The 57,671-nt window shown below is 41.2% G+C and carries 43 protein-coding genes, 5 tRNA genes and 1 pseudogene (2 of these 49 running past the window's edge); 24 read left to right on the forward strand and 25 right to left on the reverse strand.

The genetic code is table 11. The features are described from left to right. Nucleotides 1-556: the start of a type I glutamate--ammonia ligase gene (glnA, locus tag E0409_RS00535; protein WP_171458762.1), read on the reverse strand. 860 nt of this gene lie to the left of the window's left edge; only the first 556 of its 1,416 coding nucleotides appear in the window; its start codon is at nt 554-556; the stop codon falls past the left edge of the window. A gap of 963 nt (nt 557-1,519) precedes the next feature. Here glnA and E0409_RS00540 point away from each other — a divergent pair. From E0409_RS00540 to E0409_RS00565, 6 genes are all read left to right on the forward strand, one after another. Next, nucleotides 1,520-2,104, forward strand: coding sequence for an anthranilate synthase component II (locus tag E0409_RS00540; RefSeq protein WP_131286538.1), 585 nt, complete (start codon nt 1,520-1,522; stop codon nt 2,102-2,104). Between the two features lie 17 nt (nt 2,105-2,121). Beyond that, nucleotides 2,122-3,168, forward strand: a complete 1,047-nt coding sequence (gene trpD / locus E0409_RS00545; protein ID WP_131286540.1) for an anthranilate phosphoribosyltransferase — start codon at nt 2,122-2,124, stop codon at nt 3,166-3,168. Nucleotides 3,169-3,189: 21 nt separating this feature from the next. Beyond that, entirely contained in the window at nt 3,190-3,996 is an 807-nt protein-coding gene (gene trpC, locus E0409_RS00550) for an indole-3-glycerol phosphate synthase TrpC (RefSeq protein WP_131286542.1), read from the forward strand. 15 nt (nt 3,997-4,011) lie between these two features. Next, nucleotides 4,012-4,698: a Smr/MutS family protein gene (locus tag E0409_RS00555; protein WP_131286544.1), complete on the forward strand. Its 687-nt coding sequence runs from the start codon at nt 4,012-4,014 to the stop codon at nt 4,696-4,698. A gap of 94 nt (nt 4,699-4,792) precedes the next feature. Further along, nucleotides 4,793-5,341, forward strand: a complete 549-nt coding sequence (gene folE, locus E0409_RS00560) for a GTP cyclohydrolase I FolE (protein ID WP_171458766.1) — start codon at nt 4,793-4,795, stop codon at nt 5,339-5,341. Nucleotides 5,342-5,438: 97 nt separating this feature from the next. Continuing rightward, entirely contained in the window at nt 5,439-5,798 is a 360-nt protein-coding gene (locus E0409_RS00565) for a cupin domain-containing protein (protein ID WP_131286548.1), read from the forward strand. A 302-nt stretch (nt 5,799-6,100) separates the two neighbouring features. Here the strand turns inward: E0409_RS00565 and E0409_RS00570 are convergent, their stop codons facing one another. The 5 genes from E0409_RS00570 to hemE form a co-directional block, all read right to left on the reverse strand. Continuing rightward, complete coding sequence (locus E0409_RS00570; RefSeq protein WP_131286550.1) at nt 6,101-7,510, reverse strand: diguanylate cyclase; 1,410 nt, start codon at nt 7,508-7,510, stop codon at nt 6,101-6,103. 139 nt (nt 7,511-7,649) lie between these two features. Further along, entirely contained in the window at nt 7,650-9,536 is a 1,887-nt protein-coding gene (locus tag E0409_RS00575) for an Lnb N-terminal periplasmic domain-containing protein (RefSeq protein WP_131286552.1), read from the reverse strand. A 71-nt stretch (nt 9,537-9,607) separates the two neighbouring features. After that, nucleotides 9,608-10,078 carry a DUF3015 family protein gene (locus E0409_RS00580; protein ID WP_131286554.1) on the reverse strand — a complete coding sequence of 157 codons (471 nt, stop codon included), beginning with the start codon at nt 10,076-10,078 and terminating at the stop codon, nt 9,608-9,610. A 147-nt stretch (nt 10,079-10,225) separates the two neighbouring features. Continuing rightward, on the reverse strand, nt 10,226-11,026 hold the full coding sequence (locus E0409_RS00585) for a DUF817 family protein (protein ID WP_171458767.1): 801 nt from the start codon (nt 11,024-11,026) through the stop codon (nt 10,226-10,228). Nucleotides 11,027-11,065: 39 nt separating this feature from the next. Then, entirely contained in the window at nt 11,066-12,136 is a 1,071-nt protein-coding gene (gene hemE / locus E0409_RS00590) for a uroporphyrinogen decarboxylase (protein ID WP_131286558.1), read from the reverse strand. 203 nt (nt 12,137-12,339) lie between these two features. On the opposite strand from hemE, the gene E0409_RS00595 reads away from it, so the two are divergent. The 3 genes from E0409_RS00595 (at nt 12,340) to E0409_RS00605 (ending at nt 15,822) form a co-directional block, all read left to right on the forward strand. Further along, nucleotides 12,340-13,575: a L,D-transpeptidase family protein gene (locus E0409_RS00595; protein ID WP_131286560.1), complete on the forward strand. Its 1,236-nt coding sequence runs from the start codon at nt 12,340-12,342 to the stop codon at nt 13,573-13,575. Nucleotides 13,576-13,807: 232 nt separating this feature from the next. After that, nucleotides 13,808-14,506 carry a pirin family protein gene (locus tag E0409_RS00600; protein WP_131286562.1) on the forward strand — a complete coding sequence of 233 codons (699 nt, stop codon included), beginning with the start codon at nt 13,808-13,810 and terminating at the stop codon, nt 14,504-14,506. A 344-nt stretch (nt 14,507-14,850) separates the two neighbouring features. Next, entirely contained in the window at nt 14,851-15,822 is a 972-nt protein-coding gene (locus E0409_RS00605) for a methyltransferase (protein ID WP_131286564.1), read from the forward strand. 182 nt (nt 15,823-16,004) lie between these two features. On the opposite strand, the gene E0409_RS00610 is transcribed toward E0409_RS00605, so the two are convergent. The 8 genes from E0409_RS00610 to lldP all read right to left on the reverse strand — a co-directional run bounded on the left by E0409_RS00610 (nt 16,005) and on the right by lldP (nt 30,670). Beyond that, nucleotides 16,005-17,690 (reverse strand): ShlB/FhaC/HecB family hemolysin secretion/activation protein, encoded by a 1,686-nt coding sequence (locus tag E0409_RS00610; RefSeq protein ID WP_131286566.1) that lies wholly within the window; start codon nt 17,688-17,690, stop codon nt 16,005-16,007. Between the two features lie 3 nt (nt 17,691-17,693). Continuing rightward, on the reverse strand, nt 17,694-22,241 hold the full coding sequence (locus E0409_RS00615) for a YDG domain-containing protein (RefSeq protein ID WP_131286568.1): 4,548 nt from the start codon (nt 22,239-22,241) through the stop codon (nt 17,694-17,696). 290 nt (nt 22,242-22,531) lie between these two features. Continuing rightward, nucleotides 22,532-22,621: transfer RNA gene (locus E0409_RS00620), tRNA-Ser, on the reverse strand. Nucleotides 22,622-22,718: 97 nt separating this feature from the next. Continuing rightward, entirely contained in the window at nt 22,719-24,752 is a 2,034-nt protein-coding gene (locus E0409_RS00625) for an NADPH-dependent 2,4-dienoyl-CoA reductase (RefSeq protein WP_131286570.1), read from the reverse strand. A 170-nt stretch (nt 24,753-24,922) separates the two neighbouring features. Beyond that, the gene (gene dld, locus E0409_RS00630; protein WP_131286572.1) at nt 24,923-26,620 is read right to left on the reverse strand and encodes a D-lactate dehydrogenase; all 1,698 of its coding nucleotides are present in this window, start codon (nt 26,618-26,620) and stop codon (nt 24,923-24,925) included. A 449-nt stretch (nt 26,621-27,069) separates the two neighbouring features. Further along, on the reverse strand, nt 27,070-28,224 hold the full coding sequence (gene lldD / locus E0409_RS00635) for an FMN-dependent L-lactate dehydrogenase LldD (RefSeq protein WP_131286574.1): 1,155 nt from the start codon (nt 28,222-28,224) through the stop codon (nt 27,070-27,072). 3 nt (nt 28,225-28,227) lie between these two features. After that, nucleotides 28,228-28,971 carry a transcriptional regulator LldR gene (lldR, locus tag E0409_RS00640; protein ID WP_131286576.1) on the reverse strand — a complete coding sequence of 248 codons (744 nt, stop codon included), beginning with the start codon at nt 28,969-28,971 and terminating at the stop codon, nt 28,228-28,230. 19 nt (nt 28,972-28,990) lie between these two features. After that, the gene (gene lldP, locus E0409_RS00645) at nt 28,991-30,670 is read right to left on the reverse strand and encodes an L-lactate permease (protein ID WP_171458763.1); all 1,680 of its coding nucleotides are present in this window, start codon (nt 30,668-30,670) and stop codon (nt 28,991-28,993) included. Nucleotides 30,671-31,182: 512 nt separating this feature from the next. Here lldP and argG point away from each other — a divergent pair. Next, a complete protein-coding gene (argG, locus tag E0409_RS00650) occupies nt 31,183-32,526 on the forward strand; it encodes an argininosuccinate synthase (protein WP_131286580.1) in 1,344 nt (447 codons plus the stop codon). Nucleotides 32,527-32,587: 61 nt separating this feature from the next. On the opposite strand, the gene E0409_RS00655 is transcribed toward argG, so the two are convergent. Then, a complete protein-coding gene (locus E0409_RS00655; protein ID WP_131286582.1) occupies nt 32,588-33,847 on the reverse strand; it encodes a diguanylate cyclase in 1,260 nt (419 codons plus the stop codon). Nucleotides 33,848-34,001: 154 nt separating this feature from the next. Here E0409_RS00655 and pyrC point away from each other — a divergent pair, with 154 nt between their 5' ends. The 10 genes and pseudogenes from pyrC to E0409_RS00695 all read left to right on the forward strand — a co-directional run bounded on the left by pyrC (nt 34,002) and on the right by E0409_RS00695 (nt 39,615). Beyond that, nucleotides 34,002-35,036 carry a dihydroorotase gene (pyrC, locus tag E0409_RS00660; protein WP_131286584.1) on the forward strand — a complete coding sequence of 345 codons (1,035 nt, stop codon included), beginning with the start codon at nt 34,002-34,004 and terminating at the stop codon, nt 35,034-35,036. Continuing rightward, nucleotides 35,021-35,680, forward strand: coding sequence for a ribonuclease T (gene rnt / locus E0409_RS00665; RefSeq protein WP_131286586.1), 660 nt, complete (start codon nt 35,021-35,023; stop codon nt 35,678-35,680). Before pyrC ends, rnt begins: the two co-directional genes overlap by 16 nt. Nucleotides 35,681-35,700: 20 nt before the next feature. Further along, a tRNA-Glu gene (locus E0409_RS00670) sits at nt 35,701-35,776 on the forward strand. Nucleotides 35,777-36,173: 397 nt separating this feature from the next. Continuing rightward, complete coding sequence (locus E0409_RS16425) at nt 36,174-36,338, forward strand: hypothetical protein (RefSeq protein ID WP_165541277.1); 165 nt, start codon at nt 36,174-36,176, stop codon at nt 36,336-36,338. Nucleotides 36,339-36,471: 133 nt separating this feature from the next. After that, nucleotides 36,472-36,603: pseudogene (locus E0409_RS17035) on the forward strand (hypothetical protein); the annotation flags it as partial. A 140-nt stretch (nt 36,604-36,743) separates the two neighbouring features. Then, nucleotides 36,744-36,819 (forward strand) — tRNA-Glu (locus tag E0409_RS00675). Between the two features lie 112 nt (nt 36,820-36,931). Then, nucleotides 36,932-38,350 (forward strand): amino acid permease, encoded by a 1,419-nt coding sequence (locus tag E0409_RS00680; protein ID WP_131286588.1) that lies wholly within the window; start codon nt 36,932-36,934, stop codon nt 38,348-38,350. Nucleotides 38,351-38,430: 80 nt separating this feature from the next. After that, nucleotides 38,431-39,324, forward strand: coding sequence for a hypothetical protein (locus E0409_RS00685; protein ID WP_131286590.1), 894 nt, complete (start codon nt 38,431-38,433; stop codon nt 39,322-39,324). A gap of 127 nt (nt 39,325-39,451) precedes the next feature. Further along, a tRNA-Glu gene (locus E0409_RS00690) sits at nt 39,452-39,527 on the forward strand. Nucleotides 39,528-39,539: 12 nt separating this feature from the next. Further along, a tRNA-Glu gene (locus E0409_RS00695) sits at nt 39,540-39,615 on the forward strand. 230 nt (nt 39,616-39,845) lie between these two features. On the opposite strand, the gene E0409_RS00700 is transcribed toward E0409_RS00695, so the two are convergent. The 6 genes from E0409_RS00700 to E0409_RS00725 form a co-directional block, all read right to left on the reverse strand. Further along, nucleotides 39,846-41,090: an NADH:flavin oxidoreductase/NADH oxidase family protein gene (locus E0409_RS00700; protein WP_131286592.1), complete on the reverse strand. Its 1,245-nt coding sequence runs from the start codon at nt 41,088-41,090 to the stop codon at nt 39,846-39,848. A 100-nt stretch (nt 41,091-41,190) separates the two neighbouring features. Further along, a complete protein-coding gene (locus E0409_RS00705; protein ID WP_131286595.1) occupies nt 41,191-42,780 on the reverse strand; it encodes an ABC transporter ATP-binding protein in 1,590 nt (529 codons plus the stop codon). Continuing rightward, nucleotides 42,755-43,768 carry an ABC transporter permease gene (locus tag E0409_RS00710; RefSeq protein WP_131286597.1) on the reverse strand — a complete coding sequence of 338 codons (1,014 nt, stop codon included), beginning with the start codon at nt 43,766-43,768 and terminating at the stop codon, nt 42,755-42,757. The genes E0409_RS00705 and E0409_RS00710 overlap by 26 nt, the downstream gene beginning before the upstream one ends. Further along, nucleotides 43,768-44,832 (reverse strand): microcin C ABC transporter permease YejB, encoded by a 1,065-nt coding sequence (locus tag E0409_RS00715; RefSeq protein WP_131286599.1) that lies wholly within the window; start codon nt 44,830-44,832, stop codon nt 43,768-43,770. The genes E0409_RS00710 and E0409_RS00715 overlap by 1 nt, the downstream gene beginning before the upstream one ends. A 31-nt stretch (nt 44,833-44,863) precedes the next feature. Further along, nucleotides 44,864-46,702 (reverse strand): extracellular solute-binding protein, encoded by a 1,839-nt coding sequence (locus E0409_RS00720; RefSeq protein ID WP_131286601.1) that lies wholly within the window; start codon nt 46,700-46,702, stop codon nt 44,864-44,866. 29 nt (nt 46,703-46,731) lie between these two features. Beyond that, entirely contained in the window at nt 46,732-50,025 is a 3,294-nt protein-coding gene (locus E0409_RS00725; RefSeq protein WP_131286603.1) for a LysM peptidoglycan-binding domain-containing protein, read from the reverse strand. Nucleotides 50,026-50,243: 218 nt separating this feature from the next. Here E0409_RS00725 and dnaQ point away from each other — a divergent pair, with 218 nt between their 5' ends. The 3 genes from dnaQ (at nt 50,244) to nudC (ending at nt 54,199) form a co-directional block, all read left to right on the forward strand. Continuing rightward, on the forward strand, nt 50,244-51,656 hold the full coding sequence (gene dnaQ / locus E0409_RS00730; RefSeq protein WP_131286605.1) for a DNA polymerase III subunit epsilon: 1,413 nt from the start codon (nt 50,244-50,246) through the stop codon (nt 51,654-51,656). A 126-nt stretch (nt 51,657-51,782) separates the two neighbouring features. Continuing rightward, complete coding sequence (locus E0409_RS00735) at nt 51,783-53,426, forward strand: chemotaxis protein (RefSeq protein ID WP_131286608.1); 1,644 nt, start codon at nt 51,783-51,785, stop codon at nt 53,424-53,426. Further along, nucleotides 53,426-54,199, forward strand: coding sequence for an NAD(+) diphosphatase (gene nudC / locus E0409_RS00740; RefSeq protein ID WP_131286610.1), 774 nt, complete (start codon nt 53,426-53,428; stop codon nt 54,197-54,199). The genes E0409_RS00735 and nudC overlap by 1 nt, the downstream gene beginning before the upstream one ends. 1 nt (nt 54,200) lies before the next feature. Here the strand turns inward: nudC and E0409_RS00745 are convergent, their stop codons facing one another. The 4 genes from E0409_RS00745 to E0409_RS00760 all read right to left on the reverse strand — a co-directional run bounded on the left by E0409_RS00745 (nt 54,201) and on the right by E0409_RS00760 (nt 57,193). Next, complete coding sequence (locus tag E0409_RS00745) at nt 54,201-55,088, reverse strand: alpha/beta hydrolase (protein ID WP_131286612.1); 888 nt, start codon at nt 55,086-55,088, stop codon at nt 54,201-54,203. Further along, the gene (locus tag E0409_RS00750; RefSeq protein ID WP_131286614.1) at nt 55,078-55,761 is read right to left on the reverse strand and encodes a BON domain-containing protein; all 684 of its coding nucleotides are present in this window, start codon (nt 55,759-55,761) and stop codon (nt 55,078-55,080) included. The genes E0409_RS00745 and E0409_RS00750 overlap by 11 nt, the downstream gene beginning before the upstream one ends. Nucleotides 55,762-55,826: 65 nt before the next feature. Continuing rightward, nucleotides 55,827-56,258: a YraN family protein gene (locus E0409_RS00755; RefSeq protein WP_252151754.1), complete on the reverse strand. Its 432-nt coding sequence runs from the start codon at nt 56,256-56,258 to the stop codon at nt 55,827-55,829. Continuing rightward, on the reverse strand, nt 56,258-57,193 hold the full coding sequence (locus tag E0409_RS00760; protein WP_131286616.1) for a penicillin-binding protein activator: 936 nt from the start codon (nt 57,191-57,193) through the stop codon (nt 56,258-56,260). The genes E0409_RS00755 and E0409_RS00760 overlap by 1 nt, the downstream gene beginning before the upstream one ends. A gap of 12 nt (nt 57,194-57,205) precedes the next feature. Between E0409_RS00760 and rsmI the strand changes: the two genes are divergently transcribed. Then, nucleotides 57,206-57,671, forward strand: partial view of a 16S rRNA (cytidine(1402)-2'-O)-methyltransferase gene (gene rsmI / locus E0409_RS00765; protein WP_131286618.1) — the 5' portion only. 374 nt of this gene lie beyond the right edge of the window; only the first 466 of its 840 coding nucleotides appear in the window; it begins with the start codon at nt 57,206-57,208; the stop codon falls past the right edge of the window.

Raw genomic sequence — 57,671 nt, forward strand, 5'->3', positions numbered from 1 at the left:
GAGGAACTGGGAAGTAACCGCCTTTAACACGTGGACGGTGACCAGAGTTACCACCTTCGTAGTCTTTGTTTGTTGACCATGCAGCTTCTTCAGCGATCAATGTATGGCGCGCGCCAGACATATCGATTTCCCATTTCACTTCGTCAAATACGAAGAATTCTGGTTCCGGACCAAAGAATGCAGTATCACCGATACCTGTAGATTTCAAATATTCTTCTGCACGGCGAGCAATTGAACGTGGGTCACGGTCGTAACCTTGACCAGTTGAAGGCTCGATCACGTCACAAGTTACAACAACTGTTGCTTCAGCAAAGAACGGGTCAAGGAAGCATGTTGCAGCATCTGGACGTAAAATCATGTCAGATGCTTCGATGCCTTTCCAACCGCCAATTGAAGAACCATCAAACATTTTACCGTCTTCAAATGTATCTTCGTCAATCGTATCTGCTGGGTAAGTTACGTGTTGCTCTTTACCCTTAGTATCAGTAAAGCGAAAATCGACCCATTTTGCGCCACTTTCTTGGATGAGTTGAAGGACCTTGTTCGCCATGCTCATTGTGCTCCGATGATTTTTTGTTGCACCTGTTAAGTGCGTGTTAGTAGTTGGCAGTTATAAAGCAAATCCCGTACCAACTTTAAAAAACAAAGATAAAATATTGAATTCTTTATCAGAATAGAAGATTTAGATACTTTAGTTTGACGCTATTATACTGTGTGCAAATGTAAATGCACCATATTCAAACACTCTTAATTACTTTTGCTTAAAAAGCCACTTTCAGTGTATCAAAATGGTGCGAGTTTATTTTTAAAAGTTGTAAATGAGCCTTGTTTTCATCTATTGGGTTCACTTTCCTTTTCATCAGATTAAAATATATACTTAAAAATCAACTTATATCCATGTCGATGATTTAATTACTTAATATTTCAACTATTTAATTTTACCCCATTGTATAAATTTAAATTTAGAATGAGATTATCTTATTATTTTTTCAAGATTTTATATTCAAGACAGTTTGACTCGTAGATTTTTTCAGCATTTTAATAAAGAAAGACTGTGCGCCATTTTGGGGATTAAGGTTGGATCACATTTCCTTCTATGCATGCTCCTTTATTAAGTTCAGCTTCAACTAATCAAATTTTCACACCCATAAAACTTACTTATAGTTAGCCTATTACTTAAATTCAATTTCATCACCTCATTCATTGCTTTTAAATCGAAATAAAGCCTCCATATTCTTTAAAGATGGTTTCAATGGTTGAAATAAACAGCGATGAATTTCATTCAAGACAAAATGTAAATAAATCAGCTTATTCTTATCCTGTGATTCCTCTAAAATCATTATCATAGAAATAGTTCAGCCGAAAATGCTTATTTTTTGCTATGATTATTCGCACTCCATTTTTTATCCGTTTCAATAAACTTTATTGATATAAGGTTGTGCATTGAAACTGGAAACAATGTGAGTATTCCTGGACTATTCGAGCACATATAAGTGCGTAAATTTCAATAGGTTAGCTCATGCTTTTAATGATCGACAACTATGACTCCTTTACCTATAACATCGTTCAATATTTTGGCGAGTTAAATCAAGACGTAAAAGTAGTCCGTAATGATGCCGTGACATTGGAAGATATCGAGCGATGGCAACCCAAGTATCTGGTGATTGGTCCTGGCCCGTGTTCGCCAAGTGAAGCCGGAATTTCAATTCCAGCGATTCAGCACTTTGCCGGCAAAATTCCATTGCTTGGCGTGTGTTTAGGACATCAAGCCATTGGACAAGCTTTTGGTGGCGATATTATTCGCGCAAAAAATGTCATGCACGGTCGTTTGTCCGACATGTACCACAGCAACAAAGGCATTTTCAGCAACCTGCCTTCTCCGTTTTCGGCAACGCGCTATCATTCACTGGTGATTGATCAGGCGACTGTGCCGGATTGTTTGGAAGTGACCTGTTGGACCAATGAAGCCGATGGCAGTATGGAAGAAATCATGGGTGTCAAACATAAGACATTAGCCGTCGAAGGCGTGCAGTTCCACCCTGAATCTATTTTGAGCCAGCATGGTCATCAAATCTTCCAAAACTTTCTCGAAATTTATGCATAAAGAGCGTAACGAAAATAATGAACATTCAACAAGCTTTAAATAATATTACCAAACAGATTCACCTGACCCAGCCTCAAATGGAAGCTGTGATGCGCAGCATCATGTCGGGTGAGGCAACCGATGCACAAATTGGTGCGCTGATGATGGGCTTACGCTTAAAAGGCGAAAGCATTGACGAAATTACCGCAGCTGCTCGCGTGATGCGTGAATTTTCGATTAAAATTGATGTTAGCGATATTCAATATTTAGTTGATATCGTCGGTACTGGCGGTGACGGTCAAAACCTGTTTAATGTGTCTACTGCCTCTGCCTTTGTGATTGCAGCTGCGGGTGCAACCATTGCCAAACACGGTAACCGTGGTGTTTCAACCAAATCAGGTTCATCGGACTTGCTTGAGCAAGCAGGCATTAATCTTGATTTAAACATGCAACAAACTGAACGCTGTATTCGTGAAATGGGCGTCGGTTTCTTGTTTGCTCCGAATCATCACAAAGCCATGAAATATGCAGCGGGTCCACGTAAAGAATTGGGCTTCCGCAGTATTTTCAACCTGCTTGGTCCACTCACCAACCCTGCTGGCGTAAAGCGTTTTGTGATTGGTGTATTCAGCAATGAATTGTGTCGCCCGATTGCCGAAGTCATGAAACAACTCGGTGCTGAGCATGTCATGGTAGTTCATTCCAAAGATGGTTTGGATGAAATCAGTCTGGCTTCTTCAACCTATGTCGCTGAGCTCAAAGATGGTGAAATCACCGAATGGATGATTAACCCTGAAGATGTCGACATTGAATCACAGACTTTAACCGGTTTAATTGTTGAAGATTCAGCTGAAAGTTTGGCTTTAATTAAAGATGCTTTAGGCAAGAAAAAATCGGCAAAAGGTGAAAAAGCGGCCAACATGATTGCACTCAATGCAGGTGCAGGCATTTATGTCTCCGGCTTAACCACAAGCTATAAACAAGGTGTGGCACTGGCACATGACATTATTTATGGCGGACAAGCTTTAGAAAAAATGAGTGTTTTGTCTGAATTCACCAAAACACTCAAAGAATACGAAGCTTAAGGCTAGATAGGAAATATTGTCATGCTAGATATCGCAAATACCATTTTAGGTAAAATTGTTGACCGTAAACAGGTCGAATTTGCTGTACGTTTAAAACAACATAGTTATAAAGATGTTGAAGAACTGGCGCAGGCAGCAACACCGGTGCGTGGTTTCGCGCAAAGCCTGTTAAGCAAACGTCCAGGTGTAATTGCTGAAATTAAAAAAGCCTCTCCGTCTAAAGGCGTGATTCGGGAAAACTTTAATCCTGCTGAAATTGCCCAGCAATATGAGCAAGCGGGCGCAGCCTGTTTATCAGTATTAACTGATGTGGATTTTTTCCAAGGTGCAGATGAAAATATTTCGATTGCTCGTCAGCACTGTGCCCTTCCAGCACTACGTAAGGATTTCCTGATTGATCCTTATGGTGTCATTGAAGCACGTGCCTTGCATGCAGACTGTATTCTTCTAATTGTGGCCTGTCTGTCTGACCAGCAACTGGAAGAAATGTCGAAAACCGCCTTTGAACACAATCTAGATGTTCTGGTTGAAGTGCATGATGAAGCTGAGCTTGAACGTGCACTGAGACTTTCAGAGCGTTGTCTCTTAGGCGTGAATAACCGTAATTTAAAAACCTTTGATGTCGATTTAAATACATCACTTCGTTTGAAAAAACTACTTGAGCCTTCACGTTTACTGGTGACTGAAAGTGGTATTGCTACCCCGAATGATGTCCACATGATGCAACAGCATGACATTCATGCCTTCCTTGTGGGTGAAAGTTTTATGAAACAGCCTCGTCCAGATCATGCATTCACCGCATTATTTGGTCAGCCTGAAACTGTTTGATGAATAATTAAGATTATGAGTAAACATGATTCTTCGCTTTCGAAAGATCAGTACAACTTGCTGAAATCTTTTAAAAAGCAAATGACCAATCCGCATTCAACTGCCATTGCCAAACAACCTGAGCCTAAAGCTCAGGCCCAGCAAGAACAGGAAGATGATTTCGATTTGTTCCAAAAGTCGATGCAAGGTGTCAAAAAAATGGACACCAGTAATATTGCAAAGATTGAAAAAGACAAAAAGAAAAAAATGGATGCACAAACTTTAGCGAAACGTGCTTCAGCCACTGGCCCAATGCAAATAGACAATGCAGAGCTTTCTGACACCCAAGCCATGCTGAATCCGGTAGCCAGTCAAGCTACATTAAGCTATCGCATTGCCACTTTACAGCACAAAGTTTTTGAAGATTTAAAAGCCGGTAACCTGCGCTGGTTTGAAGCAGTTGACCTGCATGGCTGTACGGTTGAAGATGCGCGAGCTGCGGTGTTACAGATTATTCAAATGGCCACAGATGAAAATCAGAATGTCATTAAAATTGTGCACGGCAAAGGTCCGGAAGCCATTTTAAAAACTTATGTCAATGGCTGGCTTCGTCAGCACCGTGATGTTTTGGCGTTTGTCAGTGCACCTGAAAAACAAGGGGGCACGGGTGCAGTTTTAGTCTTGCTAAAACGAAGCGAAAAAAACCCTAAATTTAAACAGTAATCGGAATTTTTCCCCAAAACACGGCATTGTAGCGGTTTTCTGCTACAATGCCGTCCTTGTTCGATATCAGTGTAAGTGAACACGTCTTATGTCTATGCAGCAATCCTACGCCAACATTTTAACTGCCGTTGGTGAAGATCTTAATCGTCCTGGTCTTAAAGATACGCCAATGCGTGCTGCTAAAGCTTTTTCGTATTTAACGTCTGGATATAGCAAAACTTTAGAAGAAGTGACCAATAATGCGGTCTTCCCTTCTGACAACCGTGAAATGGTTTTAGTCAAGAATATTGAATTCTATTCTTTATGCGAACACCATTTATTGCCTTTCTACGGTCGTGTGCATATTGCTTATTTACCTGAAGGCAATGTTTTAGGTTTATCTAAATTTGCCCGCATTACTGAAATGTTTGCGCGTCGTTTACAGATTCAGGAAAACCTGACTCAACAGATTGCTGAAGCTGTGGCTGAAGTGACTAAAGCACGCGGTGTTGCGGTGATGATTGATTCTGCACATATGTGTATGATGATGCGCGGTGTGGGGAAACAGGAATCCACCACCCGTACGGTTTCTTTTGTCGGTGATTTCAAAACCAATAAAGATGAACGTCGTGAATTCTTGACAGCTTTACCTGAAAGTCTTTAAGATCTTTCAGCTTTTAAAAAGCCCCGATTGTTCGGGGCTTTTTTATATAGGCTTTAACTTTTTGCATTTATGCAACTTTTAACTTTAAGGATCAATCATGTCATCTATTTGGTTAGCAGGTCACGGTTTAACTCAGAGTGAAGTAACGATTGATTATCCCCGTCCCGATCGTCTGGTTGCAGGCAATCCTAAACGTATGACCCAAAGTTTATATGAGCATCCCAATATGAACTGTGGTATCTGGACCTGTGAAGTGGGTGCATGGAATATTCAATTTGCGGCCAACAAACAGGAATTCTTTCAAGTGATTGAAGGTCTGGTACGCTTGCATGATGCCAACACGCAGAATTTTGTCGAAATTAAAGCGGGTGAAGCTGGCATTATCCCGCCCGGCTTTACTGGAAAATTTGAAGTGGTTGAAGCCGTTAGAAAATATTTTGTCGTAGTGGAAGCCTAAAACCTGTGGATACAGGTTTTTCCTTTTATGTTTTTATAAAAATTTTAAAATAGTAGCGAACTTATAGGTTCAGTATATGTCATTACTGGAACCCTTCTCTCCTCGCTCGCTATCTATCGTAGATTAATTGCGAAAAAATTGATCAGTTTTTCTTAGACTATTTACAATAGAATGATTTTGTCTGTGCTGATATGGCATGCATTTTTTTACAAATGGGATGAAGCCAAAGCCCATCCCGAATACGTAGTGCAAAAACAAAAAATCCAAGACTGGATGAAGCAGTCCAATATTTAATGTTTTTGTTAGAGTTGTACAGACTCTGGGGTGTTAGCAACAGCAACCTGCAACTCGTTTTGAGCCAGATAGACACGATTTCGACCGCTATTTTTGGCTGCATACAGTGCTGTATCTGCCGTATCCAGGAATTTTTGATAATCTGGATGACCATCGTAAAGTGCACATCCGATACTGACTGTAAAATTAAAACTACTTCCCATGGTGGTGCGAATAGTGGTTTCCTGAATGCACCTACGAATATTTTCTGCAATTTCTTGCGCTCTGCCTAAATCACTATCCACCAACAGCAATAAAAACTCTTCCCCACCCACACGGAAGGCATAATCACTGCCCTGAACTGATTCCAGCAACACTTCACCAATAAACTGTAAAGCCAAGTCACCAGCTGCATGTCCAAATTTATCATTAATTCTTTTAAAGAAGTCTGCATCAATCGCGAGCAATGACAATGGAGTATTGTTTTTACGGGAAAAATTAATTTCACGCGAAACAATGGTATTTAAATAACGGCGATTGAGCAGTTGAGTGAGGGAATCGCTGCCCGAGTCGATATAGTCAGCCACCTGAAAAAGCTGATCGACCAGATGCTGAATCTCTCTATTATTTTCACGAATATCCTGAATCAACTGAATGGCTTTATCTTTTTCGATCGCATTTAAAACCTGCTGACTCAGCAGATCAATCTGGTAAATACGATCAATAATGACCGAAACCTGCTCAGAACCAGTAAATGCATAAGCGGCTTTATGGATAAACCATAAGCCAAATTCAGATTTTGACAGCAACGGATGAGTAAATTTAAGCTCATCTGAGAACACCTTAAACATCAGCTCATTTTCCCAGTTTAATAATGAGCTGCGTTGCTTGTCTTTTTGTGAAGCTACATCTTGCATGGCAGAAAATAAACGATAGGTATGTTTTATATCATTATTCTTTTCCAGGTTGAATTCATAAGACCGACACATGATTTCAGTTGAAAAGCCCATGATTTGGACAATGTAACTGCAAACAGTGAACATATCCTGTTGTGGATTTTGAGCCACCAGTTCAAATACTTTGCGTTCAATCTCACATATGCCGCGCATGATTAACCACGATGGAATGCCCACACGTGCATGCACGTGACCCACCTTGTGCTGTTTTTGCACAGCTTCGCTATAGCGTTTATTGATGCCGACACTAAAGCTCTCAAGCAGCCAAGCATTCAGTGTGTTGAGCAAGCGTTGTTGAATCAAATCATCTGAAAAAAATTCCGCAGACTCTTTCTCGACCAGCATTTTTTTATAAAATTCTTCAACCAAAATCAGCGAGTGATCTTGTATAAATTGAAAGGCATGCAGTAAATCATCGGATGAATAATTTTGACATATATGTTCCCATTGCTCAGCCAGCATGGCCATACATTCATTATTCATACAATTGATTCCAAGCGCTTTTTAAAAGGGAGATAATTACCTTATTAATATAACAAATAATGATAAAAATTACTTTGTGAACGCATAATTTTTTTATATAAATAATGAGGAAAAACCTGCATTTATTAGAAATTTTACTCTAAAAAAATCGCACATATCCCGCACTGGTTTTCATCCAGTCTTTGCTGTCTTGTTGTTGATATTGCCAATTGAAACGAATAGCATTCTGAGGATTCAATACATATTGCAGTTGAGTATTTAACCGCAATTGCCATTGCTGAGAGTCTTGCCAATACGGCAACTCTACTTGAATTAAAGAATTAATTTTATCTGACCAAATGTTCTGACAGCCTAAGGTAGGTCCCATTCCGAAACGCCAGCCATGATCCAATGCCTTGCCGGCTTGAATATGATTTTGAATTTGCGCATAACATAAATGTTCACGCGCTTGATCGGCATAGCTATAGCCCATTTGCACTTTTAAATTGGCTACGCCATGTTGCTTATATTCACTAAATTGCCCACCCTGCTCTAATGCTTCTTGCTGCCATCCCAAATTAAAACCCCAACTCAGTGGTGTTTTAAACGGCGTAATCGGGTTATAGGAATTCACCGAAAGAAAGTCGAAATGATTCAGCTTTAACTCATCTTCACGATATTGAATTGAACCCTCCCAAAACAATAACTGGGTACCCGTTCGGAAGCCCCCTTGCGGATCAATCAGGTCGTGATAAGCCTGACGGTGTCCCAACTCGATAAATTTCTCACCCTGCACTTCGCCCATATTGACCGAAAAATAACGCGCATCATGCGCTTGCGTTGGGTCAACTTTCGGTCGTACAGGTTCTTGGCGCTGTTTTTCCAAATCAATTTGACTGCGCAAACTCAATAATTGACGTAAGCGTGGCTGTGCAAAACTCGGTTCAACTTTATGTCCAATAAACTGAAGATATAAGTCGTCATAGGCCATTTCTAAAATTTTGGCGCGATCTCGTCCCTGATACTGTTCTAAAATCGTCGGCATGTCTTTTATTTCAACAAAAGCGAGCTGATGTGCCACCTTGGCTAAAGTTTTACCATGCTGTCTTACTTGTGATAATAACTGGGTTTCCAAGGCAGGACGATAGACTGTATCTTTGACCAAGCCTTGCTGCTCAATGGCTTTAATTGTTTCAACAGGAATTGATGCCACTTTAAATTGTTGTTTTAAATTAAGCGTTGGACGAACCAGATCAATCAAACCCAATAAACGATAAGCACAGTTATCACTGACGAAATAATAGGGAAAAGTCACATGTTTCATTTCCCAAATATGTTCGACTAAAAATCGGGTTTCGTCGGGACTTAAGTTGAGTTCATATTCCCACAAATCACGGCTCTCCAAGTCACCATATTCTTTCACCTTACGGTAATACGGCATTAAGGAATATTCACCGGGGTATTGCCCTGTTAAGCCATTCCAGGCAAAAGACCAACCTTCACCACTCGTCACTGTTGCTGCATAATTAACCGCATACGAAACTAAATTGAGTTGCTTTTGATCTTTCGGATCTAAGCGCAATAAGGTATGCCCAAACATCGAACTTGGATTACCCATAAAGTCGGTCGCGTAAATCAGCGTCGCTTTATAGGGTTTAATTTGTCCAATCCAATCATCCAGTTCTGGACAAGTCACTGTAGGTAATTGCTGTTCTTGAATATGCAATTGCTGCATCAACCAATGACTACGTGCAGGAAAGCGACAACGAACCGACTGATTCGGTTCTGCAGATTGGAATAGCGCTTGGATATTGGCGTGTAACTCTTGCTTTAAATCTTTCTTCCCATCATTTGATAAGAAATAGCCTGAATAATTGACTTCACTTTGAGCTTTTTCATTGGCATACATTAACCTTTGCCAAGTGATGTCTTGGTCCAGTTTTTGCTGTTCCGCATCTTCTATATAAGGTTGAGCAGTTTGGGAACTAGTTGCTGAATAGGCAACAGGTGAGGACATTAAAACAAAAACTAACGCAATCGGTTTCATTCAAATCTTTTATTTATCATTTATTCAATCAGAAAAACCCTGTCAAAATGACAGGGTTTTGTGCTCAACCATTATACGTATGCTTTAAGCACTTCATCTTTAGCCATAACTGCTTGTAAAGATGCAAGAACTTGTAAAGAGTCTTGATTTTCTGCTGAATAAATTTCAGAGAAGTTTTGTTTAGATACCGCAAAGAAACGGGCTTTATCTTGAGATTTAATGTTTAGAAGTTCAGCAAGGACATTTAAGCTTTCACCCTGACCTACCGCCATGTCACGCGCTAAGGATTCAGCATTTTCATTGGTAAACGTCACAGCCTGTGCAGTCACTGTACCTGTACCACTACAACCTAGCGTACCAAAAGTAATACCGAATAACTGGTTCGCAAAAAGACCATTGGTGGTTGCAGCAAGAATTTTAGGCACCTTACCCGATTGACCTGCCCAGACTTGAGAACCGATACCACAACCGGCATCTCTATCCGCAAATGCTGCTGTAGAACCGAGTGCTACAACTGCAGCTAAAGCTAATTTTTTCAACATGGTTATTCTCCAGAATTTATTATCCGAGTGTTTGTAATTATTCCCAATTGTGTAAGTTTTATTACACCTCTGTAAGATAACGGCATCTTTCTGATAACGCAAAACAATTTACACTAAAGATATCGACCACCAACCAAGCAATTGAAATTATTTATTTTTTAGCTTCCAAATACCTTGTTCACTACGATTTCCCAGTATATTCAACACCAAAACCAGGCTCAAAAGCAGTAATAAATACCAAGAACCCAACTTGCCCCACCCCACCATATGCCAGGCATTAACCTGACTCGGATAGAGCCAAATTTTATAAAAAGTACTGATATTTTCCGCAATCCAAATGATGAACGCTAGAATCATGAGTACGGGTAACATGGGGAGTTGTATCTGATGTTGCTGTAGCTGAAAGCGAATTTTGGTTTTCCAGAAAATAATGACGCTCCATGCAAAGAGCAAATAGCGAATATCTGGAACAAAAAATTTGCTCATAAAATTAATATAAGAAAGTACTGCCAAAGCCATCATGTTAAGAAAATTGGGGAGCTTCTCAAACGACACCTGATACAGCCTTAATGAGCGAGCAAAAAAACTGCCTACTGCTGAATACATAAATCCAGCGAATAATGGCACGGTCAAAATTTTGAAGATTGCAGGCTGTGGATACTGCCATGAAGCGATTTGCGGATGAGTCAGAAAAATTTCCATGACTATCGCCATAATATGAAACAAGGCAATGACTTTAGCTTCTGGCCATGATTCCAGTTTTAAATACAGCAAGCAAACTTGAATAATTAAGGCATAAAACAATAAGTAGTCATAACGAAAAAAACCGTAAAACTCCTGGCTTCCCATGGATGCGGTAAATACAAAAGCAATCAGGAGTAAAATTCCAAATAAGGCAGCCGAAGCTGCCTTAAATGAGAACTCAAAACATGATTTAAAAAGACTGATCAAGGTTGAATCCTAAAAAATGAGTTTACTCACACGCACTTAAAGATATTTGGCGCTATATTCATGCACGGTATCAATAAATACTTTAGGATTCGCAGGATCGACCCATTGGGTAATACCATGACCCAAGTTGGCGATATAACCGGTTTTTTCACCACCCGCATAAGCATCGTCAAGCATGGCTTTGGTTGCTTTTTCAATAGATGCTGGTGTGCCATATAAAGTGGCTGGATCCAAATTACCTTGCAACGCGGCACGACCATTGACTGTTTGACGTGCCACATTCAATGGTGTGGTCCAATCCAGACCTAAGGCATCTGCACCCGTTGCCAGCATCGGTTCGATCCACTGACCGCCACCTTTGGTAAATAAAATCACCGGCACTTGACGACCTTCATTTTCACGTTTTAAACCTGCAACAATTTTCTGCATGTAGTTCAATGAAAATTCGATATATTCACGGTGTCCAAGTGCTCCACCCCAACTGTCAAAAATCTGTATCGCTTGTGCACCGGCATCAATTTGCGCATTTAAATAATCAATCACGGCGATAGCCAATCGATCAAGCAAGGCATGTAATACTTCGGGTTGGGCATACATCATATTTTTGGTGTAACGGAAATCCTTACTTGATCCGCCTTCAACCATATAGGTTGCAAGCGTCCAGGGACTGCCCGAAAAACCAATCAAGGGAACTTGCCCACCCAAGGCTGAACGAATGGTGGTTACAGCATTCATCACATAATCTAAATCAGATTTGGCATTGAAGTTGGGTAAATTCGCTACATCTTGTTCAGTACGAATGGTTTTATGGAACTTCGGACCTTCACCCGCTTCAAAATACAGCCCCAGCCCCAAAGCATCCGGCACGGTTAAAATATCTGAAAACAGAATGGCTGCATCCAGGTCATAACGACGCAAAGGTTGCAAAGTGACTTCACATGCAAAATCATTATTTTTGCACAAGGAAAGGAAATCACCCGCTTTGGCACGTGTTTCGCGATATTCAGGCAAATAACGCCCGGCTTGACGCATCATCCAAACTGGTGTGGTATCTACTGGCTCACGCAATAAGGCACGTAGAAAACGATCGTTTTTTAGAGTCGTCATTTACTTTCCCATCTCATTTTTAATCTTCGAACCATCATAACAAAAAGCCCGAAAATTTAGTAACTTCTCTCGCATCTAAAAAGCAATCACGGGAAATGTAAAATAATTTTTACACAAAACAAATACTGCATCTCCTCATTTTTTCTGCAATACTTGTGTAGTTTTATCAAATTGTTAATGAATAATTTTTAAGGTTGAATTACATGTTCGTTCGCACATTGCTCGCTATGAGTTTAAGTTGCATTTTGGCGGGTACAGCGTTTGCCGCATCTACTGCTGAACAGCCTTTAAATCCCCAAAAGATTGCTGATACTGCAGTTCAAGATCCGATTGATCCACTTGCAACAGAGCCAGCATCAAGCGCTCAAAGCACTGAAACCCATATTACACAACAAGAACAGCGAGACTTGAATAAGGCGTCGAAAACCTTAGAAGATCTTAAAGAAACTGAAGATGATACTGCTGCAATCGGTGTTGCACCAACAACAAAAACACCAACAACCACAACCAGTTCTAGTGCTGCTACAGCCAAAGCATCATGGACCTTGGATGGCCTGAATAATGCCGAATGGTATGAAAATATTGGGAAAGGTCAGTTTCCTGTTTATGCTCGTGCCCATGTCATGTTAAATAATGCTCATGCTTCACCAGGCGCGATTGATGGTTCAAGTGGTAAAAATACCCTGAAAGCGATTGCGTCATTCCAGCAAATCAATGGCATTAAACCGACAGGTATTTTAACCCAAGAAACTTGGGAGGCTTTAATTGCTAAACAAGGTTCTAAACCTGCATTTATTGAATACACCATTACCGATGCTGACCTGAAAGGTCCTTATGCTGCATCTATTCCACACGATTATGCCTTGCAAGCCAAAATGAAAGGCTTGTATTACACTCGTGTGACCGAAATGCTGGGTGAAAAGTTCCATATGGATGAAGACTTTTTGAAAAAGTTAAATCCTAAAGTAACTTTCAAAAAAGCCGGTGAGAAAATCATTGTTGCCAATATCCGTAACGAAGTACCGGAAGATATTCATCTGATCGTTGCGCATAAAGGTGCAAAACAGCTGTACTTATTTAACAGCCGTAACCAAATGATTGGATCATTCCCTGCAACCATTGGTAGCTCGGACACGCCTTCTCCAACCGGGACTTACAAAGTGACTGGCGTAGCACCAAATCCTTGGTATAGCTATTCACCAAGTAACTTTCTGCAAGGGAACAACACTAAACCACTTTCTTTACCACCTGGTCCAAATGCTCCGGTCGGCAACATCTGGATTGGTTTAAGTAAAAAATCATTTGGTATTCACGGTACACCCAACCCATCTGCCATTTCTAAAACTGCCTCACATGGTTGTATCCGTTTAACCAACTGGGATGCCAACGACTTGGGTAAAAAAGTGAAATCTGGCGTAACCGTCAAATTCCTAGAATAATCAAAATATTGATGATTAAAGAGCCTGCATTTATGTGGGCTTTTTTTTACAAAAAATAAAATGCCATTTATTTTAAAATTACTCATAATGTGATCTATTTTACATTTTATGAATATTGACAATAAAAAATCACCGTCGCATAAATAGAATGATATGTTGCTTTTATACTATTTTCATCACTTTTATAGCACGGTATTATCATTCTAATTCCAAATAATAAGGAGCATCAAAGATGAATGCTTTTTTACATCATGCTGAAAATCGAGGTCATGTTCAAGCCGGCTGGTTAGACACCAAACATAGCTTTTCTTTTGGTAGCTGGTATAACCCTAAATATATGGGCGTCAGTGTACTTCGCGTCATCAATGATGACACCATCGCTGCACATAATGGTTTTGGTACACATCCCCATGAAAATATGGAAATCTTAACCTGTGTACTGGATGGCACTATTTCGCATAAAGATAGCATGGGTAATGAACGGCATATTAGTGCAGGTGAATGGCAACTCATGAGCGCAGGTACAGGGGTTCAACATAGTGAAATGAACAATGGTGATATCCCTGTTCATATGTTGCAAATTTGGATTCACCCTGATGTGCAAGATGCAGAACCCACTTATCAACAAATTCAGTGTAATCCGCATGACCAACCGAATCAGTGGCATTTAATTGCTGGACCAAATGACAATGCGCCTATGCATATCCGCCAACAAGCTGAAGTAAAAACTGCGGTCTTGGAAAAAGACCACCTGCTTCCTGTTGAAGCCACCCAGCAAGTCAATTATGTACATGTCATTTCAGGGGAAATTCAGATTGAAGATCAAATTGTGAAAGCTGGCGATGCGCTACTTTTTACAGAAAATAATGAAATTAAAGCCTTGGAAGACAGTCAATTTATCTGGTTTGATTTACCGAAGGTTAAAAAGTAATACTGTGTATTGACAAATCTCGACTTGAGATGATTATTGCAAAATAGTCATCTCAACGTAGCTTCAGAAAGTGAATATCAAAAAATAAAATCAACAGTTTATTCGCTCTAATTATCATTATATTTTTTTGCATCTATATATAAAAAATACAAATTAAACCAATAAGCAGCATATCTTTACTTAAAAAAACCGCCTTTTAGAGGAATATCCTCTTATCTATTTTTAAATCACGAGATCTAAGCTTGCTTTAATTAATAAAGGCCGGTCGGTCATTGCTTTGCAAATGCTTAAATCAGGTCAAAAGACTTTAAATTTATTTTTAATAATCAGAAGAGAAAATCCATATGAATCAGATTTTAGATGCTCAAACAAGCCAACAACAGGCTTTGCTTTTTTTATTGGATTTTTTAAAACAACGAGACTATCGTTTTACGGTAATAACTCCGCTTTCTCATCAACGGATTCTGAACCGAAACAACAACACAAAAAACAAAGCTATTACTCTCCGCGATATATTCGGCTGGAATTTAGCCTTTGCAGAAAAGGATCTCGAACCTGAACTTTTTGCAATTTTAAAAGAAAATCAACTTATTCATTTCCAAGATGGTCAGTGGTTCAGTCATGTACGCGTAGCCTCCCTAGATGATGAATTGTTTATTCATTCCAGTTTCCCCACCATTCAACATGACGCGGTTTTTTTTGGACCCGATACTTATCGCTTTGTTTATCATTTAAAACAATATCTGGCAGGTAAATCTCAGTTATTCAAGCGGGGTTTAGAATTGTGCTGCGGCACTTCAGCTGCCGCGATTAGCATTGCCAAACATTATCCAAACTTTAATGAAATGATGGTGGCTGATCTTAATCCGAAAGCCTTGTTGTATAGTCAAATCAATGCAAGTTTTACAGGTTTAGACAATATCTTTCCAGTCTACAGCAATTTATTTGCAAATATTGAAGGAAAGTTTGACCTTATTTTTGCCAATCCACCTTATTTGATAGATCAAGATCAACGGCAATATCGTCACGGTGGTAATGAGCTGGATGGCAATGAATTGTCATTCACTATTGTAAAAGAAGGTATGCAACGTCTTAATCCTCAGGGATGTTTATTTTTATATACGGGTGTAGCTATTCGTCCAGACGGTAATCCTTTTTTAGAACAACTTGAAAAGTTGATAGAGTCTAAATCATACGTAAATTGGTCTTACGAAGAAATTGACCCCGATGTTTTTGGCGAAGAATTGGATCAGCCTGCTTATCAGCATATTGAACGGATTGCTTTGGTTTTGGTGAAGTTGGAAATGATGCGTTAATAATTATTGGGATGAAGACTCAGTAAACATTGAACTTAATTTTAACTTCTATACCCAATTTAGGCAGAACTGTTTATTGAAAATAAAAACATAAAGCTCATAAGGAAGCCGAAGCTTCCCATGAACTAATGATATTTTTATCTATATCATGATAGTTTAATTCTGATTAAAACCATGTTTAATCAAAAATTCTTGCGAATGCTTAACCAGTATTGATGATCATCACGATTGTCTAACTGATCTGGCGTATTGCCAATTGGGAATGCAACTTCGGCATTTGCTTGGACATTCCATACATTAAACCAGTTCAAACCTAAACCGGCACTGCTCAGTTGTACAGTATTGGAACCAGTTAATCCTGTCCATTTTTCCGCATTCAGCGTCACTTCTGCAGTATCGATAAACACTTTTACGCCAATTTGATGCTGGGCATTGGTAAACAGCTTTTGTCTTAATTCTGCTGTCGCATAATATCCCGTTGACCCGGCAAACTGGCTCGATTCATAACCACGTACATTGAATGGACCGCCACCCAGATATTGTTCAGCACTGTCCAGATTGTAAGGACTATATTGACCATAAATACCCAAATAGCCTTGAGTCCCTTTTGTACCAAGATTCTGCAAACGTGACAGGTTCAGGCTTGCAGTATAATATTCACCAGCCGTCTGGGCAGTTTGTGCATCTAAAGCAGCAGCATCAGCATTTTTAAAGTTCACCCGACCATAAGTGAACGACGTTCCATACTGGGTTAGTCCGCCTCCAAACAGTTGATCGTATTGTGAACCGTCTAGGCGTAGAGTGACATTATCCAGATCACGATGCTTTTGGTATTGATTCAGTTTAATATCATCTTCAAGCTGTTTATGGTCATACTGGAGGGTGAGTAAAACTTCAGCCGTATTGGTCAACAATGCAGGCTGGCTGATAAACACGCTGGTTTGAGCCGCATTACCTTCTGCCCCAATGGTTTTAAGTTCTTTACCCAGCTCATAATCAAGATATGAATAACCAACCCCTGCCCGAGTTCCCATCCCTGTAAAAGTAAAGGCATAGCCGACTCGACCATAATTCATACGCTCACCTGCAGTCATCAAATCCAGACTCAGTTCATCACCTAATCCGGCAAGGTTGTATGCAGAAACGCCTGCAGTACCACGGACATGACTGGTATATTTGTTGCCAAAGTTATCTGCACCTAAATAACCACTCAACATCGGCGCATTTTGCAGTTCGATATTCAGCTGGCTACTTCCTACTGCTTCACCCGGGGTAAGAACATTTCGTGTAGTTACACCATCTAAGCGATTAAGCAACTTAAGCTGTTGTTGCATTTCATTGCTGTTGATATGCTCCCCTTGTTTAAGAGGTGCAACCGTTTGTTCAACCAACCAGTTTTGAGTACGGCTTTGATTGTTGATCACGGTTTTATCGTAATAGGCTTCAAGGATATTAATGCGTACCACACCTTGATTTAAGTTCTGTTGAGGTAGATAGGCACGACTATATTCATAACCATGTTGTTGGTAGTATTGAGTGATTTTTTGTATCACCGCCCAAAGCTGATTAAGATTCAGCTCCTTACCTTCTGCATCAGCGACCAGTCGATGCAGTTGTTCAGAACTAAAACGGCTATTTCCCGAAATTTCGATTTTTTGTACAGGAATTTGTACCTGGGTTCCACTTGGTTCCGTAACAGCAGATGAACTTTCAACATCAACCGCAGGCTGAGGGGCAAGAGGCTGACCCTGTTGCTGCTGTTGTAACAGTTGCCCTGCATTCGGTGCAGGAGCGGCCTGACTGCTTGTTGACCATAACGTTAAACATGTACCCATTGATAATGCTAATAAATTCAGTTGTAGTTTCATCAATTAGTACTCCCCTGTTAATGCCTGAATGCCAGAGGTATTGACCCCACCTTGGCGTACATCTAAATCTACTGTATTTAATGCATTATTGGTTTCGGGTAAGTAGCGTGGAAGTCTCAATTGGATTGCCTGTAAATAATTAGCTGGTGTTAACATATTGATATCTGCTGTGGTCAATGCTGTTGTATCAACAAGATTATAGTTTTGCGCATCTGCACCACCTAAGCTTAGGCCTGTAATCGACACAGTTTTCGCTTGCCCTGTTGTTGCAGTGTCAAACTGTCCGGTTGCTGTTGCTACGCTTAAATCATCCCCTGCATACATGCCATTAAATTGAGCATCGTTGCTATTTAAGCTGGCAGCTGTCAAGCCGTTATAAGCACGGTTATCGGCCGTAATTCCGGTGATGTTGTTGATATTAGCTTTACTGATGTCTGCCGTGGTTTGTGCCGTGCTGTTAACCAATTCATAGTTATGTGCATCTGCACCATTTAAGCTTAAACTTGTAGCTGTTACGGTTTTACCATTGGCCACGTTTTTATCGCTAAAGTTCGCTGTACCGCTGACAGTTAAATCATCACTCCCCAAACGGTTATCGCCATAAGTAACAACGGCTGATGTGCCTGCATCATAGACCTTGTTCTGTGCTGTAATCGTGGCAGTTAAAGTCGCAGGCGTGATATTTGCTATATTGGTTGCTGTAGTCGAAGCTAATAGATAGTTCCCTGCATCCGCACCGCCCAAACTCAAGCCTGAAATATTGACGGTTTTGTCAGTGCCTGCATTTTTATCGCTAAAACTTCCTGTGGAGCTGGCAACAGTTAAGTTATCTCCAGCAATCATACCTGCAAAGTCTGCTGAACCAATATTTAAAGTTGCATCTGTTGTGCCATCATAGGTCTTGTTATTTGCAGTAATGCCAGTAATTGCATTAATTACTGCTTTATTGATTATTAAATTTATAGTATTACCAATTAAATCATAACCTTGCTGTCCAGAATAATAGCTTAAATTATAAGTACCAACATTTTTTGAATTGCTTAATGAACTATAAATCTTACTTGAATCAAGTCCAGTAAATATAGAAGTATTCAAACCTTGCACTTGACCATTATAAGTCGAAATCTGGTCTGCAGGATTAATTGTTGTCTGGGTTAAAAAACTTCTTAACAACGGCGCTGTTTGTCCATCATAAATACGCCAGATTTTGCCAGTACCCCCTATTCCGTCTATATCCCAACCTGCATTTGTAAATGTACTCAAATTTTGCATTTGTGCTGTGGTTAAACCTGTACCACCAACATTTGTATTTGAAGTGCCAACGGTCTCAATATTATAAAAACTATTAATTACTTGGCTTGAGCCCTGCCCCACTAAGCCACCACGGGATCCACCTCCAGTGACTAGACCTGTAGCATAAGAATTTATAATCTTACTCATGCTAGTACGCGCCCAGCCCACTAAACCACCATTAAATGCTCCACTATTATTTGAACCGTTAACCCTCGAATTACTATAGGAATTTTCAATAGTACCTTGCCCATCATTTACACCTACTAGACCGCCAATGTCTCCACTTTTTGCTGTAACGTTACCTGAACTAAATGTATTTCTTATAAGTCCTGTGTTACTTCCAATTACTCCACCAACACCACTTCCGCTTGTATTGGCAGTTCCAGTCACATTTCCAATGGCATAACTATTAACTATAGAACTCTTATTGTAGCCAGCTAATGCGCCTACATATAGTTGCCCTTCGATTTTAGCTTCCAACAACCCAATATTTTTCACATCACCATTATTACTCCCAATAAGTCCAACATAGTCAGTTAATGGTCTATTAATTTTTAAGTTGTTAATACTATGTTCTAATCCATCAAATACACCTGTAAAAGCAGTTAAACCATTACCTAGTGGATTAAACCCAGCCCCACTATTCCAATTGACTGTATCCGAAGCATCAATATTATTTCCAAGTAAATATTTTCCACTCAGGTTTTTATTCATGTCCTGTAATTGGTTTACATTTAAAATAACGGTATATAAAGCAGGTTTGTTCGTTGAGGTTATTACACCTGTTGGTAGATCATTTTTATTATAAACTTGCTGATTACCTGCTATATTTTTTAGATATGGTGTTGTCTGATTATCACCATTCCCCCACACTGCACCAAAATCAAAACCTGTTAAATTGGATTGATTAAACATTTGTGCAGTAGTTAGACCTGTAACACCAGCAGATGTCCCACTACCCATCCCATTATTTAAACCAGTAGTTTCCGTATTCCAAAAACTATTACTAATTGTGCCGGCATTGTAAGCCACTAAGCCACCATTTGCTCCAGTAGTTCCCAATGTCGTAACTTTACCAGTCGCATACGCATTGCTCAGATTCCCTGAACCCATATGACCAATTAATCCAGCTGTATGCAAATTTCCACTTGCCAAATTAGTAACATTTCCTGTGGCATAAACATTCCTAATTTGCGCATTAGATGTTTCTCCAATTAAACCTCCTGTATCATTATTTCGTTTATTTTCAACATTTGCTGCAGAATATGCGTTTTCAACAATTCCTGAATTGACTTGTCCAATTAAACCACCAACTGCATAATTTTCTCCGGTTACTGAACCTGTCGTAAATGTATTGTTAATATTTGAATTATTACTTGTACCAATTAGTCCACCGACAGAGGAATATCCATTTATATTTAAACTCTGTAGCCCCACATTGTTAATATTTGCACCGTTGGTATATCCAAACAAACCTACATAACTAGTTGTGGGTCTGTTGATGGTAAGATTATTAATTTGATGATTTAAACCCTCAAACACACCTGTAAAATAATTATATTTATAAGTACCTGTAGAACTATCATAATAATATGAACTATTTCCAATCGGATTAAACCCTGCTCCACTGTTCCAACTCGCTGTAGCAGATGCATCTATATCTGTACCCAAAACATAATTTCCAGCTAAATTACCATTAATTCCCTGTAAATCTGTTTTTGTCACTGAACCTGCCACACCTAAACTGGTAATGACTTTATATTCTTTAACCGCTTCTGTACCTTTCTGGGTACTGAAGTTATCTCCTGCTTTTAAATTAACTTTCGCACCATTGTTTAAATAATAATTGGCATTGGTGTTACTTGTCGTTTGGCCATATTTCAGATTTAACTTACCCGTTGCTCCAGTAGCAGTAATGTCAGCATTGATATTAATATCGTTATCTGCTTTTAAAGTCAGTGCCTGATTTGTGGACCAATTAATTGCAGAGTTTACATGAATATCACCCTTAGCTGCACCTGTATCATTTGCCCCCCAGAGATTGGTTGCACTATTAGCAGTTGTTACAGTGACATCACCACTATTCAATGCAGTCTGTATAGCTGTAGCTTTGGCAGTATCAATAGTGATATCAACGGGGTCAATCAGCCATAGACCGGACTTTGCTGTATCAGATGCAGTTGAAACCTGTGTATTTGCATCAATTTCCACATGGGCTGCCGAGGTTTCAATAAAACCGCCATCTACACCATTTTTACCTTCGGCTTTTAACGTCCCGCTAACATGAGTTTCGCCAGTCTGCATATCACCCAGTAAAATAATTTCGCCTTTGGCATTCTGGCTGACACGATTGGCTTCAAGTAATCCTGTGTGATTCACCACAGCTTTACTGAGTTGATCTTTAGCTTTGGCAGTTAAGTAAATCGCACCATTTTCGGCGATAATTGCGCCACCATTGTCGACTAAACCTTTCAGTACCCCTTCATTCACTTGATACTGTGTCAGTGAACCATTCTGTAAAGCTAAAGTTACTTGGCTTGCAGAAGTTAAATGCGTCGTTCCGTTAGGTGTGACGATGCTTCCTGTATTTTTTACATTTGGTGCGATCAGCGCGACAGTTCCACCTTTTAAAGTTTGGATTGAACCTTGATTTTCAATTGTTGCCGTGCTGTTTGGATCACCTTTTAAAGTGAATTTACCATTTTCAATATCTGCATCAGTTAAATTAAGGGTAGACGCAACTAAACCACCGACATTCACCTGTGCAGTTTTGGAAAAAACCACACCATTGGGATTAAGTAAGAACACCTGACCATTGGCATTTAAACGTCCCATTATTTGCGATGCGTTACTATCCAGCACATGATTAATCGCTGTTGAGGACTGGTTCGGTTGGTTGAAATTAACCGTGGCATTCTGACCAATATTAAAGGTATTCCAGTTGGTGCTCAGGTTTTGACTGTTTTGATTGATATTTAAGGTATTGCCTGCTTGTAAAATCTGAGCAGAACCTGAATTAATTTGTGCGCCTGTCGGGAGTTCATTATTTACAATTGCTGCATGAATGGAGAGTGGCAATAAAGAAAAACTAAACAACAAGACTGAACCAAACAGCTTCCCTAAACCACTCTTCGAGGAATCATTTTCAGCTGAAGTAACAGAAGTTTGCGAGCTACTGTTATGATTTTTTGCCAGTTCGGAAACTGCCTGCCAACACCCCAGTTGCGTGTTCCAAATCACCCTATAAATTTTATTCATGACAACCCCAAGAAAAACATACGAAAAAATGATGAAATATTAATCATTAAATCAATTTGTTTTAGAGATTCATATCACTAAAAATGGTGATTTTAAGAACTTTATCCAACTATTTAACATGAAAAATTATTAATAAGATGGGTTATCTATATAGAGGTATTACAGAAATGATCAAATTTTAGCTGAGGAAATAAATTTTATTTTTACCCTTAATTAATCTCATGCTTATTATTTTATTTATTAAAAAATCAATATAAAAAAGCCCTTGTTTTCACAGGGGCTTTTGAATTTGGCGGAAGCGGTGAGATTCGAACTCACGGAGGACTCACACCCTCGTCGGTTTTCAAGACCGGTGCATTAAACCGCTCTGCCACGCTTCCATGTGCGCCATAATACGGATCTTTTTAAATACTGACAAGTAAAAATTACAACTAAACCATTCAAATGAATATTGTTTCACCAAATCAACTTAAAAAATCATAATTTGGCTGCTAATTCAGCACCTTCACGGATAGCACGCTTGGCATCCAGCTCTGCTGCTAGTTTTGCACCCCCAATAATATGGTAGTTTGCCAAGGTAAATTCATCTTCCTTTGGCATAATGTCTTTGACTGACTCCTGTCCTGCACACACGACTACAGTATCAACCCGTAAAAGTTGATCGTGACCATTGGTTTCAATCCATAAACCCTCATTGGTAATGGATTTATATCGCACACCACGTAGCATTTTTACGGCATGCTTTTTCAATTGGGCACGATGTACCCAACCAGTGGTCTTGCCCAATCCAATCCCCAACGGCGTGGTTTTACGTTGTAACAAATAGATCTCACGCACAGGTTGATCCACCTCGGCAGCTTGCAAACCACCTTCAGAGATATAATTCGGATTTGGGTCAATACCCCACTCCCTTTGCCAGTCTGCCAAGGGTTGCGGTTGAGGCTGATGTTCAGGTCTCAACAAAAATTCAGAAACATCAAATCCAATACCACCTGCACCAATGACAGCAACTTTATGACCTACAGATGCCCCACGCAATACTTCTGCATAAGACAAAACTTGTGGTGCATCACTGCCTTCAATTTTTAAACTGCGAGGTACAACCCCTGTTGCAACAATGACTTCATCAAAACCTTCACGTTCCAGTTGTTCACGATTCACTTTGGTATTTAATCGAAGCTCTACGCCTGTTTTTTCAATCTGGACTTTAAAATAACGGATGGTTTCGTGAAATTCCTCTTTACCTGGAACGACTTTAGCTAAATTGAATTGCCCACCGACCTCAGTTGCTGCTTCAAATAAAGTGACCTTATGACCACGACTGGCAGCCACGGTTGCAGCCGACATCCCTGCCACACCACCACCCACCACAGCAATTTTTTTAGGCGCCTTAGTTTTCAAGTAAACCAGTTCAGTTTCATAAGCAGCCCGCGGATTGACCAAACAAGTCGCACGTTTGTTTTTAAAAGTATGATCTAAACAGGCTTGATTACAGGCAATACAGGTATTAATTTCATCGACACGATTAGTCGCAGTTTTACTGACCCAAAAGGCATCGGCCAAAAGTGGTCGTGCCATTTGTACCATATCTGCTTTTCCAGCCGCTAAAATAGCTTCGGCGGTTTCCGGCATATTAATACGGTTAGAGGCAATCACAGGAATTGCCACATGTTTTTTCACTTCTGCGGTGTAGTCTGCAAATGCAGCTCGCGGTACCGAAGTGACAATGGTCGGAATACGCGCTTCATGCCAGCCTATACCGGTATTGAGCAAGGTAACTCCTGCTTCTTCCAATGCTTTTGCAACGGTAATGACTTCACCCATGGTATTGCCGTCATACACCAGATCCAGCATGGACAAACGGAAACAGATAATAAAATTTTCACCCACTTTTTCACGAATGGCTTTAACAATGTCTATTGCAAAACGCATGCGGTTTTCAATGTCACCACCCCAACGGTCATTACGGTGATTGACATGACGGCTTAAAAACTGATTCAGCAAATAACCTTCAGAGCCCATGATTTCTACGCCATCATAGCCAGCTTTTTTAGCAATACTGGCAGTATGTGCATAATCCTCGATGGTCTCTAAAATCTGCTTTTCACTCATTTGACGTGGTTTAAAAGGTGAAATAGGCGATTTGATTGGACTTGCAGAAACCACAAACGGTTGGTAGCCATAACGACCAGAATGCAAAATTTGCATCAAAATTTTTGCACCATGTTTATGCACAGCATGGGTCACTAAACGATGCGGCGCGACATCAGCCAAATTGCTCATGGTACCGCCAGCCGGCAGTAACCAGCCCTGACGGTTCGGCGAAATTCCCCCAGTGATAATCAGACCCACGCCACCTTTTGCACGTTCCCCAAAATATGCCGCAAGTTTTGGATAGTTATAAAAACGATCTTCCAGACCTGTATGCATCGAACCCATCACGACACGGTTTTTAATGGTCGTAAAGCCTAAATGTAGCGGTTTTAAAATATTTGCATAGCTTGTTGTCATGATGAATCCTTAATTTATTGGCTTTGCAACTTGTTGCATCCTACTTTACCTATTTTTAGCATTTTGTTTATGACATCTTTTCAACATTGTCTGACGAAACAGTCAATTCAGCAAAAAAAAAGTGCCGTTTAAAAACTGCACCTTTTAAAAAATTATTTTGATCTTAGCCATCAATGCCAATGTTTTAATTTAGAGGTATGACCAATGCCGACATTAAAACTATTGGTCGGATCCAGCTTTTGATAATGATGTTTTAAAGCCGGTTTGGCCACATATAAATGTCCAACATTATGCTCTGCCGGATATTCCGCGCCACGCTCATCTAATAAATGCCACATTTGATGTTCCATTGCGATTGGGTCTACCCCTTTTTTCACAATATAATCCTGATGGAACACATGACATAAGAAATGACCGTAATATAGTTTATGAATAATCAAATCATCCATTTGCTTGGGCAAATTTTCTACCCATTCACGGTCATTACGGCGTAAAGCAATGTCTAGCGCGACAATATCTTCCACTTCTGAGCGATGCGTGTCGCGATAACGGATGGCTGCACCCGCTACCGCAAAACGGTGCAGAAAGGCTTTACGGCCTTCATCTTCATCACAGAGAAAATAATTTCCAGTGGTGTTAGATGAAAAATATTGCTGTAAAAATTGCTCAACTTGTTCCACATCCTGATTTTCGATACGCAACACCAGATGATGTTCATACAAATCACGAAATTCATTCATTCGTTTTGGCAAATGCGAAGGTAAAAATTTGGTCACAAGTTGCAGAATTTTATCTGACAATCCTTTCATGCCTACTTTTTCCAAGTAGCCATCCACTTTATCTTTCATGGCAAAAGCAGCCGGCACTCTGGCAGTCCCGAATTTCTCGATAAACATGAAGGTATCTTTACCGTATTCCTCGCCAATATCGTAAGCCACCCGGTGAATATATTCGCCCGCAATCGGCAAACGAGGCAAATCCGTTAACAAGAAACGACGAATTGCGGTTAAATCCTGCTGGGTATTGGTGCCGACATAAAACACCTGACTCGGAATTTTTTCAAAGGTGTCTAAACGTACCGCAAAGACACAGACTTTTCCTGCCGAACCGGATGCTTCATATAAGCGTGATGGATCGGCATTAAATCGTGCCGGGGTATTTTCATCAACCTGCGTCACATCATGTGCATAACGATGGTCCGAGGCACAGCAATGTTGATCATTTTCAATATCAGCCAATTGGTATTGCTGATTTTCCAAGTTGGATAAAATTTCTTCAGGTGTTGAACCTAAATTGATTCCCAAATGATTGACCAGTTCGAGCTGTCCTGAATCATTCACTCGTGCATAGAGTGCCAGTTCCGTATAAGCAGGACCACGACGAACCAAGGCACCACCCGAGTTATTGCAGACTCCACCTAAAACTGATGCGCCAATACAGGATGAGCCAATCACGGAATGCGGTTCACGATTAAACGGTGCCAGCTGCTTTTCTAATTTATCTAATGTTGCTCCAGGCAGACAAACCACTTGTTTGGCATCATTAATCACTTGAATGCCGACTAAACGCCGGGTGTTGATCAGAATCACGGGACGATCATAATCATCGCCAAAAGGTGTTGAACCTCCAGTGAGTCCAGTATTGGCTGCCTGCATAATCACAATACAGTCTGCATCCATCGCAGCCTGCAAGACTTGCCACTGTTCCAGCAATGATCCCGGTACCACCACGGCTAGAACGTTACCTGATCCATAACGACGACCTTGTCGGTATAATCGTGTGTCATTGTCATCTATTAATACATGTTGCTTGCCGACAATATTGATGAGCTTTTGAATGGTTTGCGGTGCAGCTGATTGCGTGAACATATTTCCAATCCTTTTCTAAAGTCCTTTTGAGCTACTCACCGCTCTTTTTAATACGCTTTAAAAATAACGTCATAACTAATATTTGATACGCGAAAACGTCATCCGTTGCTATTTGAGGCAGACTGAAATATGAGCCTGAATGTTTCTGCGAGAGATTCATTCGTTTTGTTATTTGACGAGTTCAACGGATGACAAATGCCTTTGGTTACTTTGGGCGAAACCAAAGTAACAGCTGAGCTCCAAGTATTTTCTTTTTCACGATAAGACTCCGCCTAAACTCGTCTTGTTTGGATTTCTTATGGATATGATGAACAGATACCTGGAAAAAAATTAAAAAAAGCTAAGCCATTTTTCTGGAGTTTATGAATTTATAGATTCTCAAAATCTCACCTAACCCCTCTTTAATAAAAAGGGGGAATTGCTTTTCAAAAAAGCGTTGGGGTAGATCATCACTCAGCCAACTCTCTATCCAGCTTCACCAAACAATCTGAAGTAATATCTGCAATTGTTTTTGCACCTGTTAGCGTCATGGCTACACGCATTTCTTTATCAATCAGATCAAGCAGATTTGAAACACCGGCACCACCTGCTGCACCTAGCGCATAAACAAATGCACGTCCCAACATGCAGGTATCCGCGCCCATCGCCAGCATACGCACCACATCTAAACCGTTACGGATACCGGAATCGGCCAGGATTTTAATATCACCTTTAACTGCATCCGCAATCGGAGGTAAAGCACGGGCACTGGATAAAACCCCATCCAGCTGACGACCACCGTGATTCGATACCACGATACCATCGGCACCAAAACGTACTGCATCTTTGGCATCTTCAGGATCTAAAATGCCTTTGATGACCATCGGTCCATCCCAGAACTCACGAATCCACTCCAAGTCTTTCCACGAAATAGACGGATCAAAATTATTGCCCAACCAGCCAATATAATCTTCAAGCCCCGTCGGTTTACCCAAGTATTTTGAAATATTACCCAGGTCATGTGGACGACCCTGCAAACCGACATCCCAAGCCCATTGCGGATGTAAGCACGATTGCATATAACGACGCATTGCAGCATTTGGACCACTCATGCCTGAATGGGCATCACGGTAACGCGCACCGGGTACTGGCATATCCACGGTAAAAACCAGGGTTGAACAACCTGCAGCTTTGGCACGCTCCAAGGCATTTTTCATAAAGCCACGGTCACGTAACACATACAGCTGGAACCACATTGGACGCTGGATGGCAGGTGCTACTTCTTCAATCGGACAGACTGAAACAGTCGATAAGGTAAAAGGAATGCCTTTTTGATCTGCTGCTACTGCGGCTTGGACTTCACCACGGCGTGCATACATCCCGGTCAATCCTACTGGCGATAAAGCCACAGGCATCGACAAGGTTTCATTGAATAATTTGGTTTCTAAGCTTAGTTTCGACATGTCGTTTAAAACACGCTGACGTAAAGCAATTTTTGATAAATCTTCTATATTACGTTTTAAGGTATATTCCGCATATGCTCCACCATCAATGTAGTGAAACAAGAATGGCGGTAAACGACGTTTCGCAGCTTCGCGATAGTCATTTGCAGAAGAAATAATCATAACTTAGATCCTATTTAATCGACTCGCACGCTGACGACGAGCTTCTTCTTCATCAATCAAACGTACTTGTTGAACTACAAATTCAATATGCCCACAGACTGCCTTTCGTGCAGCTTCTGGGTCTTGACCTACAATTGCATTCATCACTTGTAAGTGCTGATCATGCAACTGTTCAAAATGGCGTGGTGCGGTATAGACTTTGCGTCGACCGAGCATCACGTTGTATTGCAATAAATCGAACAGACCACGCATCATCTGAATCAACACCAAATTGTGTGAAGCTTCTGCAATTGCCAGATGAAACTTGGCATCCGCAATAGCGGCTTGAGCATCATCACCAAGCGACTGAAAATGATTGATCTGTTCATAACATTGACGAATATTTTCTAAATCTGCTGGCGTAGCACGTTGTGCCGCATACCAGGCCGTTCCACCTTCGAGCACCATGCGCGCTTCTTGCACATCAAAACGATACTCAGGGTCTTGATGCATCAAGTTTGACAGGGGTTCTACAATTTGGTGCTGTGACCACGTTGCGGGAAGCTGCTGTAGATAGGTCCCCGCACCGGCTTTACTCAACAAAATGCCGATACTGCTCAATTGTTGAATCGCTTCGCGCAAAGAACTTCGCGACACACCCAATTGCTCACAGAGTTTACGTTCTGCAGGCAAACGTTCTCCGACTTGCATATTGCTTTGTTCGATCAATAAGCGTAAGCGTTGTACAACTTGGTCGGAGACTTTCATTTATTTTCCTTGTCCGTAGTTACGGAATCATCCACGGGAATACATAAGCTTGTAATGTCACGATAATACCAATCATGACTGTAAAGCTAATACTATGTTTTACCGTAAATCGGAATAAATCTGATTCTTTGCCTACAAGCCCTACCGCCGCACATGCAATCGCGATGGATTGGGGCGAAATCATTTTACCTGTGACCCCACCACTGGTATTGGCTGCCACCAGTAAAACTTCCGGCACCCCAATTTGCTGAGCCGTCGTTGCTTGCAAAGCTGAGAACAATGCATTTGCAGAAGTGTCTGAACCTGTGAGAAATACCCCGACCCAACCCAAAAATGGCGAGAAGAAAGTAAAGGCCTGACCGGTATGTGCCAGTGCTAATGCCAAAGTCGCAGATAAACCTGAATAATTGGCAATAAATGCAAAAGCCAACACCATACCAATCGAATAAATCGGGGTTTTCAATTCATTGACTGTTTCAGCAAAAGTCACCACTGCTTCTTTCGGCTTCATTTTTAAATAAATGATAGTGATAACTGCAGCAATCATGATTGCCGTCCCTGTCGCAGAGAGCCAATCAAATTTATAGATCGCATCGTAATCTTTTGCTTCAGGCACCACAGGCGGTAATTTTTGAATCAATTGGTGCAAATAAGGCACTTTAATCGAAATCACCAAATCATTGAGCGCACCGTCTTTAGCAAATAAATCTTTAAACGGTTTGATACTCCATACCGTGACCATCGCCGTTAAGACTGCAAATGGAGACCATGCTTTGGCAATTTGACCCAAGGAATATTTCGGTTGATTGCTGAGGTCTATATTTACATTAGTGTTTAAATTGGCCTGATCTTCATTTTCAAAACGGAAAATGTGTTTTGGCTGCCAAAATTTCAGCAATACAGTCAAACTCACCAATGATGCAATCGCAGCGGTAATATCAGGTAACTCAGGACCGACAAAATTCGATGTTAAATATTGAGCCAGCGCAAAAGAACCACCACCGACTAAAATCGCAGGCCAGGTTTCTTTGACACCGCGCCAACCATCCATAATCGCCATGATCCAGATCAACACGATTGGTACCATAATGGGCAGTTGACGACCGACCATTTGGCTAATTTCCAGGGTATCTACGCCTGAAACCTGACCTGCAACAATGATTGGAATCCCCATTGCACCAAATGCTACAGGCGCAGTATTTACAATCAAACACAGCCCTGCTGCATATAAAGGTTTAAAGCCAAGCCCCACCAATAATGCCGCAGTAATTGCGACGGGTGCACCAAAGCCTGCTGCACCTTCCAAAAAAGTACCGAATGCAAAACCGACCAACAGCATTTGTAAGCGCTGGTCTTCTGTAATCGATAAAATTGAAGAACGGATGATGTCAAACTGGCCCGTTTTTACTGAAACCTTGTAGAGGAAAACTGCACCAATGATGATCCAGGCAATCGGCCATAGACCATAAAAGAAGCCGTAAACCATTGATGAAAGCGCCATCGACAATGGCATATCATATAAAAATAATGAAACCAAGAATGCGAGAGCGACGGTAATGGTTCCCGCCACACTGCCCTTCATCCGAAACACCGCCAGTGCAAGGAAGAAAAATACAATGGGAATCAGTGCAATCGCGCTTGAGATCCAGATATTGCCCATAGGATCATAAATTTGTTGCCATTGTTGAAGCATTTTCATCTCCTTGAAATGCTTAAGCGACTTAATATCGAGCTTTGATCATCCCTACAAACAATTTTGGTATGACCAATTTAATTAAATCCAGACCAATAGAGATCTTTCATAGCTAATTATGCTAATTAATGTCAAAATAAAGATCAATAGTTAATTTAATAAACAATATTGGTATGACCAATTTAATGATTTTTTGATTAATTTATTCTCATTTTTAAGGTATTTTTATTTTTTTCAATTTACAAATTTAATTTAAATTCATAGATTTAATAAAATTGATTTATTCACCTATAACTTTGGTCTTATGCTCGCGATAAATTCAGCCATATTCAGTTTTTCAAGCTGATTTATCTTTATTTATTTTTTTAAATGAATTGAATAAAATTTTAGCTATTTTTTGAATCTTGCTTTTTTTTTGCAAAAACTTGCGCTTTGAAAGGTGTTACAATATCTTCATTCAAAATTCTCCTTGGCCACCAATATACGTGGTGCCTATTTCAAAATAGTTAGGACTAACAATGACTGATAATGCAACAATCTTGCAGAATGTACCCGTAGGCAAAAAAGTAGGTATTGCCTTCTCTGGTGGTCTAGACACTTCAGCTGCCCTTTTGTGGATGAAACAAAAAGGCGCAGAACCTTATGCTTATACAGCAAATTTAGGTCAACCTGATGAAGACGACTACGATGCAATTCCTAAGAAAGCTGAAGCGTATGGCGCTGTAAAAGCGCGTTTGGTTGACTGCCGCTTACAGCTTGCACTTGAAGGTATTGCTGCAATTCAATGTGGCGCATTCCATATCAGCACTGGTGGTGTTCCTTATTTCAATACGACTCCATTGGGTCGTGCAGTAACAGGCACCATGCTTGTTACCGCAATGAAAGAAGACGACGTAAACATCTGGGGTGACGGTTCAACTTATAAGGGTAACGACATTGAACGTTTCTACCGTTATGGTTTGCTGACCAACCCGAACCTTAAAATCTATAAACCTTGGTTAGACCAAACGTTTATTGACGAGTTAGGTGGTCGTGCCGAAATGTCGCAATTCTTAATCGACAACGGCTTTGACTATAAAATGTCAAAAGAGAAAGCATACTCAACTGACTCAAACATGTTGGGTGCGACTCACGAAGCCAAAGATCTTGAGTATCTTGATGCCGGCATCAAAATCGTAGACCCAATCATGGGCGTTGCATTCTGGAAAGAAGAAGTTGAGGTTAAACCTGAACTTGTATCTGTGACTTTTGAAGAAGGTACTCCAGTTGCATTGAACGGCCAACGTTTTGACAATCCGGTTGAATTGATTCTTGAAGCGAACCGTATCGGTGGTCGTCATGGTCTAGGGATGTCGGATCAAATCGAAAACCGTATCATCGAAGCTAAATCTCGTGGGATCTATGAAGCACCAGGTATGGCGCTTCTTCATATCACTTACGAACGTCTTGTAACGGGTATTCATAACGAAGACACCATTGAACAATACCGTATCAACGGTTTACGTTTAGGTCGTTTATTGTACCAAGGTCGCTGGTTCGATTCTCAAGCGTTAATGCTTCGTGAAACTGCTCAACGTTGGGTTGCTAAAGCAATCACAGGTACTGTGACTTTAGAACTTCGTCGTGGTAATGACTTCACCATCATGAACACTGAATCTGAAAACCTCACTTATGAAGCTGAACGTTTGACGATGGAGAAAGGTGATTCTATGTTTACGCCTATGGACCGTATTGGTCAGTTAACCATGCGTAACCTGGACATTACAGATACACGTGCGAAACTTGGCATCTATACCAACGCAGGTCTTCTTGCTGTGGGTACAAGTTCTGCAGTGCCGCAATTAAAAGACAAAAACAAATAAGTTTGTTTGATGTCAAAAAACCGCCTAAATGGCGGTTTTTTTATGACTGAATTTTGGGTCTTTAAGCAATATTTGACGCACGAATAGATTGATAATAAATCTGGTTTCGCCCCAGTTGTTTAGCCCGATATAAAGCTTGATCGGCAATCTTGAGTACTTCTTCTTTGCTTAGTTCATTTTCCCCACGATAAACTGCAATCCCCAAACTAATCGTGATATAGCTCGACACCGCTGATTTGGCATGTGGAATTTCCAGACGCTCTACTGCCTTAAAAATATTCGATGCAACCGCATATGCACCATGTGCATCGGTCTCAGGCAATAACACCACAAATTCTTCGCCACCATAACGCGCAACAAAATCCATATGCCGAATGGCGCCTTTAATGGATTTAGCAATCGAAAAAATAACATCATCACCTTTTTGATGACCGTAAAAATCATTATAGTTTTTAAAAAAATCTACATCTATAAACAAAATGGATAAAGAGGTGTGCTCTAGACGAGTTTGCTGATAAAAAACTTCCATCATTTCATCGAAAGTACGACGATTTGAAATTTTCGTCAGTTGATCGTTCTGACTCAGATGCAGCAATTCTGAATTATGAATGCGGTGAATTTTTTCACTGATTCTGGCCCGCATCGAATACAAATAAATCATCCGTTCACGTGCAAAAATCATATGACTAATGACATAACCCAGCACACAGCTTCCAGTAAGAATACGTCCCAGCACCATGGCATCAAAAGCAACATGTAGCCCTAAAAATAATACAATGGTGAACATTGCTGCTGACATGCCTGTCATCAACATGTGAAATGGTTTTACCCCAGTAAGAATATAGCCAAGAATATAAATAATACATAAAATAGCCATGGCTTGATGCTGTAGTGCAACCGTTTCCACCGTCACGGTCAACCATGACATGGAAACAATGGCCCAAAATTTGACCACCATCGCGGCGTGAGCAAAATATGGACGCAGTTTCGGGAAATAAGCAAAGAAGAATAAAGCCAGCAAACATAAACCACCGTTCACCAGTGCCAACATGGTTTGCACGAAATCATGGACGAAATATTGCTGGTCGATAATCCAGTAGTCACTTGGGATCATGACTACCATAAAAACAAAATAGCTTAAAACACCTCCCCAGAGGTATTTTTCAATATGTTTACGCGCGCGTTCTAAATTTTTAGACCAAAATTCCTGTTCTAATTTTTTTGGAAAAACTTGCCCTACACGGCGACTTTGCTGCGTAATCAGTTCTTCTACTTTTTCTTTATCGTACTGTAATTTAGCCAGATTATACTTGTATTCCATTCGCAAGCATTATGTAGTTATTTTTTAGTTACTTAAAAGTAACACAATTTTATTATTAATATTTAAATATATATCGCCATTTGTCTTTAATTCTCGTTACCATTTTCACACTTTATAGATTATCATTTGTTTTATTTCTTTGATTGAAATGGCCTTGAATACAATCACTCTTCTCCAGCCAGATGATTGGCATGCTCACCTTCGTGATGGTCTTGCTTTAAAACGTACGGTTCCCGATTTAGCCAACCAGTTTGCACACGCAATCTGTATGCCAAACACTGTTCCTCCTGTGAAAACAGTTGAAGAAGCGATTGCTTATCGTGAACGTATTTTGGCACATGTACCTGAAGGTGTTTCATTTGATCCACGTATGGTGCTTTACTTTACAGACTTCACCAAACCTGAGGAAGTTAAAAAAATAAAAGAATCTGAACATGTAAATGCCATCAAGCTATACCCTGCTGGTGCAACCACAAATTCAGACAATGGTGTCAGCGATATTCGTAAAGTTTATGCTGTGATCGAACAACTTGAAGAGCATCAAGTCCCTTTACTGCTTCATGGTGAAGTCACCCATAACCATGTCGATATTTTTGATCGTGAAAAACGCTTCCTGGATGAAGTCCTTTCTCCGCTATTAAAACAGTTCCCTAAGCTTAAACTGGTGCTAGAACATATCACCACCAGTGAAGCTGCGCATTTTGTACTCGAACAAGACCGCAATGTTGCTGCAACCATTACTCCGCAGCATTTATTGTTTAACCGTAATGATATGCTTGTGGGTGGTATAAAACCGCATTTCTATTGTTTGCCGATTTTAAAACGTCAAACCCATCAGCAAACTTTACTTGAAGTGGCGACCAGCTCGAATCCTAAGTTTTTCCTGGGTACAGACAGCGCGCCGCATTCAAAAAATGCCAAAGAAAATGCATGTGGCTGTGCGGGTTGTTATAGTGCGCCTACCGCAATTGAATTATATGCTCAAGCTTTTGACCAAGTCGGTAAAATTGACCGTCTGGAAGGTTTTGCCAGCCACTTCGGTGCTGACTTCTATGGTCTGCCGCGTAATACCAACACCATTACTTTGGTTAAAGAAGAGCAAGTTATTCCGACAAGTTTAGACTACTTGGATGGTGAAAAAATTATCCCCCTATATGCGGGTAATACCATCCAATGGAGAAAAGTGTGACAGATGAAACCCAACCAATAATTGGTCAGCGTTTCCGTGGATTTCTACCTGTTGTTGTCGATGTCGAGACAGCAGGTTTTAACTCGCAGACCGATGCCTTATTGGAAATTGCAGCAATCCCGATCATCTATAATGAAGAAGGTCTATTTGTGCCAGGCGAAGCCCATCACGCACATATTAATCCTTTTGAAGGGGCTAATTTAGACCGTCGCTCACTCGATTTTATTGGGGTTGATCCATTTAATCCGATGCGTATGGCCATGGCTGAAGATGAAAAAAGCGCCTTAAAACGTATTTTTAAATCTGTAAATGAAGTTCGTCGCCAGCAGAATTGCACCCATGCAGTTTTAGTCGGTCATAATGCGCATTTTGATTTGGGTTTTGTACAAGCAGCCATTGCGCGTACCGGAACTAAAAATCAAAATCCATTCCACAGTTTTTCGGTGTTCGATACCGTGACTTTAAGTGCAGTCATGTTTGGTCAAACCGTACTGGCAAAATCGTGTATTCACGCTGGAATTGAGTTCGATGGCAAGGAAGCACACTCTGCTTTATACGATACTCAAAAGACTGCGGAACTGTTTTGCTATATTTTGAACAAACTCGCACCTCACCTACTTGACACTCTGGTGGCGGATCAATAGGATACCGCCATCTTCTAAACGTCCCTATCGTCTAGAGGCCTAGGACATCGCCCTTTCACGGCGGTAACCGGGGTTCGAATCCCCGTAGGGACGCCATCTATTCTTTCTCCTCGCTTAAATCCAATTTCTTAAAAGCATTCTATTCTTTAGATTTCGCTATATTGCTCAATACTCTATCGATGCTATTGATTATTTTAATTTCTATTAAAATATTTGATTAAAATAGCTTTCATTCTATTTTAACTCTTGAAGTCACATTCCAATTGCTAAAGACTTGACTGGCATATTCAAGCGGATAGTCAACAATATGAAAAAACTGGCATAACGTGTAAATAATGATGAAACATTAGTTCTGAAATCGGTCGTCAATTTATGACTGATCTTACTTTTAAGTTCTAATCTTAAAAGTTTAACTCCTGAGCAGGTCGGTGCTCTTTTTTTATGTCAGTTTGCATGCTAACGTTACCGCCTCCCCATCAATACTGCCTCGATTATGTTGAAAAAAGTTTTTATTGTTTTAATGATTCTACTCCCTTCAGCTGTATATATTTATCTTGCCAGCAAAGATGCAGAGCATGCCCAAGAATCCTCTTCTACAGCACCTAAACAAGTACCAACACAAGAACAATCACAAAAATATCAGACACCAGATCATTAGAGGATGCCTTAAGTTATTCTTTTCATTCATCTAGTTTTCTTGTTAAATTTAGTAATGAGTCAGAAAAAACGATTTATGTGAATGTTCACTCAATCAACAATTAAAATAATTCTTTCAACTCTTTTTCTAAATTATGCAATCTCCTATACCACCTTCGCAGCATTCAGCTGCTAAGGGGCAAACCAGCTCGTTAAAAAGAGCCATGACCAAACGTTATCTCATTATGCTCTCCCTGGGTGGTGCAATCGGTACTGGTTTATTTCTGAATGAAGTGCAGTTTTAAACTGCACTTTTTTTATGTCGATTTGTCATTTTTTATGCAATCAATTCAATATTTTAAAAATAATGCAATTACAGGTTTGACAGCCCCATTAAAAATCCATAATATACGCATCACCTCCTAACGACCCTATCGTCTAGAGGCCTAGGACATCGCCCTTTCACGGCGGTAACCGGGGTTCGAATCCCCGTAGGGTCGCCATATATATCGTGCTATACGATCATTCAAGCTTCAACACTTCTCATTATTACATTGCAGATTTGTAGTTTTTCACTACAATAGCTCGCTTCATTTCTTTTTTTATTTTTCTCTTATGCAGTCATCTCATACTCCGAATGATGCTTCGCATCAGGGCAATTCTGCGCCTTTAAAACGCGCTATGAGTACTCGACACCTGGTTATGATTTCGCTTGGTGGCGCAATCGGAACAGGTTTGTTTTTAGGTTCGGGTGAAGTCATTGCACAAACGGGGCCTGTAGGTGCCATCATCTCCTATGTATTAGGCGGTTTAATTGCCTATGCTGTAATGCTTTGCTTGGGCGAACTTGCGGTGCATATGCCCGAATCGGGTTCTTTTGGTACGTATGCACGCAGATACATTGGTCCGGGCACGGGCTATATGGTTACCTGGCTATATTGGCTCACCTGGACTGCCACCCTGGGAACCGAATTTACTGCCGCAGCCTTGCTGATGCAGGAATGGTTTCCGCAAATTTCGGTCTGGATCTGGACTATTGTTTTTGCAGCGATTGTTTTTGGACTCAATATGAGTTCAACCAAACTCTTTGCTGAATCTGAATTTTGGCTATCATTGGTCAAAGTCGTGACCGTGATTAGCTTCATTATTCTAGGCTTATTGGCGATTTTCGGGATTCTCTCTTTCCAAGGTCACACCTCTGCGCCTTTATTCAGCAACCTGACCGCTCAAGGCTGGTTCCCTCAAGGCTTGTTTCCTATTTTCGCAACCATGCTGATTGTGAACTTTGCCTTCTCGGGGACTGAACTGATTGGTGTTGCTGCCGGTGAAACCAAAGACCCAGCCAAAAATGTTCCTAAAGCCATCAATGCCGCGATCTGGCGATTATTAATCTTCTTTGTCGGTACCATTGTGGTGATTAGTGCGCTGTTGCCACATCAGATGGCAGGCTTAGGTGCTGAAGGTGTAAGTAGCAGTCCATTCGTGACGGTATTTACCTATATTGGTATTCCGCATGCAGAAGATATTATTCGCTTTGTGATTATCACTGCGCTTTTATCAGCAGCCAACTCCGGTTTATATGCCGCTTCACGTATGATGTGGTCTTTATCTGACAAAAAACAATTGCCTGCTGTATTCTCCAAAGTGAACCATCGCGGTATTCCATTTATTGCAATTATGGTCACCATGCTGGGTGCCTTACCGGGTTTACTGTCAGAACAGTTTGCACCTGAAACCATCTTCAAGAACTTGCTAGGTGTGGCTGCATTTACCATGGTTGTGGTTTGGATGAGCATTTGCTTGAGCCAGTTCAATTTCCGCCGTCAGTGGTATAAAGCAGGTCATACTGCAAAAGAATTGGGCTTTGCCGCACCCCTGTTTCCAATTGTGCCGATCTTAGGTTTTGTATTCTGTTTTATTACCTGTATCAGTATGGCAACTGACCCTGAAATGCTACCGGGCTTTATCGGCTGTTTAATCTTTATTGCAGCGTGTTATCTCAGTTACTATGTTTTCTATCGAAAGCAAAACTAACACATAAAAAGAGTGGTCAAGTACCACTCTTTTTTTTAAGCTAAATAAAGACAATGACATCCATAAAAATCTGATCCGGCATGAAAATCATTTTTATTCACGGCATGAATCAACAGAATTATGATCAAGCTTCATTAAAACAACATTGGTTAACTGCATTTCAGTCCGGTTTAAATAATTCACATCTCGATATTGACCTAAAATCTCTGGAGATCCGGTTTCCCTTTTATGGAGATTTACTGAGCAAACATCATTTATATAACAGTCTGGATCTAGATACCTTTTTACCAAAATCAATCGCACATCTGCATCTTCCCTTTCACTTGGGACAGAGCAGCTGTATGGTCCAAGAACATCAACCTTGCATCCACGCATTGCCTACTTTTAATCCAAAACATTCTGAATCGTTTACTCAGCGCTTATCTGTTATTTCGGCACTCACCAAAGACCATGCATTCAGGGAATTATCCCTGTTCCTCAATCATTATCCCAAACTGCATGAAACACTGATTCATAAATTTCTAATCGAAACTTACTTATACCTCTCCAATCCAGATTTTATGCATGAAGTTCATCACAGAATCATGTCTTACCTTCACCCGGAACCAGATCACATTATCGTGGCGCATTCATTAGGGTCTGTGATTACTTACAACCTGCTGCATCAATTCACAAATTTTAGAATCCAGCGCTTTATTACATTAGGCTCCCCCCTGGCTTTTAAAGTTATCCAGGAAAAACTCATCCCCCCTATTTCCAGGCCACCCCAGCTCCAAGGCGATTGGTACAACTTCTATTCACCTGAAGACTTTTTAACAGCTTTCCCTTTATCGGAACCCCCTTTTGATTTTGATCCCCCCATTATTAACCAAATGATTACGACGCTCATTCATAATCCCCACAGCATTACCGGCTATTTACAACATCCCGCTGTCATCAAAAGCATCGTGGATGCCTTAGCGTGCAAAAAATAGAGTATTTCAAAGTATATTTCACATATTTGTTTTATTTTTATTCACTTGATTGGGTTTTTAAAGATTATCATTGAAAAAGGTTTGACAGGGTGTCATATCCACCCTATTATACGCCCACCTCTGAAACGTCCCCATCGTCTAGAGGCCTAGGACATCGCCCTTTCACGGCGGTAACCGGGGTTCGAATCCCCGTGGGGACGCCAATTCATATAGATGACCCTATCGTCTAGAGGCCTAGGACATCGCCCTTTCACGGCGGTAACCGGGGTTCGAATCCCCGTAGGGTCGCCATATTCGAGATTGAGAAATCTCAACAAAAAAGCCTGATCATCATGAATCAGGCTTTTTTTTTTTAATACCATTAAATCTAAAATAGCTTTCTATCTTTTAATTTGAAAAATAATAATCTCTCAAAATATCTACATATAAAAAGCAGACCCACCTTTCAAGCTATATTAGAGAAAGGGCAATGATCTGCTATAAAATTTCCATCTTATGGGTCGAAAGCTAGATCATCCAAACTAAGCACTGCGACGTGAATTAATCTGCCCTTTAATCATTGCGGTGATATTGCCTTTGGCATATTTAAAGAAAACTTTCAGCGGGGACAGTTTCGGGTTGGGACGTTTACCTTGGGCAATATCTTTAAACTGCGCGGCATACCAGATAATTTCCATAATCGCCATTTTATCGACCATCGGGATACCGGTTTTAATTTTATCCACTGCGTAACGAACATCATGCCCAGCAATCAGTCGATCGGTTAAATCCGTTTCCACTGCCAATGGACGGGCGATCCCAATAAAATCACAGGCGCCACTGTCGAGTGCCGCATTCATGCCCTCTACCGTACGAAAGCCCCCTGTCACCATTAAATGGCATTTCACCTGTTGACGAATCTGCTCAGCAAAATCAAGGAAATAGGCTTCACGGGCAATGGTACTGACTTTTCGTTTATCTGCTTTAGCGCCCGCCATTGCAGGGGCTTCGTAAGTTCCACCTGAAATTTCAATTAAATCAATTCCAGCTTCATCAATTGCTTTAAAGACTGCAACCACTTCATCTTCGGTAATGCCACCACGCTGGAAATCAGCTGAATTGAGTTTGACTGAAATGATAAATTGATCTGAAGTGACCGCACGTACTGCTTTATAAATTTCTAACAGGAAACGCATGCGATTTTCAATCGAGCCACCCCATTGATCCTGACGCTTATTGGTCAAGGGCGATAAAAACTGGCTGATGAGATAACCATGTGCACCATGCAACTGCACGCCTTCAAAACCAGCTTTTTCACAGATTTGGGCAGAAGTGGCAAAACGCTGAATTATGTCGAGAATTTCATCTTCACGTAATTCACGTGGTGTGCCAAAGGTTGTCGCAAGCATTGCACTAAAAGGGACCGCCGATGGTGCAACGGTTTCCTTGTTTAAGCCTTTAGGACACTGACGACCCGGATGAGACAATTGAATCAGCTGTACCATGCCATATTGTTTACCAATCTCTGCCCATTGTTTCAACTGAGCCAAATCACGCTCTGATTCAATCACCACCACGCCCGGTTCATTTTTGGCGCGGAAATCTACCATCACATTACCGCTAATGGCACAGCCCAAGCCACCTTTGGCCCAGGCTTCATAGAGATTAAAATGTAACTGGCTCGGCTGACCGGGATCATTTGCCAAGGCTTCACTCATCGCGGCTTTGATAATTCTATTTTTAAAGGGGGTATTTCGAATCGTGGTCGCTTCAGCAAGATGGCTCATATTTCAATCCTGATTTATTTGTATTTATTTAGCTTTAATACCCTAAACTTATTCTGCAATCCGTCAATGACTATTCTGACAATATGACATGTCAGTAAATTTAAACGTACTGACTGGCTTCAATCAGTTGCCGGGTATATTCAGTTTGCGGATGTAAAAACAGCTGTTCAGTGCTTTGAAATTCCATCACCTGCGCACGACGTAACACCAGTACTTTCTGACACAGCGCTTTAACCACTTGCAGGTCATGGCTGATAAACAGATAACTGATCTGATGTTCTTGCTGCAAGCGTCTGAGCAATTTCACGATGGCACGCTGCGTGGTACGGTCCAGCGCCGAGGTCGGTTCATCCAGAATCAGCAGTTTTGGACGCAATACCAAGGCTCGTGCCAGGGCAACGCGCTGCCGCTGTCCACCGGAAAGTTCATGCGGATAACGGCTTCGAAAAGAAACCGGCAATTCCACTTTTTCCAGGGCTTCATCAATCCGCTGTGATATTTCAGTTGCGGAGAGTTTTTTTAAGCCTAATCCTTCGCCAATGGTTTGTTCAACATTCAAGCGTGGATTTAAACTGCTAAACGGGTCTTGAAACACAATCTGAAATTCGGCACGTAAAGGCCGTAACTGCTTTTCATTGCACCGGTTTAAATCTGTGCCAAGCAGAACAATTTCACCATCACTTTTAATCAAGCGGGTAATCGCCAAAGCCAGTGAGCTTTTGCCCGAACCACTTTCACCGACAATGCCAATGGATTCCCCTTGTATTAACTGTAAATCCAAAGGTTCTACTGCCACAAAGTAGTCTTTGACCCGATTTAACAATCCTTGCTTAATCGGAAATTTTACCGCGACCTTGTGTAAATCCAATAGATTGGGAGCTTCTGCAATTTGAATGGCTTCACCAAAATCATGATTCAGTAAATCTCGGGTATAGGCCTGTTTCGGATTTTTAAATATTTCCGCAACCCTGCCCTGTTCTTCCACCATGCCTTTGTTCATCACAATCACCTGATCGGCATAGCGACGTACCAGATTTAAGTCATGACTGATCAGAATCATCGCCATCTTGCGGCTTTGCTGTAATGATTTAAGCAGATGCAAGATTTGCGCCTGTAAAGTTACATCCAAAGCGGTGGTTGGCTCGTCAGCAATCAGAATGTCTGGATCCAAGGCTAATGCCATGGCAATCATCACCCGTTGACGCTGTCCACCGGAAAGCTCATGCGGATAACGGCGCAATTTATCTTCCGGGTCTGTAATGCCGACATCTTGCAGCAATTCGATAATGCGTGCCTGAGTCTTTTGCTTTGACCAGCCTTGCAGCAATAAAGTTTCACCGATGATTTTCTCCACCCGATGCAAGGGATTTAAAGCCGTCATCGGTTCCTGGAAAATCATGGAAATTTTATGGCCACGAATTTTTTGCAGCTGTTCAGATTTAAGTGACAACAGATCTTGCTGCCCGAGCCAAGCCTGACCCTTTATTTTTAAGGTGCTCGGTAAAAGCCCCAACACAGCCAGACTACTAATTGATTTACCCGAACCACTTTCACCGACAATGGCAATAGTTTCACCTGCATGCAGCTTAAAGTTCAGGTCATCCACCAAAACCTGTTGTTGATGCTGAATATTAAGATGTTCTACAGTTAATACCGCTTCTGGATTATTGGCGTCTTGGATCGAATGCATCACGGGTCGCCTCCCCAATATAAATCAATAAAGATAAAACAATGGCTAGAGTAAAGAAGCCAGAGAGTGCCAACCACGGTGAATTCAGGTTAGATTTGCCTTGTAATAATAATTCACCCAAAGACGCAGCATCCGGTGGTAAACCATAACCCAAGAAATCCAATGCAGTCAGGGCGGTGATATTGGCGGTTAACATAAACGGTAACTGCGACAAACTCGAACTCATCGCATTCGGCAAAATATGACGAAACATAATGGTTCGATCTTCCACACCCAAACTGCGTGCGGCCCGAACATAATCCAGATTGCGTGCCTTTAAAAATTCTGCGCGTACTAGACCCACCAAGGTGGTCCAACCGAATAACAGCATAATCAGAAACAGCCAGTACACATTCGGGGTAAACATGCTGACCAGAATCATCACCATGAAGAGCATCGGCAGACCACCCCACACTTCTAGAATCCGCTGACCCAGCAGATCAATCCATCCACCATAATAGCCCTGAATCGCCCCGACAGCGATTCCAAGAATGGCCGAAGCAAAGGTCAAGGCAAAGCCAAACAACAGCGACACACGTAAACCGTAAAGAATACGCGCCAATACATCACGCCCTTGGTCATCAGTCCCTAACCAGTTTTGGGAAGTCGGTGCTGAGGGTACTGGAACCTCCAGTTCCAGATTAGGTGTTTGGTAGGAATATTTAATCAGCGGCCAGACTGCCCAGCCTTTATCATTGATGAGTTGCTGTACTACAGGATCTTTATAATCGGCTTCGGTTTCAAAGACACCGCCAAAAGTGGTTTCCGGATAGGATTTTAAAACCGGCATATAAAGTGAATGATCGTATTTCACTAATAGCGGTTTATCGTTGGCAATCAATTCAGACGCCAGCGACAACACAAAAATGACAGTGAAAACAATTAAACAGGCAAAACCGAGCTTATTTTCCTGAAAGCGTTTCAGGCGTGCATGCATTAAAGGTGACATTATTCAGCACCTCGCGATTCAAAATTAATACGCGGGTCAATCACCTGATACAACACATCACTGATTAAACGCAGAATCAAACCCAGCAAGGTAAACAGGAACAAGGTTCCGAAAATCACGGGATAATCACGCTGTTGAATCGCTTCAAAACCGAGCAGCCCCAAACCATCCAGATTGAAGATGATTTCAATAAACAGGTTGCCGACAAAGAAAATTCCAATCAGGGCTTCAGGTAAGCCCGCAATTACAATCAACATGGCATTACGGAACACATGTCCGTATAACACCCGCGATTCGGTTAAGCCTTTAGAACGCGCCGCCAAGACATACTGCTTGTTTAATTCTTCCATAAAAGAATATTTGGTTAAATAGGTGAGGCTAGCAAAACCGCCAATCACCATCGCAAGTAAAGGCAAAGTCATATGCCAAAAATAATCTTTAATTTTCCCCAATACACTCAGTTCACTAAAGTTTTCTGAAACCAAGCCCTGTAGCGGGAACCACTGAAAATAGGATCCGCCAGCAAAGAACACAATCAGCAACACAGCAAAGACAAAAGAAGGCACCGCATAGCCAACAGCCAGCAACATGGAAGTAGATTTATCAAACAGCATGCCATGTTGGCGGGCTTTTTTAATGCCTAAGGGAATCGAGACCAGATAAATCAGCAAAGTGCTCCATAGTCCTAATGACAAGGACACCGGCATTTTTTCCCACAGCAGCTGGGTCACAGGCTTATCTTTAAAAAAACTGCTGCCAAAATCGAAAGTGACATAGCTTTTCAGCATTATCCAGAAGCGCTCAGTTGCAGGCTGATCAAAACCATATTGCGCTTTGATCTTCTCGACCATTTCTTCGCTCAAGCCTTTTGCACCCTGATAATTGCTTTTAGCCGTCGCGGTTTCACCGCCCGTCGCGCCCAAACCTTGAAAAGCTTCCGCTTGTTGAATGGCTTGCTCGACTGGGCCTCCGGGTGCAATTTGAATGACCACAAAGTTAATCAATAAAATGAAAAACAGTGTCGGAATAATCAGCAGCAGTCTTTTTAGTATATATATGCCCATCGAAACGACGTTCCTTGTGCCTTGCTATTGCTTATTGTTGACCTAAATAATGAGTGACTTTTTTGGCTTGTTCCGCGTCACTCCACCAGTAGTCAATTCCTGTTGAAAGTTTCGGTTTAACCTTGGGCTGATGATACATATTCCAATAGGCAAACCAGTTTTCACCTTTACCATAGGTCGGAATTTGATAATATCCAGCACGCAATAAACGATCCAGCACCTTGGTTCTGACCACCAATTGTTTACGATCAGGTGCACGGATGAGCTGCTGAATCACTTCATCAATCACCGGATTTTTGATGCCGGCATAATTATAATTTCCCGGCTGATCTGCCGAAGCACTGCCCCAGAACTGTGCCTGTTCGTTGCCCGGATTTAAAGACTGTGGCATCACATTGGTGGTCATGTCAAAGTCCTTGCTGCGCATGCGTTCAATGTACTGCGGCACGTCGACATGACGAATGGCCACATCGACACCCAGACGTTTCATATTACGTATAAATGGCATCAGCGTACGTTGCAAACCATCTTGATGAATCAGAAATTCAATCCGAATCGGCTTGCCTTTGGGATCAAGTAGGCGTCCATTCTGAAAGCTATAGCCTGCTTTGATGAGTAACTGGCGTGCAGTCATCAAATTATTGCGGTTAAAACCACTGGCATCGGAAACCGGATATTTCCAATCCTTCAAAACACCCTGACGTTGAATCGGATTTAATTGAGATAAATACGGTTTTAAAATCGTCAGTTCTGCACTGCTTGGAACACCTTTCGCTTCCAGTTCACTATTGGCAAAATAACTCTGTAATCGTCGATATTGTCCATAAAATAGCGCCTTGTTTTGCCATTCAAAATCGTATGCATAAGTGATGGCTTGGCGAAATTTGATGTCTTGAAAAGGTGTACGGCGGGTATTAAAGACAAAACTTTGTGTCGGAATGGGATTTTGATGCTTGAATCTGTATTTCACCACCATCCCTGTTTTTACTGCAGGAAAATGATATTCCGTGACCCATTTACGCGCAGTAAACTCTTCATGCAAGGTATATTGCCCTGACTTAAAACCTTCAAAAGCAATATCCAAACTGCGGTAATACACATACTTCAAACGATCAAAGTTATAACGTCCTTTATTGACCGGTAAATCTTTGCCCCAATAATTCGGGTTACGTTTATAAGTAATACTGCGACCGGCATCAATCCGATCAATCAGATACGGCCCTGAACCTAAAATCGGCTGCATGGTGACACGGGTAAAATCTTTGTTCTGCCAATCACGTTTTGAATAAATCGGCATTTGCGACAGTATCAGCGGCATTTCAGCATTATTGCCAGACTTGAAACTCATTTTTACCGCAGATCTGGATAACACTTCAGTTTTATCCAGATCCGCCAGATACATCTGCAAACCCGGATTAGACTTGGTCTGATAGGCATCAAAACTGAATTTCACATCTTCGGCAGTCACTGCCCTGCCATCACTAAAGCGTGCTTTAGGATTTAAATGGAAAATGACATATTTGGTTTGCTTGGGATCATAAGTCACTTTCTCCGCCAGCAAGGGATACATCACTCCCGGCTCATCCAGTGAATTCGACATCAGCGAGTCAAACAGATATTCCACGCCATCGGTTGAGCTGCCTTTGCCATTCATACTATTCAGGTTATCGAATGTGCCATTACTTGCGGTACTTAGATAACCACCTTTGGGAGCATTGGCATTTGCATAAGGCATGACGGCTAAGCCAGCGTATTTCGGCTGGCTATGGATTGCAATATAAGGCGTGGTCTGCACAGCAGCCCACAACCCTTGCGTCAAAAGACTAACCCCACAGGCAAAACTCAAGCGTTTTGCTAGAGCAAATGACATCTAAAATGACTCCCTGTCTTTGCCTATAATTATAAGTTCGGCACTTTAATCACATCGCCAATACGCAATTGAGTATTGGGTTGAATCGCGTTCATTTCCGCCAGTTTATCCGTATCCAGTCCATAACGGTTGGCCAAGCCAATCAAGGTATCACCGCGTTTGATCTTATACTCTGTGACTGTTTTAGGCACCATGATCTGCTGACCGACACGCAAACCTGCACGTGCATTTAGATCATTTAATGATGCCAGTTCAGCAACCGATACACCTGCCCGATTCGCAATCGCATTTAAAGACTCACCCGGTTTCACTGTATAGGTATCAGTACTTTTAGATGAAGATTTAGTTTTTAGCGGACTTGCAACGACAGGGCGAATACTGTTGGCTCTCGCTTCAATTTCAGGCGGCAAACCAATTTTTAGCTGCTGTCCGATACGTACAGTGCTGTTAGTCCTGATTTGATTGAGATCGGCCAAATACTGAAGCTGCAAGTAATACTGACGTGCAATCGAACTTAAAGTTTCACCCGATTTCACAACATGCACAGTTGGCTTCACACCTTTGACTGCTTTTTCAGTTTTGTCTATAACTATTTCATTTACAGACTGAACCGCAGGTGCAGCTTCACCACTGAGTTTTAAGCGCTGTCCAACACGCAAGCCTGTATTACGGTTAATGCCATTTATATTGGCAATATAATCCATGCCTAAATTATATTTAGCCGAAATAGCCGACAAGCTATCTCCGGATTGCACCGTATAACTTTCAGGAACAGTTGAACCTGCAGGAATTTTAATGGTCTGACCGACTTGCAAACCGCTGCTATTGGATAACTTATTGAGTTGAGCTAATTCCGTTAAAGAAATTTTCGACTGTGCCGCAATACTGGATAAGGTGTCACCCCGTTGAATACGATAGCTTTCAGTTTTATACGCGAGTTCTGAAACTTCTCTCACTGGAGTCGATTTTTCTTCCTGCTTAGTCTCTACTTTGCTTTCAACTTCATTTAATGGAACATTAATTTTTTGCCCCACCCTTAAGCTACTGCCCGCAGTTAAACCCGTGGTTAAATCTGCCAGCTCCTGATTAGATAAGGCATAACGGTCAGCAATCAATTTTAAATATTCGCCACGTTTGACCACATAGGACTTGGTTTTCACTTTAGCAGCTGGCGTCGTGTTATTAGCCTTCGTCTCGGCAGTATTGGAATTGCTTTGAGCCGTTTCTTTTAACGACAATTTTTGCCCCACACGCAAACCACTGCTGACTGATAAATTATTGTAATCTGCAAGTTGTTTAACTGACATGCCAAACTGGCTAGCGACGCCAGTCAAACTGTCATTGGCTTGAACCACATAGCTTTCAGGCTGTGTTTTTACCTTGCCTTGAGTAGATGTTTCTGTGCTTTGCGGTTTCGCATCGTAGAGATAAATACTAGTTCCCACATACAGTGGTGAATTTGGATCAATCTGATTCCACTTCGCCACATCACGCCAGTTCAAACCATTTTTCATCGCAATAACGGCTAAGGTATCTCCAGGAAGAACGGTATAGGTACTGCGTTTTCCTTTAGGTGCAACCACCACAATTTCTGAATCAGTCTTAACGTAGTTTTTACCTTGGTTACGTTTTGCCTCATCAGAATCAATTTTGGTATTTTCCGCTACCCCTTTAGGATAAGCAAAGCCTTTGGTCAACTCCTTGCCTTGTTGCTCTGCAACCGATTGACTGGTTTGAATCGCAGTGAGTTTAATTTTACCGTCAAATGGATCGGTAATTTCTGTGCCTTGCGGTGCAATGGCTTTAAGTTCTGCAACCACTATCTCTTGTTCAGCTTTGCTGGCTACAGGTTGTAGCACTTGCTCAACTGTTTTATTTGCACCTTCAGCTTTTACTGCAGCCAAAATTTGTTCACGTTCAGCCGCAGATAATGGTGGCTCAACGGTTACAGGTTTAACATTAGCCACTGGAGTAACCGCAACAGGAATACGTGGTGCACTTGGAATGTCGCTATTCGATGCAAACAATGCCAATGCTTCTGAACCTTGAGGCGTAGATATACGCCGTGTATTTGAGGATTGGGTTGTGGTCACAGGATTCGCAGCTTTAACTGCTGTAGCTGCAACGGGTTGAGCGGTTTTTGTAGTCGTTGTGGCTAATACTGGGGGTGCTTTTTTTACCGGATTAATCACTTGAGTATTGAGTTCAGGTGGATTAGATCTTTCTGGCGTAAAGGGTTGTGCAGTGCTGGCCCATAAACCACCAGAACTAGAAGATAATTTTTTTAGTCGTGCATCAATAGCAGGACTTAAATCCGCAGGAATAATAATCTTCATTGGGCTTTGACTATCCACCCAATCTCCACGATGTCCCGGATTTAATTGATATAGCTCGGCACGGCTTAAACCTGTAATAGAGGCAACTTCATTTAAATTTACTGTCCCTACAGGCACTTCTCTAAAGTGTGGACGGTTGGCAATAGGAGGTAAAGACACCCCATACGCACCCGGATTTTTAATAATTTGTGCAACCGCCAAGAAACGTGGCACATAGTTCATGGTTTCTTGTGGCAGTTTTAGGGACCAGTAATCGGTAGGCAAACCTGCTGCCTTATTGCGGTTAATCGCTTGCTGGATACGTCCCGGGCCTGCATTATATGCCGCCAAAGCCAGTTCCCATGAACCGAACTGATTGTACAACCCCCCTAAAAACTCATACGCTGCACGCGTCGATTCAACGACATCACGGCGACCATCATATAAACTGGTTTGTTTCAGGCCATAAATACGGCCAGTACTTGGAATGAATTGCCACATGCCTGCTGCTGCTGCACTACTGGTTGCTGCAGGGTCATACGAACTTTCAATAATTGGCAATAAAGCCAGTTCAGTCGGCAAGCCACGACGCTCTGCTTCTTTCACCGTATGATAAAGATAACGTGAAGCACGTGCACTCAAACGGTCTAAATACGGTTGACGTGAAATAAACCAGCCACGCTGTGCTTCAATACGCGAGTCCCAATGGGTTTGATCCATTTTAAAACCCACGGTCATGCGCTTCCAAACATCACCGTGTTTTAAAATGAGCAGACGATCCCCTTCTACCGCACGCATATCTGTTGCAGAGAGTAAATCTTCCAAAGAGTCCAGGCTGTCGGCATCCAGATATGCAGAACCCACCAGTTTCGATTTTGATCCTTGCGTTGCACTTTGGCTCGAGGAACAACCCGTCAGACCTAGCGCAGCTAAAGCTGAACCCAATACTGTAATTTTAAAAAAATTGGGTAATAAAGGCTGCCACAAAATCGCGGTTGGTTTATACATAAAAAAATCCAGACAACTCGTATAAAATTTATTTTTTAGATATGCCATTGTAGTGAAGCATGTCTTAGACACAAGGCAATAATTTAGCGCGATTTCACTATAAATGTTACAAGAAATTAAAAAATAAGCATGTTATACAGTTCAAATGTGCAATTGCGTTATACAATATGCCATTCACACGGTTCAATTTGACTTTCACTCGTTCGGATTTGGTTTATATGACTCAAACAATCACACTCTATGTCGATGGCGCTTGCCGCGGCAATCCAGGTTTAGGCGGTTGGGGTGCATATGTCATTACTGAAACTGAAGAGCATAAGCTGTTTGGCGGTGTGCCGGAAACTACCAATAACCGCATGGAACTCACTGCGGCCATTGAAGGGATTAAATCCTGCCCGACCGATGCCAAACTGATTATCTGGACAGATTCCAATTACGTGAAACAAGGCATTACCGAGTGGATTCATGGCTGGAAAAAGAAAAACTGGAAAGATGTTAAAAATCCAGACCTGTGGAAACTGCTGGATGCAACCTGCCAAGGTCGTGAAATTGAATGGAACTGGATTAGAGGTCATTCTGGACATCCAGGCAATGAAATGGCAGATCAACTTGCCAACCTGGGTGCAGACCAAACCTTAGCCAACATGAAAAATCCATCATCAAAAGCCGAAAACCCATTAGAAGAAGCTGTGGTTTTAGATAAAAAAAAAGTGGAAAAGGATTGGTTGCTAGATGATCCTTTTGGTTTCGATTTAATGGAATCTGATGCACAGGATGACACGGAAGCTTTAGAGAATTTAGCGCAAGAAATGATTCAGTCTGAAGAGATCAATGACGAAGCTGAAGTTCAAGACGAAATTGTAGAAAGTGTTGCGCCTGATCTATTAAATGTAGAGCATCCCCATATTGTGATTACACCACGAACCAAGCAGGTTCATGGTCCGCGCCAACTGATTCTGGATACCGAAACCACTGGTTTCTATTTCCAGGACACTGACCGGATTATCGAAGTTGGTGCGATTGAAATGGTCAACCGTAAACTGACCGGTAGCTCCATTCACATTTATATCAATCCGAAAAAACCGGTCGGTGATTCTGAAAATATTCATGGTATTTCAGATGATTTCTTAAAAGACAAACCGGTGTATGCAGAAATTGCTGATGTCCTTTTTGAGTATTTAAAAGGTGCAGAAATTATTGCGCATAACGCCACCTTCGACATGAACTTCTTAAACATGGAGTTCAAACGTGCGGGCTTTGTGGCTTTATCCGATGTGTGTGAAGTTACCGACACCTTGGCCATGGCGAAAAGCAAACATCCAGGGCAGAAAAACTCCCTTGATGCTTTGGTGCGCCGTTATGAAATCCCGCAACGAGACCGTACTTTCCATGGTGCATTACTCGATGCTGAAATTCTGGCAGATGTCTATTTAGCCATGACCGGTGGTCAAGTTTCCTTCGACATGGATACCTTGACCGAGAGTGAGCAACAAGAGGCACAGACTGCACGTCTAAGTGTACAAATCGAACTTCCCGTCATCTTGCCTTCAGAGCATGAACTTGAAGCACATGAGACATGGGTCAAAGAATTTGAAGAAAAACATGGCACAGCTTGTCTTTTTGCAAAATAAAATCTACATTTCTAGTGGTTTTTTGTATTTAAACATTTAACAGTTAAGTTATAGTTGAATGTAAAGAAGTTTCGCCTTTAACGGGCTGCTCATAAACAGATAAAACACTAGGAAAGGTGCAGATACATGTCTTACCAAACCTCTATTCATTTTGACCCAACTGCATTGCTGATAATAAAAAATGAGGTTGATAACTCAATTAAACTAGTCGAATCAGCGGTTAGCAGCTTAGCAGAAGATCAAACTTTACCTTTTGGTATTGATGATGCACTGAATCAATTTGAGCAATGTGCCCAGGTACTGGCGCTGATTGATATGCCCACCTTGGCTAAAATCGCTCAATATTCTGCTGAGTTAATGCGCAAAATCATGGGGAATCCTGCGCAAATTAACACCCAAGAAGTGATCGCCTTAAGCGAAGGCACCACCATGATGAAGCGCTATATCGAATTCATTTGCTTGCGTGAAGTTAAAATCCCACAATTCTTGCTCGATACACTCAATCGTCTGGAAATTGTATTGGGTAAACCTGTTACTCATGAAGGTCAACATATTGAGTCTTTACTTGACTCTATCACTCCTGATTTCCAGCTTCCTAAAGCCCCCAGCTTAGAGAAATCTAAATATGTGCATCGCTTGTATAAATTGTCTTTAAACAAGCTGATTAAACAGGAAGAAACCGAATTTGATTTACAAGCCATCAAATTGGTTGGTGCATATTTAGCCGGTCTTGCCGAAAATACCCCAAGTAAGCAATATTGGAATTTGGTGCATGTCGCATTTGAGCAGATTGATCACTTGCTTCTAAATGACCCGCGTTTGCGTACCTTGGTCAGCATTGAACGCAATATGGCGCAGTACTTCAACACCCCTGATCGTTTCAAGCCAAGCTTGGCCGATTTAGCCAATATTTTAAGTTTGTGTATTAGCCAAGAAGATCAGACTGCCGAGCATATCCGCAGCCAGCTTAATCTGGGTGAAGACCATCTGACTGATACACAATTACAAGTATTCAGCCGTCATCTTTATGGTCCCGATTTTGATACCATGCATACGATTAGCGAACTTGTGACCACTGAAATGACACAAATTCGTAACGACATCGAATACAACTATCAAAATATGACCCCGGAAAAAACACGAGAGTTACAAGATAAATTAAGCAGTCTTGCTAATATTTTCAAAGTGCTCAATCTGAATGAAGCCTTTAATGACTTATCACGCCAAGCAAGTTTGCTCAACAGTGCTGAAGTGCTGAAAGATGAAGGTTTTGCACAACAATTGATGAATTGCATTCTCTCTGCAATGAATTCAATTGGCGTACTGGAACGTCATCACACCTCCAGCCGTTTACAGCTTCGTGTGCACAACATGAATATCTCTTTAGACCGTTTAGACGAAGCACATGCTGCTTTGCTCAATGAAGCTAAAGCGGTGATTGAGCTTGCTAGCCAAACCCTAATGCAGTATTTACAAGACAGCAATTTGGCAACTGTAGAAAATCTGCCGACCCAATTGCGTGAAATTGGGGGTGCACTCTTGTTCTTAAATGCTGAAGCTGGTCAAACCGCGTTAAAAACAGCAGCAGACTTTATTCAGCAGCAAATTGAAAGTTCAACAGTGATTAATGCTGAACAAATCAATCACACCCTCGATACTTTAGCCAGTGCCGATATGATGATTGACAATTTAAAATACAAACAACCTGTATTGCAGTCGATGTTTAATGTAGCATTGCAAAGTAGCGAAAAACTGAAAACTGTTGCCTAATGTCTGAATTATCACTTGCTTATATCTTTCATCAACATCAACTGTTAGTGGATGAAAATTTTCAACTTCCTCAAGTAGAACGTTTGGCAAGTGATCTTCACTTCAACACGGGGGATCAAGTGATTGCCCGTGATCTTCTCGAACACGAGCCTATTCCTCAAGGCTTACAATTGGTTCCTATCCGTCAGTTATTGACGCTTTGGGATACAAGACAATTCGAACAGGCCAGTCGCGCAATTCAACTTTTAGAATGGCGGCGAAACCATAAATTCTGTAGTCACTGTGGGCATCTAACAGAAGCACATCCAACTGAATATGCCATGATTTGCCCTGCTTGCCATTATCACCAATATCCGCGAGTACAACCTTGCGTGATTACGGTCATTACCCGTGGTGATGATGAAATTTTGCTGGCTAAAAATGCAAAAAACAAAAGCAATATGTATGGACTGATTGCCGGTTTTGTCGAAGTTGGAGAAACCTTAGAAGAAGCAGTACGCCGTGAAACTTTTGAGGAAATCGGATTAAAAGTAAAAAATGTCCAGTATCTTGCCAGCCAACCCTGGCCTTTTCCAAGCAATTTAATGCTCGCTTTCCGCGCTGAATATGCTTCTGGAGAGATAAAACTTCAAGAAGAAGAAATTAGCGATGCGCAATTTTTTAAATTGGATCAACTGCCCGAAATTCCGTTTAAAGGCAGCATTGCTTACGCCATGATTAAACACATTACCGAAGGTCATCCTGTTGCAGATGACACCCGTGAATGGTTATAAACTAGGGTTTTAGGGCTTCATCTAAAGCCGCTAAAATTTGTTTCTTGGTCTGAAAATAGCGACTAAACAAACTCGAAACCGATCCCATAATGGAAACATGCCCTGTCCCCGGGATGGTAATAATTTGGCTATGATTGCCCTTTTCCTGCAAAATACGATGCAAATCAGTTGAATTATTATGACCTACCACTTGATCATTCGATGCCAAAAACAGGTAATGCTTCACCGTGTTTGATTCAATAAAATAATAAGGCATCACCTGTTGAAAAGGTACACTCTGATCAAACGCCTCGGCGCATAGTGGATCATCTTTATAATCAAAATGATAAGGTCCAGACAATCCAATAATCGCTTGAATTTGGGCACGGCAGTGCAAGGTATACGGCTTCGGATGATATAGTGCCGACATGACATTGAATGCACCGGCCGAATGCCCCATCAACACCAGTTTTTCAGTGCGTATATTCAGTTTGGATTGATGCTGGGTCAGATAGTTTAATGCCAGACTCAGATCGTCAATATAACTGGGGAATACATGTTCGGGTGCCAAATGATAATTGATCACTGCAACATCATAACCTTCTTTCGCAAAGGCTTCACCGACAAAGCGATAATCTTTTTTATCTCCATGTAACCACGCCCCGCCATGTACAAATACAATTAAGGGACGTTGTTCACGTGGTGCTTCAGCAGTAAAAATATCTAAGCGTTGTCGTGCTCTTAAGCCATAAGCAATGTTTTCAACGACCGAATAACCTTTTTTAGGGGTTAAACGATTCAGTGCATAACTACCAAAATCGTAAAGGCGAAAATCCTTGTAAAACATTTTCACCAATGCGACATTTTGTTCCAGTTTCTTTTTAACCACTTCAGTTACATTATTGAGCATTCGTAGGTTCAGCTTGGTCAGGATCAATGGCTATAGGTGTTTGTTCAATCGGTTGTGCAGACACCATAGGACTGCTAAAACTTGAAGTCACTGCACGTGATTGCTCAACATTATCAATCAGAGTAATAATTTTAGTCACATTCCCCACTTGCTCAAGCACCTGATTCAGATCCGTGATCTCGGCACTATTTAAACGCCCCATCACATATAAAATGCCATCTTCAGTATGAATGCGGACTTTACTATCGGATACCACGACGGCTTTCATAATCAGTCCACGCGTGTTGGCGGTGACCGTGGTGTCTTGCATAATGGTAGCATAACCAATTTGGTTGCCCACTTTAATATAATTATGTACCGTTTTGACATCGCTCATGGCACGTACATTATCTTCAGCCAATTGCTTTAAATGGGCATCTGGCACTTGACCAGTCAACAAAACATTGCCATGAAAACTTTCAATATTCACACGAGATTGTTTAAATCGTGCATCTAATTTATATAAATTAATTTTAGCGGTACGTTCTATAGAAGAGTCAATAAACACCTGTCCAAGTGAACGGGCACCACTCTCTGTTCCGACTGGGGCTGTTCCTGTGCCACCAGAGATGAAACTTGCACAACCAGATAAACTTGCTACACACAGTAACGTCATTGCAATACGGTTAAACACTCAGCAAGACTCCTAATCGTTAATTTCAATTCTATTTTATTTCAGTATTTACGCTCTGATTTTGTTCAAAGATTAATAAACTCTTGATCAAAAGTAAAAGCATTTTCAATCCATTGTTGATCATAAGTGAATTTGGAAAAATCTTGCTGTATTGTTTTTGCAAATTGTTGAAAAAAATCAAAACAAAACACATCAAAACGACAATAAAACTGTTGGAATTGTGGATGAGTATTTAAAAAGTATAAGGCAGATTTCATAATCTTCTTTTGTTTAGAGGGTGAAATTGTTTCACATGATTGTGCATATTGAGTCGCAGAGCGTGCTTTCACCTCCACAAATATCAATTCCTGATCCTTTTGCACAATCAGATCGATTTCCCCATATCGACAATGATAATTCGTGACAATGAGCGCAAAACCTTGAGCTTGTAAAAGTGCTAAGGCCTGTTGTTCCGCCCATTGTCCTAAATTTAAATGAGCTTGCATATTCGTTGCCATTACAAGGTCTTAATGCCTTTTCTGGTATTTTCATAGCACTGTGGAATACGCTGAATTTGATTATTGCTGATTTTAATCAACCCTGTACGCCCCTCAAACTCCATACTTTTTAAATTCGGTTCATCTAAATATTGTTGAGCAAGATGCCAGGTATCACTGCCAAAGGCCAATAGTCGTTGATACGGCATGGAAACAGGATGGTGTTGATAGGCTTTAATTACATCTGACCATCCCGGATCATATAAAGCGGGCGCATCACAAAACCTCGCACCTTTGGGAATCGGTTGATGCTGTTCAATGGCATTCGCCAATACATAGAGATTTTTATTCGGCAGCTTAGCCAGAGTATTGAGCCATTCATTATTTCCGAGCAGTAATAAACTGCTTTGCTTATTCAACTTCTTCGGTATTTCCTCGACAACAGTTAAGGGATAATCAATTTGTGAAACTAAAGACATAAGAAAAAGTTCACTGTCAACTTCTGTTCCCGGTTGGCGAAAAACATAAAATTGCTTAATTTTATCTTTCTGCAATATCTGATTCAGCGCATAAGCATCATCTTTCTTGGATAGACTGAATTGCCAGACATTATCCGATTGATCAGTGACTTCATTTAAAGCCAAAACACGGACTTTGGGTTTGCTCTTGCTTAACCCTTCCACCTCATTGCGTGCTAAAGGCCCAATCACCATTTGAGTTTTTTTATTCACGTTATTTTTTAACAGCTGGACAATTTGTTTTTGATCCGAGTTTACAAATTTAATCGGAGTTTTCTGACCTGATGCTTGATAAGCACTCATAAAACCCTGTTTGACACTCAATCCGGCTCGCGCCATAGGACCCGATTCAGGTAAAATGACCAATACTTCGGCTTGTGCGTGGTTAAAAATGCAATACAGCATGAAGCCTATTAAATTATTTTTATTATTCAACATTGGAGAAACCTTATGAGTGCTCAGTTATTTGTTGTAGCGACCCCAATTGGGCACTTAGATGACATCACTTATCGTGCAATTCATGTTTTGAAGTCTGTAAGTATTATCGCGGCGGAAGATACGCGTACTTCCGCTCAATTATTAAAGCACCATAATATATCAACTCCACTGACTGCGTGTCATGAGCATAATGAAAGTAACAAAATTGATATATTGATCCAAAGATTGCTGAATGGCGAAGACATGGCCTTGATTAGTGATGCAGGTACACCGCTGATTAGTGACCCGGGTTTTAAACTGGTTCGTGCCGCGCAAGAGCATAATATTCGCGTGGTTCCTGTACCAGGTGCTTGTGCTGCGATTGCCGCACTCAGCTCTGTCGGTTTGCCGAGCGACCGTTTTAGTTTTCAAGGCTTTTTGCCTTCGCGTCAATCTCAGCGTCGAATTCAGTTAGAAAAATTAAAAGATGAAACTCAAA

This window comes from Acinetobacter sp. ANC 4862 (genome assembly GCF_004336635.1).
Classification (GTDB): Bacteria; Pseudomonadota; Gammaproteobacteria; order Pseudomonadales; family Moraxellaceae; genus Acinetobacter.

Bases quoted from the DNA above. Each gene is read 5' to 3' on its own strand.
- E0409_RS00540 (WP_131286538.1), top strand. From the start codon at position 1,520: ATGCTTTTAATGATCGACAACTATGACTCCTTTACCTATAACATCGTT.
- trpD (WP_131286540.1), top strand. From the start codon at position 2,122: ATGAACATTCAACAAGCTTTAAATAATATTACCAAACAGATTCACCTG.
- trpC (WP_131286542.1), top strand. From the start codon at position 3,190: ATGCTAGATATCGCAAATACCATTTTAGGTAAAATTGTTGACCGTAAA.
- E0409_RS00555 (WP_131286544.1), top strand. From the start codon at position 4,012: ATGAGTAAACATGATTCTTCGCTTTCGAAAGATCAGTACAACTTGCTG.
- folE (WP_171458766.1), top strand. From the start codon at position 4,793: ATGCAGCAATCCTACGCCAACATTTTAACTGCCGTTGGTGAAGATCTT.
- E0409_RS00565 (WP_131286548.1), top strand. From the start codon at position 5,439: ATGTCATCTATTTGGTTAGCAGGTCACGGTTTAACTCAGAGTGAAGTA.
- E0409_RS00570 (WP_131286550.1), bottom strand. From the start codon at position 7,510: ATGAATAATGAATGTATGGCCATGCTGGCTGAGCAATGGGAACATATA.
- E0409_RS00575 (WP_131286552.1), bottom strand. From the start codon at position 9,536: ATGAAACCGATTGCGTTAGTTTTTGTTTTAATGTCCTCACCTGTTGCC.
- E0409_RS00580 (WP_131286554.1), bottom strand. From the start codon at position 10,078: ATGTTGAAAAAATTAGCTTTAGCTGCAGTTGTAGCACTCGGTTCTACA.
- hemE (WP_131286558.1), bottom strand. From the start codon at position 12,136: ATGACGACTCTAAAAAACGATCGTTTTCTACGTGCCTTATTGCGTGAG.
- E0409_RS00595 (WP_131286560.1), top strand. From the start codon at position 12,340: ATGTTCGTTCGCACATTGCTCGCTATGAGTTTAAGTTGCATTTTGGCG.
- E0409_RS00600 (WP_131286562.1), top strand. From the start codon at position 13,808: ATGAATGCTTTTTTACATCATGCTGAAAATCGAGGTCATGTTCAAGCC.
- E0409_RS00605 (WP_131286564.1), top strand. From the start codon at position 14,851: ATGAATCAGATTTTAGATGCTCAAACAAGCCAACAACAGGCTTTGCTT.
- E0409_RS00610 (WP_131286566.1), bottom strand. From the start codon at position 17,690: ATGAAACTACAACTGAATTTATTAGCATTATCAATGGGTACATGTTTA.
- E0409_RS00615 (WP_131286568.1), bottom strand. From the start codon at position 22,241: ATGAATAAAATTTATAGGGTGATTTGGAACACGCAACTGGGGTGTTGG.
- E0409_RS00625 (WP_131286570.1), bottom strand. From the start codon at position 24,752: ATGACAACAAGCTATGCAAATATTTTAAAACCGCTACATTTAGGCTTT.
- dld (WP_131286572.1), bottom strand. From the start codon at position 26,620: ATGTTCACGCAATCAGCTGCACCGCAAACCATTCAAAAGCTCATCAAT.
- lldD (WP_131286574.1), bottom strand. From the start codon at position 28,224: ATGATTATTTCTTCTGCAAATGACTATCGCGAAGCTGCGAAACGTCGT.
- lldR (WP_131286576.1), bottom strand. From the start codon at position 28,971: ATGAAAGTCTCCGACCAAGTTGTACAACGCTTACGCTTATTGATCGAA.
- lldP (WP_171458763.1), bottom strand. From the start codon at position 30,670: ATGAAAATGCTTCAACAATGGCAACAAATTTATGATCCTATGGGCAAT.
- argG (WP_131286580.1), top strand. From the start codon at position 31,183: ATGACTGATAATGCAACAATCTTGCAGAATGTACCCGTAGGCAAAAAA.
- E0409_RS00655 (WP_131286582.1), bottom strand. From the start codon at position 33,847: ATGGAATACAAGTATAATCTGGCTAAATTACAGTACGATAAAGAAAAA.
- rnt (WP_131286586.1), top strand. From the start codon at position 35,021: ATGGAGAAAAGTGTGACAGATGAAACCCAACCAATAATTGGTCAGCGT.
- E0409_RS16425 (WP_165541277.1), top strand. From the start codon at position 36,174: ATGTTGAAAAAAGTTTTTATTGTTTTAATGATTCTACTCCCTTCAGCT.
- E0409_RS00680 (WP_131286588.1), top strand. From the start codon at position 36,932: ATGCAGTCATCTCATACTCCGAATGATGCTTCGCATCAGGGCAATTCT.
- E0409_RS00685 (WP_131286590.1), top strand. From the start codon at position 38,431: ATGAAAATCATTTTTATTCACGGCATGAATCAACAGAATTATGATCAA.
- E0409_RS00700 (WP_131286592.1), bottom strand. From the start codon at position 41,090: ATGAGCCATCTTGCTGAAGCGACCACGATTCGAAATACCCCCTTTAAA.
- E0409_RS00705 (WP_131286595.1), bottom strand. From the start codon at position 42,780: ATGCATTCGATCCAAGACGCCAATAATCCAGAAGCGGTATTAACTGTA.
- E0409_RS00710 (WP_131286597.1), bottom strand. From the start codon at position 43,768: ATGTCACCTTTAATGCATGCACGCCTGAAACGCTTTCAGGAAAATAAG.
- E0409_RS00715 (WP_131286599.1), bottom strand. From the start codon at position 44,832: ATGGGCATATATATACTAAAAAGACTGCTGCTGATTATTCCGACACTG.
- E0409_RS00720 (WP_131286601.1), bottom strand. From the start codon at position 46,702: ATGTCATTTGCTCTAGCAAAACGCTTGAGTTTTGCCTGTGGGGTTAGT.
- E0409_RS00725 (WP_131286603.1), bottom strand. From the start codon at position 50,025: ATGTATAAACCAACCGCGATTTTGTGGCAGCCTTTATTACCCAATTTT.
- dnaQ (WP_131286605.1), top strand. From the start codon at position 50,244: ATGACTCAAACAATCACACTCTATGTCGATGGCGCTTGCCGCGGCAAT.
- E0409_RS00735 (WP_131286608.1), top strand. From the start codon at position 51,783: ATGTCTTACCAAACCTCTATTCATTTTGACCCAACTGCATTGCTGATA.
- nudC (WP_131286610.1), top strand. From the start codon at position 53,426: ATGTCTGAATTATCACTTGCTTATATCTTTCATCAACATCAACTGTTA.
- E0409_RS00745 (WP_131286612.1), bottom strand. From the start codon at position 55,088: ATGCTCAATAATGTAACTGAAGTGGTTAAAAAGAAACTGGAACAAAAT.
- E0409_RS00755 (WP_252151754.1), bottom strand. From the start codon at position 56,258: ATGGCAACGAATATGCAAGCTCATTTAAATTTAGGACAATGGGCGGAA.
- E0409_RS00760 (WP_131286616.1), bottom strand. From the start codon at position 57,193: ATGTTGAATAATAAAAATAATTTAATAGGCTTCATGCTGTATTGCATT.